At 70.0% G+C, this 57,671-nt stretch carries 46 protein-coding genes (1 of these 46 running past the window's edge); 34 read left to right on the top strand and 12 right to left on the bottom strand.

The features are described 5' to 3' along the window. Positions 1-5, bottom strand: partial view of a polyphosphate--glucose phosphotransferase gene (gene ppgK, locus D473_RS0107565; protein WP_026126703.1) — the 5' end (the start) only. It extends 745 nt beyond the left edge of the window; the window shows 5 of its 750 coding nt (coding positions 1-5); its start codon is at positions 3-5; its stop codon lies beyond the left edge, outside the window. A gap of 206 nt (positions 6-211) precedes the next feature. On the opposite strand from ppgK, the gene D473_RS0107560 reads away from it, so the two are divergent. From D473_RS0107560 to dop, 3 genes are all read left to right on the top strand, one after another. Further along, positions 212-1,171 (top strand): tRNA (adenine-N1)-methyltransferase, encoded by a 960-nt coding sequence (locus D473_RS0107560; RefSeq protein WP_017608475.1) that lies wholly within the window; start codon positions 212-214, stop codon positions 1,169-1,171. Between the two features lie 397 nt (positions 1,172-1,568). Next, complete coding sequence (arc, locus tag D473_RS0107555) at positions 1,569-3,338, top strand: proteasome ATPase (RefSeq protein WP_017608474.1); 1,770 nt, start codon at positions 1,569-1,571, stop codon at positions 3,336-3,338. Positions 3,339-3,501: 163 nt separating this feature from the next. Beyond that, positions 3,502-5,019: a depupylase/deamidase Dop gene (gene dop, locus D473_RS0107550; RefSeq protein WP_017608473.1), complete on the top strand. Its 1,518-nt coding sequence runs from the start codon at positions 3,502-3,504 to the stop codon at positions 5,017-5,019. A 91-nt stretch (positions 5,020-5,110) separates the two neighbouring features. On the opposite strand, the gene D473_RS0107545 is transcribed toward dop, so the two are convergent. Beyond that, entirely contained in the window at positions 5,111-6,262 is a 1,152-nt protein-coding gene (locus tag D473_RS0107545) for a S1 family peptidase (protein ID WP_017608472.1), read from the bottom strand. 442 nt (positions 6,263-6,704) lie between these two features. Beyond that, complete coding sequence (locus D473_RS0107540; protein WP_017608471.1) at positions 6,705-7,853, bottom strand: S1 family peptidase; 1,149 nt, start codon at positions 7,851-7,853, stop codon at positions 6,705-6,707. A 648-nt stretch (positions 7,854-8,501) separates the two neighbouring features. Here D473_RS0107540 and D473_RS0107535 point away from each other — a divergent pair. From D473_RS0107535 to D473_RS28530, 17 genes are all read left to right on the top strand, one after another. Continuing rightward, on the top strand, positions 8,502-8,705 hold the full coding sequence (locus D473_RS0107535) for a ubiquitin-like protein Pup (RefSeq protein ID WP_017608470.1): 204 nt from the start codon (positions 8,502-8,504) through the stop codon (positions 8,703-8,705). Between the two features lie 169 nt (positions 8,706-8,874). Continuing rightward, a complete protein-coding gene (prcB, locus tag D473_RS0107530; protein WP_017608469.1) occupies positions 8,875-9,717 on the top strand; it encodes a proteasome subunit beta in 843 nt (280 codons plus the stop codon). 53 nt (positions 9,718-9,770) lie between these two features. Further along, positions 9,771-10,526: a proteasome subunit alpha gene (prcA, locus tag D473_RS0107525; protein ID WP_033352921.1), complete on the top strand. Its 756-nt coding sequence runs from the start codon at positions 9,771-9,773 to the stop codon at positions 10,524-10,526. A gap of 111 nt (positions 10,527-10,637) precedes the next feature. After that, positions 10,638-11,996 (top strand): Pup--protein ligase, encoded by a 1,359-nt coding sequence (gene pafA, locus D473_RS0107520; RefSeq protein WP_017608467.1) that lies wholly within the window; start codon positions 10,638-10,640, stop codon positions 11,994-11,996. Positions 11,997-12,139: 143 nt separating this feature from the next. After that, a complete protein-coding gene (locus D473_RS0107515) occupies positions 12,140-13,270 on the top strand; it encodes an FKBP-type peptidyl-prolyl cis-trans isomerase (RefSeq protein ID WP_026126700.1) in 1,131 nt (376 codons plus the stop codon). A gap of 100 nt (positions 13,271-13,370) precedes the next feature. Beyond that, positions 13,371-14,375: a methionyl-tRNA formyltransferase gene (locus D473_RS0107510; RefSeq protein ID WP_017608465.1), complete on the top strand. Its 1,005-nt coding sequence runs from the start codon at positions 13,371-13,373 to the stop codon at positions 14,373-14,375. Between the two features lie 280 nt (positions 14,376-14,655). Beyond that, entirely contained in the window at positions 14,656-16,707 is a 2,052-nt protein-coding gene (locus tag D473_RS0107505; protein ID WP_017608464.1) for a helix-turn-helix transcriptional regulator, read from the top strand. Positions 16,708-16,769: 62 nt separating this feature from the next. After that, on the top strand, positions 16,770-16,958 hold the full coding sequence (locus D473_RS0107500) for a hypothetical protein (RefSeq protein WP_033352945.1): 189 nt from the start codon (positions 16,770-16,772) through the stop codon (positions 16,956-16,958). Between the two features lie 66 nt (positions 16,959-17,024). Then, on the top strand, positions 17,025-17,363 hold the full coding sequence (gene tatA / locus D473_RS0107495; RefSeq protein ID WP_017608462.1) for a Sec-independent protein translocase subunit TatA: 339 nt from the start codon (positions 17,025-17,027) through the stop codon (positions 17,361-17,363). Positions 17,364-17,565: 202 nt separating this feature from the next. Then, complete coding sequence (tatC, locus tag D473_RS0107490; protein WP_017608461.1) at positions 17,566-18,420, top strand: twin-arginine translocase subunit TatC; 855 nt, start codon at positions 17,566-17,568, stop codon at positions 18,418-18,420. A 118-nt stretch (positions 18,421-18,538) separates the two neighbouring features. Further along, complete coding sequence (locus D473_RS0107485; RefSeq protein WP_017608460.1) at positions 18,539-18,952, top strand: DUF397 domain-containing protein; 414 nt, start codon at positions 18,539-18,541, stop codon at positions 18,950-18,952. Between the two features lie 89 nt (positions 18,953-19,041). Next, the gene (locus tag D473_RS0107480; protein ID WP_017608459.1) at positions 19,042-19,944 is read left to right on the top strand and encodes a diacylglycerol/lipid kinase family protein; all 903 of its coding nucleotides are present in this window, start codon (positions 19,042-19,044) and stop codon (positions 19,942-19,944) included. Between the two features lie 10 nt (positions 19,945-19,954). Beyond that, positions 19,955-22,801, top strand: a complete 2,847-nt coding sequence (locus D473_RS0107475; protein WP_017608458.1) for a DEAD/DEAH box helicase — start codon at positions 19,955-19,957, stop codon at positions 22,799-22,801. A gap of 251 nt (positions 22,802-23,052) precedes the next feature. Beyond that, positions 23,053-23,460 (top strand): aspartate 1-decarboxylase, encoded by a 408-nt coding sequence (gene panD / locus D473_RS0107470; RefSeq protein ID WP_017608457.1) that lies wholly within the window; start codon positions 23,053-23,055, stop codon positions 23,458-23,460. Positions 23,461-23,538: 78 nt separating this feature from the next. Further along, positions 23,539-23,808 (top strand): hypothetical protein, encoded by a 270-nt coding sequence (locus D473_RS0107465; protein ID WP_017608456.1) that lies wholly within the window; start codon positions 23,539-23,541, stop codon positions 23,806-23,808. 144 nt (positions 23,809-23,952) lie between these two features. Continuing rightward, positions 23,953-25,233 carry an MFS transporter gene (locus tag D473_RS0107460; RefSeq protein WP_017608455.1) on the top strand — a complete coding sequence of 427 codons (1,281 nt, stop codon included), beginning with the start codon at positions 23,953-23,955 and terminating at the stop codon, positions 25,231-25,233. A 121-nt stretch (positions 25,234-25,354) separates the two neighbouring features. Continuing rightward, on the top strand, positions 25,355-26,728 hold the full coding sequence (locus D473_RS28530; protein ID WP_338044136.1) for a DUF4352 domain-containing protein: 1,374 nt from the start codon (positions 25,355-25,357) through the stop codon (positions 26,726-26,728). 25 nt (positions 26,729-26,753) lie between these two features. Here D473_RS28530 and D473_RS0107450 read toward each other — a convergent pair whose 3' ends face one another. The 3 genes from D473_RS0107450 to D473_RS0107440 all read right to left on the bottom strand — a co-directional run bounded on the left by D473_RS0107450 (position 26,754) and on the right by D473_RS0107440 (position 29,726). After that, on the bottom strand, positions 26,754-27,614 hold the full coding sequence (locus D473_RS0107450; protein ID WP_017608454.1) for a (2Fe-2S)-binding protein: 861 nt from the start codon (positions 27,612-27,614) through the stop codon (positions 26,754-26,756). 292 nt (positions 27,615-27,906) lie between these two features. Further along, positions 27,907-28,752 (bottom strand): ABC transporter permease, encoded by an 846-nt coding sequence (locus D473_RS0107445; protein ID WP_017608453.1) that lies wholly within the window; start codon positions 28,750-28,752, stop codon positions 27,907-27,909. Beyond that, entirely contained in the window at positions 28,749-29,726 is a 978-nt protein-coding gene (locus tag D473_RS0107440) for a daunorubicin resistance protein DrrA family ABC transporter ATP-binding protein (RefSeq protein ID WP_017608452.1), read from the bottom strand. Before D473_RS0107440 ends, D473_RS0107445 begins: the two co-directional genes overlap by 4 nt. Positions 29,727-29,829: 103 nt before the next feature. On the opposite strand from D473_RS0107440, the gene D473_RS0107435 reads away from it, so the two are divergent. Next, on the top strand, positions 29,830-30,633 hold the full coding sequence (locus tag D473_RS0107435) for a TetR/AcrR family transcriptional regulator (RefSeq protein WP_017608451.1): 804 nt from the start codon (positions 29,830-29,832) through the stop codon (positions 30,631-30,633). 89 nt (positions 30,634-30,722) lie between these two features. Here D473_RS0107435 and D473_RS0107430 read toward each other — a convergent pair whose 3' ends face one another. From D473_RS0107430 to D473_RS0107415, 3 genes are all read right to left on the bottom strand, one after another. Beyond that, positions 30,723-31,931, bottom strand: coding sequence for a JmjC domain-containing protein (locus D473_RS0107430; RefSeq protein ID WP_017608450.1), 1,209 nt, complete (start codon positions 31,929-31,931; stop codon positions 30,723-30,725). Positions 31,932-32,204: 273 nt separating this feature from the next. After that, positions 32,205-34,289, bottom strand: coding sequence for a prolyl oligopeptidase family serine peptidase (locus tag D473_RS0107420; RefSeq protein WP_033352941.1), 2,085 nt, complete (start codon positions 34,287-34,289; stop codon positions 32,205-32,207). Between the two features lie 315 nt (positions 34,290-34,604). Next, positions 34,605-35,819: an ABC transporter ATP-binding protein gene (locus D473_RS0107415; protein WP_017608447.1), complete on the bottom strand. Its 1,215-nt coding sequence runs from the start codon at positions 35,817-35,819 to the stop codon at positions 34,605-34,607. A gap of 598 nt (positions 35,820-36,417) precedes the next feature. Between D473_RS0107415 and lnt the strand changes: the two genes are divergently transcribed. Both lnt and D473_RS0107405 read left to right on the top strand, forming a co-directional pair. Beyond that, positions 36,418-38,070, top strand: coding sequence for an apolipoprotein N-acyltransferase (gene lnt, locus D473_RS0107410; protein WP_017608446.1), 1,653 nt, complete (start codon positions 36,418-36,420; stop codon positions 38,068-38,070). Between the two features lie 122 nt (positions 38,071-38,192). Beyond that, positions 38,193-38,771, top strand: a complete 579-nt coding sequence (locus D473_RS0107405) for an FxsA family protein (protein ID WP_017608445.1) — start codon at positions 38,193-38,195, stop codon at positions 38,769-38,771. Positions 38,772-38,877: 106 nt separating this feature from the next. Here the strand turns inward: D473_RS0107405 and D473_RS0107400 are convergent, their stop codons facing one another. Next, complete coding sequence (locus tag D473_RS0107400) at positions 38,878-41,352, bottom strand: HAD-IC family P-type ATPase (RefSeq protein ID WP_051042997.1); 2,475 nt, start codon at positions 41,350-41,352, stop codon at positions 38,878-38,880. A 327-nt stretch (positions 41,353-41,679) separates the two neighbouring features. On the opposite strand from D473_RS0107400, the gene D473_RS0107395 reads away from it, so the two are divergent. The 5 genes from D473_RS0107395 (at position 41,680) to D473_RS0107375 (ending at position 45,292) form a co-directional block, all read left to right on the top strand. Beyond that, positions 41,680-42,486 (top strand): NRDE family protein, encoded by an 807-nt coding sequence (locus D473_RS0107395; RefSeq protein WP_017608443.1) that lies wholly within the window; start codon positions 41,680-41,682, stop codon positions 42,484-42,486. A 124-nt stretch (positions 42,487-42,610) separates the two neighbouring features. Continuing rightward, positions 42,611-42,976: a hypothetical protein gene (locus D473_RS0107390; protein ID WP_017608442.1), complete on the top strand. Its 366-nt coding sequence runs from the start codon at positions 42,611-42,613 to the stop codon at positions 42,974-42,976. Positions 42,977-43,192: 216 nt separating this feature from the next. Continuing rightward, positions 43,193-43,381: a hypothetical protein gene (locus D473_RS0107385; RefSeq protein ID WP_017608441.1), complete on the top strand. Its 189-nt coding sequence runs from the start codon at positions 43,193-43,195 to the stop codon at positions 43,379-43,381. 143 nt (positions 43,382-43,524) lie between these two features. Next, a complete protein-coding gene (gene mshC, locus D473_RS0107380) occupies positions 43,525-44,751 on the top strand; it encodes a cysteine--1-D-myo-inosityl 2-amino-2-deoxy-alpha-D-glucopyranoside ligase (RefSeq protein WP_083917925.1) in 1,227 nt (408 codons plus the stop codon). A gap of 136 nt (positions 44,752-44,887) precedes the next feature. Further along, positions 44,888-45,292 (top strand): ABATE domain-containing protein, encoded by a 405-nt coding sequence (locus D473_RS0107375; RefSeq protein WP_017608439.1) that lies wholly within the window; start codon positions 44,888-44,890, stop codon positions 45,290-45,292. A gap of 15 nt (positions 45,293-45,307) precedes the next feature. Here D473_RS0107375 and D473_RS0107370 read toward each other — a convergent pair whose 3' ends face one another. Together D473_RS0107370 and D473_RS0107365 are read right to left on the bottom strand one after the other, a co-directional pair. Further along, complete coding sequence (locus D473_RS0107370; protein WP_017608438.1) at positions 45,308-46,468, bottom strand: glycosyltransferase family 4 protein; 1,161 nt, start codon at positions 46,466-46,468, stop codon at positions 45,308-45,310. A 239-nt stretch (positions 46,469-46,707) separates the two neighbouring features. Beyond that, positions 46,708-47,547, bottom strand: a complete 840-nt coding sequence (locus D473_RS0107365; protein WP_017608437.1) for a PAC2 family protein — start codon at positions 47,545-47,547, stop codon at positions 46,708-46,710. Positions 47,548-47,839: 292 nt separating this feature from the next. Here D473_RS0107365 and metH point away from each other — a divergent pair, with 292 nt between their 5' ends. The 6 genes from metH (at position 47,840) to D473_RS0107335 (ending at position 57,474) form a co-directional block, all read left to right on the top strand. Beyond that, entirely contained in the window at positions 47,840-51,313 is a 3,474-nt protein-coding gene (metH, locus tag D473_RS0107360; protein WP_017608436.1) for a methionine synthase, read from the top strand. A gap of 198 nt (positions 51,314-51,511) precedes the next feature. Further along, complete coding sequence (locus D473_RS0107355) at positions 51,512-52,219, top strand: HAD family hydrolase (RefSeq protein WP_017608435.1); 708 nt, start codon at positions 51,512-51,514, stop codon at positions 52,217-52,219. A 192-nt stretch (positions 52,220-52,411) separates the two neighbouring features. After that, entirely contained in the window at positions 52,412-52,903 is a 492-nt protein-coding gene (locus D473_RS0107350; RefSeq protein ID WP_017608434.1) for a hypothetical protein, read from the top strand. Positions 52,904-53,502: 599 nt separating this feature from the next. Next, the gene (locus tag D473_RS0107345) at positions 53,503-54,549 is read left to right on the top strand and encodes an ABC transporter permease (RefSeq protein ID WP_017608433.1); all 1,047 of its coding nucleotides are present in this window, start codon (positions 53,503-53,505) and stop codon (positions 54,547-54,549) included. A 72-nt stretch (positions 54,550-54,621) separates the two neighbouring features. Continuing rightward, complete coding sequence (locus tag D473_RS0107340; protein ID WP_017608432.1) at positions 54,622-56,367, top strand: ABC transporter substrate-binding protein; 1,746 nt, start codon at positions 54,622-54,624, stop codon at positions 56,365-56,367. Positions 56,368-56,460: 93 nt separating this feature from the next. Next, entirely contained in the window at positions 56,461-57,474 is a 1,014-nt protein-coding gene (locus tag D473_RS0107335) for an ABC transporter permease (RefSeq protein WP_017608431.1), read from the top strand. The last annotated feature ends 197 nt before the right edge of the window (positions 57,475-57,671 follow it).

The raw sequence follows: 57,671 nt of genomic DNA, 5'->3' as shown, positions 1-57,671 counted from the left end.
GACATGGGTCCGTCGTCTCCTGTGGTCCTCGTGTACTGTGCGGTGTCCACCGCCCGCTGGTCACCGATCCTGCCTCGCGGCGGCACCCTTCGCACCCCCGGTGCGTATCGCTCGTCGCGGCTGTCACCGGTGTGGTCGGTGCGGTACCGGCGTGCCGATACTCTGGGCGACTGCCCTTGACCACACCCGACGCGGGAAGACGAGAGCGACGTTGACCGGTATCCATGGCCGCCGCGGCCCCTTCACCGACGGCGACACCGTGCAGTTGACCGACCCGAAGGGCCGGATGCACACCATCACCCTGCGCGAGGGTGGCGCCTTCCACTCGCACAAGGGCCGCATCGCCCATGACGATCTCATCGGCGAACCCGAGGGCAGCGTCGTGCAGTCCAACACCGGAACCGCCTATGTGGCGCTGCGGCCGCTGCTCATCGACTACACCCTGTCCATGAAGCGCGGCGCGACCATCGTCTACCCCAAGGACGCGGCGCAGGTCCTGGTCGAGGCAGACATTTTCCCCGGCGCGCACGTGGTGGAGGCAGGCGCCGGTTCGGGGGCGATGTCCAACTGGCTGCTGCGTGCGGTCGGCGAGCACGGCACGGTCTCCTCCTACGAGCGCCGGGCCGACTTCGCCGAGATCGCCCGCAAGAACGTGGAACGTTTCCACGGGGGCCCGCACCCGGCCTGGAAACTGACCGTGGGCGAGCTGGGCGAGGCCTTGGAGGACACCGACGTCGACCGGTTCTTCCTGGACATGCTCGCCCCTTGGGAGAACCTCGACGCCGTCGCCCGGGCCCTGCGCCCCGGCGGCCTGGTCTGCTGCTACGTCGCCACCACGACCCAGCTCTCCCGTGTCGTGGAGGACCTGCGCGAGGACGAGCGTTTCTACGAGCCGCGGTCGTGGGAGACGATGCTGCGCACCTGGCACGTGGAGGGTCTCGCGGTGCGCCCGGACCACCGCATGATCGGCCACACCGGTTTTCTCGTGGTGGCCCGCCGCCTGGCCGACGGTGCGCAGGCACCCGACCGCCGCAGGCGCCCGGCCAAGGGTGCCTACGGCAAGGACTACGAGAAGGCCAGGGCCGCCGAGCGCGGCTCAGAGGAAAGTGCCGCACCCGGGACCGCGGCGCCCGCGGGTGAGGACTCCGAGGGCGGCGTCGACCGCGCCTGAGGCCCGTGGCCGTTAACGGTCAGCGGCGGGGAGTGTCCGCATGCTGATACCACACCCGTGACGCTGTTCCGCTCTTCGGCCACCGCCATCCCGCAGGAACCCTCTGCCACCTCGGCAACGGCCCCGACGTGCCCGCGGCGCGCCCGGGGCCGTTGGCGTGCCCGCCTCCCGGTACGGGCGCTCTGACGTGCGGGGAAAGCGCATCCGAGCTTGACGCGGTGGTGCCCTTGAACAGGCGTCGAGGTTACGTTCTCATTACGTCGGGTGATCGGCTACCAGTCTGACCTGGGCCGACGCAAGATCTGAAAATGAGTGCTACGACACTCGCCGAGCCTGGGAGGTTAGGAAAGGGGCAGGGGTAGGTAGGCTCCCGAGTAGTCGTCCTTCTCATAGGGAGGTGGCGGACGTGGCCGAGCGCGACGACGAGCGCCAGAGCGACCAGGACCGTGAAGTCGCCGAACTCACGGCCCAGGTCTCCTACATGGAAAAAGAACTCAGCGTGCTTCGGCGTAAGCTCGCCGATTCCCCCCGACATGTACGCCTGCTGGAGGAACGGCTGAGGGAGGCGCAGACCGACCTCGCCGCGGCCAACAGCCAGAACGAGCGACTCGTCTCCACGCTCAAGGAGGCGCGCGAACAGATCGTCGCTCTCAAGGAGGAGGTCGACCGCCTCGCCCAGCCCCCGTCGGGCTTCGGTGTCTACCTCGGTTCGCGCGAGGACGAGACCGTCGAGATCTTCACCAACGGCCGCAAGATGCGGGTCAGCGTCAGCCCCTCGGTCGACGTGGAATCCCTGCGCCCCGGCCAGGAGGTCATGCTGAACGAGGCCTTCAACATCGTTGAGGCCGAGGACTTCGAGACCGTCGGCGACGTCGTCATGCTCAAGGAACTCCTCGAGGACGGCGAGCGCGCGCTGGTCATCTCCAACCACGACGACGAGCGCATCATCCGCCTCGCCGAGCCCCTGCGCGAGGAACCCCTGCGCGCCGGCGACTCCCTGCTGCTGGAGACGCGTTCCGGTTACGCCTACGAGCGCATCCCCAAGTCCGAGGTCGAGGAGCTCATCCTCGAAGAGGTCCCCGACATCGCCTACACCGACATCGGCGGCCTCGGCGGGCAGATCGAGATGATCCGCGACGCGGTCGAACTGCCCTACCTGCACAAGGACCTCTTCTACGAGCACCAGCTGCGCCCGCCCAAGGGTGTGCTGCTCTACGGTCCTCCCGGCTGCGGGAAGACACTCATCGCCAAGGCGGTGGCCAACTCCCTGGCCAAGCAGGTCTCCGAGCGCACCGGCCGCGACGTCGGCAAGAGCTTCTTCCTCAACATCAAGGGGCCGGAGCTGCTCAACAAGTACGTCGGTGAGACCGAGCGCCACATCCGCCTGGTCTTCCAGCGTGCCAGGGAGAAAGCAGGCGAGGGCACCCCCGTCATCGTCTTCTTCGACGAGATGGACTCCATCTTCCGCACCCGCGGTTCCGGTGTCTCCTCCGACGTGGAGAACACCATCGTCCCGCAGCTCCTCAGCGAGATCGACGGTGTGGAGGGTCTGGAGAACGTCATCGTCATCGGCGCCTCCAACCGTGAGGACATGATCGACCCCGCGATCCTGCGGCCGGGCCGGCTCGACGTCAAGATCAAGATCGAGCGCCCCGACGCCGAGGCCGCGGGTGACATCTTCGCCAAGTACATCACCGACAACCTGCCGTTGCACGACGAGGACCTGGCCGAGCACGGCGAATCGCGCCGGGCCACCGTCGACGCGATGATCCAGCGGGTCGTCGAGCGCATGTACACCGAGGAGGAGGAGAACCGCTTCCTGGAGGTCACCTACGCCGACGGTGACAAGGAGGTCCTCTACTTCAAGGACTTCAACTCCGGCGCGATGATCGAGAACATCGTCGACCGGGCCAAGAAGATGGCGATCAAGGACTTCATCGACAACCAGTCCAAGGGGCTGCGGGTCTCCCACCTGCTCCAGGCCTGCGTCGACGAGTTCAGTGAGAACGAGGACCTGCCCAACACCACCAATCCGGACGACTGGGCGCGCATCTCCGGCAAGAAGGGCGAGCGGATCGTCTACATCCGCACCCTGGTCTCGGGGAAGAAGGGCGCCGACTCCGGCCGTTCCATCGACACCGTCGCCAACACCGGCCAGTACCTGTAAGCACGGTTGTACGAGGCCCGGGAGGGCCGGCCGCACCGCGGCCGGTCCTCCTGTGTGCGCGGCCCTGGAGGAGCCCGGTGACAAAACGCCCGAGAAGGCGGCACTTAGGCCACAATTACCGCTGAAGCGTTCAAGATCGGCCCCGGGCGGATAGCCTCTCAGCATGAGTGTGCGGCGGATCATGGGTATCGAGACCGAGTACGGCGTTTCCGTGCCAGGCAATCCCGGGGCCAACGCGATGGTCACCTCGACGCAGGTGGTCAACGCCTACCTGGCTGCTTCGGCCGCCCGGGCGCGGCGAGCCCGCTGGGACTTCGAGGAGGAGAACCCGCTGCGCGACGCACGCGGTTTCGATCTGGCGCGCGAGGCGGCCGATCCCACCCAGCTCACCGACGAGGACCTGGGACTGGCCAACGTCATCCTCACCAACGGGGCCCGGCTCTACGTCGACCATGCCCACCCCGAGTACTCGGCGCCCGAGGTGACCAACCCGCGTGACGCTGTGCTCTGGGACAAGGCGGGTGAGCGGGTCATGGCCGATGCGGCCGCCAGGGCGGCGGCGACCCCGGGCATCGACCCCATCCATTTGTACAAGAACAACACCGACAACAAGGGTGCCTCCTACGGCTGCCACGAGAACTACCTCATGGACCGGGCCACCCCCTTCGGCGACATCGTGCGCCATCTGATCCCGTTCTTCGTCTCCCGGCAGGTGGTCTGCGGGGCCGGCAAGGTCGGCCTCGGCGCGGACGGGCAGGGGTCCGGGTTCCAGCTGTCCCAGCGCGCGGACTTCTTCGAGGTCGAGGTCGGGCTGGAGACCACCCTGAAGCGTCCCATCATCAACACCAGGGACGAACCCCATGCCGACCCCGACCGCTACCGGCGCCTGCACGTGATCATCGGCGACGCCAACATGAGCGAGACCTCCACCTACCTCAAGCTCGGTACCACGGCGCTGGTGCTGTCGATGATCGAGGACGGGTTCCTCTCCCAGGACCTGACCCTGGACTCCTCCGTCCAGGAGCTGCGCCAGATCTCGCACGACCCCGGGCTCACCCACCGGGTGCGCCTGCGTGACGGCCGGCGCATGAGCGCGCTGGAACTGCAGGGCGAGTACCTCGACCAGGCCCGCAAGTACGTCGAGGAGCGCTACGGCAGCGACGTCGACGCCGACACCGCGGACGTGCTCGACCGGTGGGAGCGGGTACTCACCGTCCTGGGCAACGACCCCATGGAGCTGGCGGAGGAGCTGGACTGGGTCGCCAAGCTCAAGGTCCTGGAGGGCTACCGCAGCCGGGACGGGATGGAGTGGTCCCACCCCCGGTTGCAACTGGTCGACCTGCAGTACTCCGATGTGCGGGCGGACAAGGGCATCTACAACCGCCTCGCCCACCGGGGGCGGGTGCAGCGCCTGCTCGAGGAGAACGAGGTGACCCGGGCCATCACCGAACCGCCGGAGGACACCCGCGCCTACTTCCGTGGCCGCTGCTTGGACAAGTACGCCGACTCGGTGGCGGCCGCCTCCTGGGACTCGGTCATATTCGACCTGCCCGGGCACGACTCCCTGCAGCGGGTGCCGACTCTGGAACCCCTGCGCGGCACACGGGAGTACGTGGGCGATCTGCTGGACGCCTGCGACACCGCCGAGGAACTGGTTTCGGTGCTCACCGGCCGCGGCTGAGACACACCAGGAGCGCCCCCGTCCGTGCCATGAGGGCATCGGGCGGGGGCGCTCTGTGTGACCGGCGGGGGACCCCGGTCACCTCAGGGGATCAGGTGCTCAGGTTCAGGTTCCAGGAGTTCAGCATGGGGTTGACCTCCTGGTAGTAGGTTGTGCCGCCCCAGGTGCAGTCGCCGGAACCGCCGGAGGTCACGCCCTGGGCCTGGCTGCCGGAGATGAAGGAACCACCGGAGTCACCGGGCTCGGCGCACACGTTCGTGCGGGTCAGGTCGTAGACGGTGCCCTGCGCGTAGTTCACGCTCTGGCCACGGGCCTCGATGGTGCCGCAGTGCCAACCGGTGGTGGAACCGGAACGGCACACCTGCGAACCGATGGGGGCCTGGCTGGAACCGGAGACGGTCGCGTTGCCGCCGGAGTTGTAGCGGCTCACCAGGTTGGTCAGGTTGAAGTTGGACGTTCCCCGCACGAAGCCGGCGTCGTTGCCGGGGAAGACCGACTGCTCGAAGACACCGCTGCCGTTGCCGATACTGACCGAGGAACCGGTGCTGCCGCAGTGGCCGGCGGTGACGAAACCGGGCTGGCCGGAGGAGTTCGTGGCGGCGAAGCCGACCGAGCAGCGGCTGGCCCCGTTGATGTTGTAGGCCAGGCCGCCGATGATGTCGGCGAAGACCTCGGGGGCCTGGTCGGTGGACTCCACCCGCACGTCCTCGGGCGAGACCCCCGCAGAGGAGAGCAGGGCGTCGACGTCGGCGTCCGCGCCCTCCAGGGTCTCGATCACCACGGTGTCGTTCTCGACGTCCGGGTACCAGCTCACGACACCGTCCTGGGCGCCGGCGCCGTCGAGGTCGGAGACGAGATCGGCCAGTCCGTCGAGACCGTGCTCGACCACGGAGGCCTCCGCACCGGCGGCCTCGACGCCGGACACGGCGGCATCGTCGGTGACCAGCACGGTCAGGGCGTGGGTGTCGGTGTCGAAGAGCGAGCCGCCGTAGTGTTCGCCCGCGGCCTCGGTGGCCTCGGCGTCCACGTCCAGGGCGCTCTCCTGGGCATCGATGAGGTCGGTGGCCTCGGCGGGGTCCAGACCGAGGTCGCGCTCGAGGGCCTCGGCCATGGTGGTGGCCTCGGCCGGTTCGGTGGGGGTCTGTGGTGCGGGTGCGGCGCCGGCGGTCGGTGCCATAGCCACGGACATGCCGAGGGCGAGGGCGCCGGTGCCGATCGCGGAGATGATGGGGGAGGCTCGCATGTGCCCTGTCTCCAAAGGGGGATGAGCGGGGGATTCGCAGACCGTGCCCGGAGGGGACACTGTCTCCGTCCGGGGGCGGACGGTGCCCGCCCCCGAAGTTCACCGATACATTCGGTAAACGATTCCCGACTATAGGTCGACACTCTGAGTAGGGAAAGACCTGTTTTCCCATTGATCATTCAGGGGTGAAGCCCGCGCTTCGGAACGTGAGTATTTTCCCGTAGCACTCGGTGATCGGAAGTCTCCCTACCTCACCGTTCTGATGCCGAACGCTCACCCAACGTGCAGCCGGTCGCCGTGCAAGGGGCGCAACGTGTCCGGATTCGGACACCGGGAACCGGGAACCGGGCCCGGACACGCAGAACCCCCGCCCGCGCAGTGCGCGGACGGGGGCGAGGTGAACGAACCCCGGACCGTGGAACGGAAGCGAGGTCGGAACCGACTAGCTGGTGACCAGGTCCAGGCCCCAGGTGTCCAGGGCCGGGTTGATCTCCTGGTAGTAGGTCGTGCCACCGCTGGAGCAGTTGCCCGAGCCGCCGGAGGTCATGCCTTGGGCCTGGTCGCCGGAGATGAAGGAGCCGCCGGAGTCACCGGGCTCGGCGCAGGCGTCGGTGCGGGTCATGTCCTCGACCGTGCCCTCGGGGTAGCTCACGGACTCGCCGCGGGCCTCGATGCTGCCGCACTCCCAACCGGTGGTGGAGCCGGAACGGCACACGGCCGAACCGATCGGGGCCTCCTCGGAGCCGCCGACGGTCTGGTTGCTGCCGTCGTAGGTGTTGACCAGGTTGGTCACGCCCCAGTTGGAGGTGGAGGAGACGAAGGCCGCGTCGTTGCCCGGGAAGATGGACTCCTCGAACACGCCGGACCCGCTGCCGTCCTCGCTCGTGGCGGAGGTGCCGACCGTGCCGCAGTGGCCGGCCGTCACGAAGCCGTCGTTGCCGGAGCTGTCGGTGGCCGCGAAGCCGATGGAGCAGCGGCCGCCGCCCATGGTGAAGGCGTCGCCGCCGACGATGTCGGCGTAGAGCTCGGGGCTCTCCTCGGTCTGCTCGACCTCGACGGCAGAGGTGTCGACGTCCGCGCTCTCGACGAGGCTCCGCGCGGCGTCGGCGTCGTTGGCCTGGATCACGACGGTGTCGTTCGCGACGTCGGGATACCAGCTCACGACGCCGTTCTCGCCGCCGGTGTCGTCGAGGGCGTCGATGACGCCGGTGAGGGCCTCGTGGCCGTTCTCGACGACCTCGGCCTGGGCGCCGACGGCCTCGACCTGCTCGGCCGCCTGCGCGTCGGTGACGTTGACGGTCAGCTCGAGACTCTCGGTGTCGAAGAAGGAGCCGCCGTAGTGGTCACCGGCTGCCTCGGCTGCCTCGGCGTCGATCTCGAAAGCCTCGGCCTGGGCGTCCAGGAGTTCCTCGGCCCCGAACGGGGTGAGGCCGAAGTCGCGCTCGAGGGCTTCCTGCATGGTGGCGGCCACGTCGTCGGTGGACGGCTCGGCGGGGAGTGTGGTCGCACCCGCGCTGGGGGCGACGGCGATCGACATGCCCAGCGCCAGGGCGCCGGTGCCGATCGCGGAGATGATGGGGGAGGGTCGCATGATCCCTACTCTCCTCGGGGGTATGGACGGGTTCTCGGGGCGGCCGACCGGGGGAGGGCCGCTTCCGAAGGAGCCCCGGGGGTGGGGCCCCGAAGAAGCCCCGGGGGTGGGGCTTCTGGGGACGTTCACCGAGACGATCGGTAAACGAGCCCACACCATAAGTGCGCACCATGCACAGCGAAAGCCCGTGATCACGGAACAACGTTCATGATCGAGGCAAAGGTCGTTTCATCCGATGGCTGACATTTTGCGGGGGAAAGTCCGGACTTTCCTGACCTCGCGCTTTCCGGGGGCGTGTGGAAGTGATCCACTGATACGGATGGGGGTCAAGGGAAAAGTGTGGCCGGATTCGGCCATGTGCTTCAAGTGCGTGTCGTGACAGGTTCGACACGTATACGCAACCCGCGAGGTCAGTCAGGGTGACTCGCCAGTAACCCCGTGAGGGCCGCGGGTCGGTCCGTCGCCACGGGACCTGGTCCGCACGCGGACACGCCCAGGCGCGCGGGAGCAAAGCGGGAAACAGCATGTAGGCGCTGCGAGGCCGCGCTCCGGTGTAACTAGCGAGTATCGGGCCACGGGAACGGGGTTGAGCGGCCGTGCGTTGGGCCAAGATAAGGGCGAGAGCCCCGAACGGGAGGTAACAACGCCATGGCGACCAAGGACACCGGCGGTCAGAAGCACGGATCACGTCGCGAGGAAGAGGTCGAGGAGACCGAGGCGACCACCGAAACCACCGAACGCGACGCGAACCTCGACGAGGGTGTCGACGACATCCTCGACGAGATCGACGACGTCCTGGAGAACAACGCCGAGGACTTCGTGCGCCAGTTCGTTCAGAAGGGCGGACAGTAGTCCGGGGCGTGCACGGCGGAGGCGCGGCGCAGCAGGGATCCGCCCGGGCATGCCCTAATGTCGTTCCGACCGGCCCCGATGCCGGTCCGGCCAGCACACACAAGGACCAGAGGCGCCCCGCCCGCACCCCCTGCTTCTCGGAGGGCGGGGCGCGAGTGGAGGGAGACGCGTGTTCGAAGGGTTCGAGGGCGGACGGATGCCCGCCGCGTACATGAGTGCGGGGACCTCGTCCTTTGCCGAGTTCCTCGGTGCGGTCAGCCCTGAGCTGCTGCCCGGCCACAACCCGCCCGCCCAGGGCGGGGGCGAACACCTGACGCCGGACGCGACGACCATCGTCGCCCTGACCTTCCCCGGGGGAGTGGCTCTGGCCGGTGACCGGCGGGCCACTCAGGGCAACGTGATCGCCAACCGGGACATGGACAAACTGTTCCGCACCGACGAGTTCTCCGCCGTGGCCATCGCCGGCTCGGCAGGGATCGGGATCGAGCTTGCCCGCCTGTACCAGGTTGAACTGGAACACTACGAGAAGATGGAGGGCCGGTCCCTCTCCTTGGAGGGCAAGGCCAACAAGCTGGCCCAGATGGTGCGCGGAAACCTGGGTATGGCACTGCAGGGTTTTGTCGTCGTCCCCCTCCTGATCGGGTTCGACGAACGTGCCGAGGAGGGCCGCGTCTTCAGCTACGACGCCGTGGGCGGGCGCTACGAGGAGCAGCGCTACCACTCCATCGGCTCCGGTTCGGTCTACGCCAAGGGCTCGCTCAAGAAGCTCTACCGCGACGACCTGTCGGAGAACGAGGCGATCAAGGCCGCCCTGGAGTCGCTCTACGACGCCGCTGACGACGACTCGGCCACAGGGGGCCCCGACCTGCACCGCAAGATCTTCCCCCTCGTGGACGTCATCACCGAGGACGGCCACCGCCGGGTGGCCGTCGACGAGGTCGAACGCCTGGCCACCGAGGTGGTCGAGGGGCGCGCCGCTCACCCCGACGGTCCCACCGCCCCGCTGAGCTGACCGCCCGGCTCCCACGTCAGACTTCTCCCGACCCAGGTTAGGAACGATCCGCGGTGTCGATGCCGTTCTACGTCGCCCCCGAACAACAGATGAAGGACAAGGCGGACTACGCGCGAAAAGGCATCGCGCGAGGCCGCAGCGCCGTCGTCCTGCAGTACGACGGCGGGATCCTCATGGTGGCCGACAACATGTCGCGCACCCTCCACAAGATCAGCGAGCTCTACGACCGCATCGGTTTCGCCGCCGTGGGCCGCTACCCCGAGTTCGAGAATTTGCGCCTGATGGGCGTGCGCTTCGCCGACGTGCGCGGTTACCAGTACGACCGCCGCGACGTGAGCGGGCGCCAGCTCGCCAACATCTACGCCCAGACCCTGGGCACGGTCTTCAGCGAGAGCCCTAAACCCTGGGAGGTGGAGATCGTCGTCGCCGAGGTCGGTGAGAGCGCCACCGACGACGAGATCTACCGCATCACCTTCGACGGCTCCATCGTCGATGAGCAGGGCTTCGTGGCCGTGGGCGGTTCCTCCGAGCACGTGTCCGGCCGGCTCAAGGACCGTTTCGCCGCCGACGCCACCCTGGCCTCCGCGCTCAACACCGCCACCCGCGCCCTGGCGGACGAGAACGCGGAGGAGCGCGAGCTGGAAGCGAGCAACCTGGAGGTCGCGGTCCTGGAGCGGGCCCGCGAACACCGCAAGTTCCGCCGCATCCACGGCCGCCGGCTGCGCACCCTCCTGGAGGAGGGCCGTTCCGGCACCGGCAAACCCGCCTCCAGCCGGAACCAGGGCAGTGATGACGGGGACGAGGGGTGATCTGAGGACGGCGAGTACGGTGCGGTGCCACCCGGCATCGCACCGACCGGGTGGGTGCAGGCGGCGTGGCCCCGCCGCCTGCACCTTCGGACGGGAAGTTGGTGAGGCCGCGTGGAACGACGCATCTTCGGTCTGGAGAACGAGTACGGGGTCACGTGCACCTTCAGGGGACAGCGTCGGCTGTCGCCCGACGAGGTCGCCCGCTACCTCTTCCGCAGGGTGGTCTCGTGGGGACGCAGCAGCAACGTGTTCCTGCGCAACGGAGCACGCCTGTACCTGGACGTGGGCAGCCACCCCGAGTACGCCACCCCCGAGTGCGACAACCTCGCGGACCTGGTGGCCCACGACAAGGCCGGTGAGCGCATCCTCGAAGGCCTGCAGGTCGACGCCGAGCAGCGCCTGCACGAGGAGGGCATCGCCGGCGACATCTACCTGTTCAAGAACAACACCGACTCGGCGGGCAACTCCTACGGCTGCCACGAGAACTACCTCGTGGGACGGCACGGGGAGTTCGGGCGCCTGGCCGACGTCCTCATCCCGTTCCTGGTCACCCGCCAGATCATCTGCGGGGCCGGCAAGGTCCTTCAGACCCCCAGGGGCGCGCTGTACTGCGTCAGCCAGCGCGCCGAACACATCTGGGAAGGCGTCTCCTCGGCCACCACCAGGTCCCGCCCCATCATCAACACCCGCGACGAACCCCACGCCGACGCCGAACGGTTCCGCCGCCTGCACGTGATAGTCGGCGACTCCAACATGAGCGAGACCACCGCGCTGCTCAAGCTGGGCTCGACCGACCTCGTGCTGCGCATGATCGAGGCCGGCGTGGTCATGCGCGACTACACGCTGGAGAACCCCATCCGGGCCATCCGGGAGATCAGCCACGACATGACCGGGCGCCGCAAGGTACGCCTGGCCAACGGGCGTGAGGCCAGCGCTCTGGAGATCCAGCGCGAGTACCTGGAGAAGGTCCAGACCTACGTGGACCGCCACGGCACCGACGCCACCGGCAAACGGGTGCTCGACCTGTGGCAGCGCACCCTGGAGGCGGTCGAGACCCAGCACTTCGAACCCGTCGCCCGTGAGATCGACTGGATCGCCAAGTACCTGCTCCTGGAGCGTTACCGCGTCAAGCACGACCTGTCGCTGTCCTCACCGCGTGTGGCCCAGCTCGACCTGACCTACCACGACATCCACCGTGACCGCGGCCTGTTCTACATGCTCCAGGACCGTGGCCAGATGGACCGTGTGGTGGACGACCTGAAGATCTTCGAGGCCAAGGCGGTGCCACCGCAGACCACCCGGGCCAGACTCCGGGGCGAGTTCATCCGCCGGGCGCAGGAGCAGCGGCGCGACTTCACCGTGGATTGGGTCCATCTCAAACTCAACGATCAGGCTCAGCGCACCGTGCTGTGCAAGGACCCGTTCAAGGCCGTCGACGAACGGGTCGACAAGCTCATCGCCGGTATGTGATCCCAGCTCACACAGCTCGGCCCCGGGTCCGCGCCCTCCGCGTCCCGGGGCCGGGCCGTGCCTGGGGCACGGTCGGGGCGGGCCCACTCCCGCGGTTCGGTAGTGTGACTCTGTCCCAGGCCCGAAAACAGAGGTTGTGACTCATGCACCGACGTGCTGTGGCCCTCGCGGTGCCGGCGACCGCCATCGCCCTGACGGTCTCCAGCTGCGGATCCATCCCTGAGGATTGGCGCACCCCCGCCTTCCTCCGCATGGGGGAGGACGAGGTCGACGAGCGGCTACCCGCTGTCTCCGGAGAGGTCGGGGAGAAACCCGAGGTCACCTTCCCCGACATGGAACCACCGGACGAGGAGGTCACCGGTGTCGTCCACGAGGGCCCCGGGGAGGAAGGGTTGGTACGAGACGACGACCTGGTCGTGGCCAACTTCGCACAGTACGAGTGGTCCGGCCCCGGAGAGGGCGAGGAACTCGACCCCGACCAGGCCAGCTACGAGACCGGCGCCCCCGACCTCATCCGCATGGAGGAGATGCCGGACGAGCTGGCCGCACCGATGATCAGCCAGTCCGTGGGCAGCCGCGTCGTCTACGTCATGCCCCCGCTGAGCGAGGAAGAGCGCACCCAGGCCGAGTCCACGGGCCAGGAGGTACCCGAGGGCGCCACCGTCCTGGTACTGGACCTGATGGACGTCTACAGCTCCGGAGCGGTCGTGCCCGGTGAAGCGACCGAGGACGTCGGGGAGGACCTTCCCAGCGTCGTCCAGGACGGCCACTCCGAGCCCGAGATCGACGTGCCCGACACCGACCCGCCCGAGGACCTGACCGTCGAACCCCTCATCGAGGGCCGGGGCGAGGAGGTCGAGGAGGGCCAGCAGGTCATCGTCCAGTACACCGGCGTTCCCTGGGAACCCGACGAGGAGGGCCGTAACGAGGTCTTCGACTCCACCTGGAGCCAGGGCGGCACCCCCTTCGACATCACCATCGGGTCCGGTGCGGTCATCGAGGGCTGGGACGAGGGCATGGTCGGCCGGCCCGTCGGCAGCCGCCTGCTCATGACGATCCCGCCCGACCTGGCCTACGGCGACGAGGACACCGGCATGGGCACCCCCACCGGCACGCTCGTGTTCGTCGTCGACATCCTCGGTGCCGTCGAGAACCCGCCCCAGCCCGACCCCGAGGACATGCCTGAAGGCATGCCCGAAGGTATGCCGGAGGGCGGCGGTGAGATCTCCCCCGAGGATCTCGAGGACCTGGAAGGCATGTCCGAAGGGGAGTAGGTCCCCGAACAGGGTGNGGGGGCGCGCGTGTCCGTGGAGACCGCGGGAGCCGCCAGTACGTACAGTCGGACCACGCTTTCAGGCACGTCGAGGGGGAACCATGCGGCGACGGTACTGCTACGTGTCCGGACTCCGGCTGGGCGTTCCGGCCCTGGAGGAACTCTGCGCGCAGGGGAAGCCGCCCTCCCTGGTGGTGTCCTACCCGGCCGAACTCGCCCACCGGTGCGGCTACACCGACCACGAGGACCTCGCCCGCGCCCACGGACTGCCGCACGTGCGCGCCGCCGACGTGGGCGCCGAAGAGGTCCAGGAGGCCCTGGCCGAGCACGGCATCGACCTCATGGTCGTGGCCGGCTGGTCCCAACAGGTGCCCGAACACGCCCTGGAGGCATTGCCCCTGGGCGCGGTCGGCCTGCACCCCACACCTCTGCCCGTGGGCCGCGGCTGCGCCCCCATCCCCTGGACGATCCTGCGCGGCATGCGCTCCAGCGCCGTCACCCTCTTCCACTTGGACGGCGAACCGGGCAGCGGCGACATCGTCGACCAGCGCTGGTTCGACCTCGTCCCCGGCATCACCGCCACCGGCCTCTACGAACGTGTGGGCCACATCCAGACCGAGCTCCTCGTGCAGTACATCGACGACCTGCTGGAGGGGTCCGCGCCCCGCCGTCCCCAGAGCGGGCACCCCTCGGTCTGGCCGCGCCGCCGTCCCAGTGACGGGCGCCTGGACCTCAGCGCCGCCGGCCGTGACGTCGACCGTATGGTGCGGGCCCTGGCCGACCCCTACCCGGGCGCGTTCGCGATGTTCGGCGGTGTCCGGGTGACCCTGTGCGACGGCGTTCTCAGCGACGTCCCCGGTGGTGCCCCCGGCGAGATCGTCTCCGCCGGCCCGGGGCGCACCTGGGGCATCACCTGCGGGGACGCGACCGTCTTCGTACCCGGTTCGGTGTGTGTGGACGAGGGTGTGCGCGCCGAACCGACCTCGCTGGCCATGTTCCGGCCCGGCGCGTTCTTCGACCAGCCCTCACCGCACACGGTCGAGGGCGGTCACAGAGCTTTTGTTCCCGGGCAGGCGCCCGTCTCCGACACCCTGCTGCAGGCCTGAGCGCCGGGGCCCGCCAGGTCGGTGCAGGCCGGCGCCCGGCCGCCGGGCAGGGCCCGCCGCCGTTGCCGTCTCGCGCACCGATCAGGAGCACACAGGGCCGCCTCCGGTCAGAGGGGCCGAACCCGGACAGAGGGGCAGGAACCGACGAACTTCGCCGCGGCGCCACCGGATCGTGCCCGGCACGGTACCGTCATTGCTGAACCGGACCCGGGCATGCACGCCGACATCCCCGGCGGTTCGTTCCACAGGTCGGTACACGGGCGGAAAGCGGGTGCGTCGCATGTCGCGCAAGAAGACCGAACGGCAGTTGAATCTCGTCATCTGCCTCTTGTCGACCCGGCGGCACCTGACCGCGCAGGAGATCCGCGAGACCGTGCACGGCTACACCGAGGTCGAGACCGAGTCCGCCTTCAAGCGCATGTTCGAACGCGACAAACGCGAACTGCGCGACAGCGGGATCCCCATCGAGATCGGTACCGGTGACGCGATCAGCGGAGAGGACGGCTACCGCGTGCGGCGCGGCGAGTACGAGCTCGCCGAGCTCACGTTGATGCCGGACGAGGCCCTGGTCCTGGGACTGGCCGCCCGCGCCTGGCGCCACGCCTCCCTCGGCAGCGCGGCCTCCGACGCCCTGTTCAAGCTCCGCGCCGCCGGGGTCCCGGTCGACCCCGGCGCCGCGCCGGGGCTGACCCCCGCCATGCGCACCGACGAGCCCGCATTCGGCCCCGTCTGGCAGGCCGTGCGCGACCGGCGGCCCATCGCCTTCGACTACCGCAAACCCGGCCGCGCCGGCACCGAGGCCCGGGAACTGGAACCCTGGGGCATCGTCAACCTGCGCGGCCACTGGTACGTGGTCGGCCACGACCGGCTGCGCGGGGCCCGCCGGGTCTTCCGGCTCAGTCGGGTCCGCGGCCGGGTACGGGTCCTCGACCACGGGCCGGACGTGGTCGTTCCCGAAGGGGTGGACCTGCGCTCGGTGGCCGCCGAGCACCGCAACGAACCCGAACGCACGGCCCGCCTGCGGGTACGCACCGACACCGCACACCGGCTGCGCCGCAACGCCCAGCGTGTGGTCGCCGGCGAACGCGGCGACGGCTCGGGCTGGGACGTCCTCACCCTGACCTACACCGACCTCAACACCTTCGTGGGCCGGGTGGCCTCCCACGGCGCCGACGCGGCCGTGCTCGAACCCGCCGAGGCCCGCACCGCGGTGGCCCAGCACCTGGCTGCCGTCGCCGGACGCACCCAGGACTCCGACCCGGGCCCCGCACGGAGCGGGGCCGGGGAGGACGGCAACACCACCGGGCGCGGGGCGCGCTCCTCCGATCAGCTGCGCCGTCTGCTCATGCTCGTGCCCTACGCCTTGGGCCGGGACGTGCGCGTGGCCGAGGTCGCCGAGCACTTCGACCTCACCGAGAAGCAGGTCGTCGACGACCTCAGGCTGCTGTGGATGTGCGGCCTGCCCGGGTACACCCCCGGCGACCTCATCGACGTCGACCTCGACGCCGCCCGGGAATCCGGCGAGATCATCATCGGCAACGCCGACACCCTCGCCCAACCCTTGCGCCTGACCGCCGACGAGGCCGCCAGCCTGGTGGTGGGCCTGTCCCTGCTGGAGGCGCTCGAGGGCAGCGGCGTGCCCGAGAGCGAGGCCCTGCGCCGGGTCGCGCGCAAACTCCGCGACGCCGCAGGCAGCGCCGTGGTCGACCTGGCCGACTCCGTCCAGGTACGCGTGGAGGACGACGCCCGCGCCGAACAGGTTCGCGCGACCTGCTCCGAAGCACTCGGGAACGGCCAACGCCTGCACCTGCGCTACCTGCACGGATACTTCGATCGTGTCGACGACCGCGAGGTCGACCCCATGGGCCTGGTGGTCGAGGGAGGCCACACCTTCCTGGAGGGGTACTGCCGCCTGCGCCGCGACGTACGTTTCTTCCGTCTGGACCGGGTCCTGGACCTGCACGTGCTGCCCTTCGCCGCCGAGATCCCCGAAGGTGTGGGCCGGCGCGACCTGTCCAAGGGTGTGCTGCAGCGCTCCGGGGCCGACGCCGTCATCACTCTCGAACTGGCCCCCGATGCCCGCTGGGTCACCGAGGACTACGTGTGCGAGTCGGTCACCGACCTGCCCGACGGGGGCGTGCGTGCGACCCTGCATACCCCCGCACCCGCCTGGGTCGCGCGGTTGGCGTTGCTCCTGGGGCCACAGGGGCACGTGGTGACACCGGGGGCCCTGGCCGAAGAGGTTCGCAGTGAAGCCGCACGGGCGCTCGAGCACTACGAAACGGTTCAAACCTCCACCGGGCCGGTCGAAATCACTTCGTCGCCCACGTGAGCCCCAGCCGTTCTCCCCGGGGGAGGAGCGTAGCCGAGCGTGAACCGGATATGGTTGAGGGCATGATTGTCCTCGCTGTCCTGTTCGGTGCGGTTCTCCTCGGGACCGTGACCGTCGCCGCCCTGTCGGTGAGAGCTGGGCGCGCGGTGCGCGAACTGTCCACAGAGACGGCTCGTGTGTCGGGGGAGGGCCGGGCGATCGGTGCCGAGTCACGTGCGGCCGGGACACGACCGGACGGCGCGCGTACGTGAGGGCCCCGAGACCGAACGCGCGTACCATTGACGGCGCTTGGCGGCGCCCCACAGAGAGGTAGAACCATGGGACCGTTCAACGGACCTACCATCGCCATTCTGGTGATCGTGGCCCTTCTGCTCTTCGGAGCCAAGAAGCTCCCGGACCTCGCCCGTTCCCTGGGGCGCAGCGCCCGCATCCTCAAGGCCGAGAGCAAGGGTCTGGTCGAGGAGGAGAACGAGGGCAAGGCCGAGGAGACCGAGGGGCAGGAGCAGGCCGAGACGCAGCAGAAGCCGCAGCCTCAGCAGGCCCAGACCCAGGACCAGGACGATGAGCCCGTCCAGCGCGACCCCCGCCAGCTTCCTCCCGGCCAGCGCATCGTGAACGAGTCCGGCGAGTCCGCCCACCACAGCTACGGCAACTAAAAGCACCAGCCGCCGAGAAGGGGCGGGTCCGTGTCGGGCGTACCCCCGTGTCCGCAGCCAGACGCGGTGACGACGGGCGCGGCGCCGACGGCGCCGCGCCGGACCGTTGTCAGCAGGGGCATCCGCTCTTCCGCCCGGGCCCCGAGGAGAAGAGAGTGACCGCACGATGAGGTCCCCCCGCCGGGACAATCCGGAAGCCCGGATGCCCCTCATGGAGCACCTGCGCGAACTGCGCCACCGCTTGACCAAGGCATCGATCGCCCTGGTGCTGGGCGCAGTGGTCGGCTTCGTGGTCTACGACCAGATCTGGGACTTCCTGACCGAGCCCTACTGTTCTCTGCCCGACTCCCAGGTCGTGGAGGGCGGGGGCTGCTCCCTCATCGTCACCGGTCCCTTCGACGCCTTCTTCGTCGCCTTCAAGATCTGGCTGTTCTCCGGTGCCCTGATCACCGCACCCCTGTGGCTCTACCAGCTGTGGGCCTTCGCCGCCCCCGCCCTGCACGGCCGCGAGAAGAAGTACGCCTACATCTTCTCGCCCCTGGCCGGGATCCTGTTCGTGTCCGGCGCCGCCCTGGCCTACACGATCACCTCCCTGGCACTGCAGATGCTCTTCGGCTTCCTGCCCGAGGACGCCGACCCCTATCTCACCATCGGCGAGTACCTCAACTACATGCTCATCATGATGGGCATGTTCGGGCTCGGCTTCGTCATGCCGTTGCTGGTCATCCTGCTCAACATCGCCGGGATCGTCACCCACGAGGCCATCGCCAAGTGGCGCCGCGTCATCATCTTCAGCGCGTTCCTGGCCGCCGCCGTCATCACCCCGGCCGAGCCGATCTCCATGCTCGCGCTCGCCGTCCCGTTGATCCTCCTCTTCGAGCTGGCCGAGCTGTTCTGCTTCTTCAACGACCGCCGCCGCAGGCGCAACGACCCCGCCTCCGGCCTCGACGACGACGAGCTCTCCGAGCTCGACGAGACACCCTCGGAGCTGGACGAGACCCTCTCCCCGTTGGAGGAGTTCGAGGACGCCGACGGAAGAGAGGACAAACGCCCCTGAGCGGGCCTGTACCGCGCTAAGGTCCCGTGGTGGGGCCCGCGGGTCCCGACCAGACCATCCCCGACGGGACCCGCCGGTGCGCGCAGGGCCCGGGGCGAGAATGCGGAGGAGACCGACTGTGACCGAGTCGACCGACCGGGAGCGGCAGCTGCCGCCGGAGGCCGAGGGCAACTCCAAGTGGCACGACACCACCGATGCGGTGTGGATGCGCTCGTCCTTGTCCGAGGAGAGCTCGGAGGCCATCGTCGAGGTCGCCGAGTTCGACGACGGGTTCCGGGCCGTGCGTGATGGCAAGTCCCCGGAGAAGGGCACCCTGTTCTTCACCCCCGCCGAGTGGGAGGCCTTCGTCCTGGGCGCCCGCGACGGTGAGTTCGACATCCCCGAGGAGTACCTCAGCGAGGAGGAGGCCGCGGTCCAGCGCGGCGACTCCGGAGGGGAGGCCACCTGGGTGCCCTCCCCGCTCAACACCCCCGAGGCCATGGCCGAGTACCATCGCCGCGAACGCGAGAGGCCGGCGGCGACGTCGGACTGACCGGCCGCGCACCCGGGCGCGAGGGTGTGCGCGCCACAGCCCCTCTCGGAGCCATTCCCTCCCCGCCCGGGTAGTGAAGGACCCCCGCCATGACCCCCCAGATCGCTCTCCTGGTCAACCCCTCCTCCGGTCGCCGTCGCGCCGCCATCGCGGCCGTCCGTCTCAAGGAGGCCCTCCGCGGGGCCGGTGCCCGCGTGCACGTCCACACCGGCGGTTCGTCCGCCGACAGCCGCCGTATGGCCCGCCTGGCCGCCTCTGAGGCCCCCGACGCACTCGTCGCCGTCGGCGGTGACGGCCTCCTCCACCAGGCCCTGCAAGGTGTGGCCGGGACCGGGGTGCCCCTGGGCGTGATCCCCGCCGGAACCGGAAACGACATCGCCCGCGCCTTCGGACACCCGCCGCGCACCGCCCGCGCCACCGCCGAGGCGATCCTGGCCGGACGCACCCGTCCCAGCGATGCCGTGCGCCTGCGCCTGGCCGACGGCACCCACCGTTATTTCCTCAGTGTCCTGGCCTGCGGTTTCGACGCGCGCGTCAACGAACGGGTCAACGGTTTCCGGTTCCGGCTCGGCCGCGCCGGCTACGTCGCCGGCCTGCTCGCGGAACTGCGCTCCTTCGTTCCCATCGACTACGAGATCGAGATCGACGGCCGCACACGCATCGCCGAACCCGGCATGCTCGTGGCCGTCGGCAACACCTCCAGTTACGGCGGCGGCATGCAGATCTGCCCCGACGCCGATCCCGAGGACGGGCTGCTGGACGTGACGTTCATGCGCCAGGGCCCCCTCCACCGGTTCCTGCGCCTGTTCCCCCTCGCCTACACCGGCGGACACACCGGTCTGCCCGAGGTCGTCGTCGAACGCGGGCGCAGGGTGACCGTGCGCGGGCACGGCCCGGGACCCGCCTACGCCGACGGCGAGCCCATGAGTGCCCTGCCCCTGGTGTGTGAGACCGCTCCCAAAGCGGTCGAGATGTTGGACCTGACCTCATAGTCTGAACATGATGAGTAGTCCAGCAGAGCGGTACGCCGCCTTCCGTCGGCGCCAGGCCGCCACCAGCGCCGCCATCGAGGCCTTCCAGGGCCTGTACGGCTTCGATTTCGACCCCTTCCAGATTCGGGCCTGCAAGGCGCTGGAGAGCGGTCACGGTGTGCTGGTGGCCGCACCCACCGGGTCGGGCAAGACCGTCGTCGGCGAGTTCGCGGTGCACCAAGCCCTGCAGGAGGGCACCAAGTGCTTCTACACCACGCCCATCAAGGCGCTGTCCAACCAGAAGTTCAACGATCTCGTCAAGCGCTACGGCGCCGACCAGGTCGGGCTCCTGACCGGGGACAACAGCGTCAACGGTGAGGCGCCGGTGGTCGTGATGACCACCGAGGTGCTGCGCAACATGCTCTACGAGGGCTCCTCCACGCTCTCCGGGCTGGCCTACGTGGTCATGGACGAGGTGCACTACCTCGCCGACCGTTTCCGCGGCGCCGTCTGGGAAGAGGTCATCATCCACCTCCCGGAATCGGTGCGGATGGTCGCCCTCTCGGCCACCGTCAGCAACGCCGAGGAGTTCGGCGAATGGCTGCAGCAGGTGCGCGGAGACACCACCGTCATCGTCGACGAGAAGCGTCCCGTCCCGCTGTGGCAGCACGTCATGGTCGGCAACCGCATGCACGACCTGTTCGTGGACCCCGAACCCGAGCCCGCCGCCACCGACACCGACGGGAACGAGTCGGGGCGTGGCCGCAAGCGCCGCCGCGAACGCCGGCGACAGCAGGACAAGCCCCGCGAGATCGAGGTCGGTGGTCAGGTCCTGCACATCAACCCCCGGCTCGTCAGCATGGCCGAGGAGGACGCGCGCACCACCCAGCTCGAGCACAAGCGCCGCCACCCGCAGAACCGGGCGCGCGGACGCATGCGCCCGCGCACACGTTTCGCGCCGCCCTCGCGCCCCACAGTCGTCGAGGAGCTCGACGACGACGGTCTGCTGCCGGCCATCACCTTCGTCTTCAGCCGTGCCGGGTGCGAGGACGCGGTGCGCCAGTGCGTGGCCTCGGGACTGGTGCTGACCACCCCGGAGGAAGCCGCGCAGATCCGCGAGTACGCCGAGACCCGCTGCGCCGACATCCCTGCGGCCGACCTGGCCGTGCTCGGCTTCGACCAGTGGCTGCGCGCCCTGGAGTCCGGTGTCTCCTCTCACCACGCGGGCATGCTGCCGACCTTCAAGGAGATCGTCGAACACCTGTTCACCCGCGGTCTGATCCGTATGGTCTTCGCGACCGAGACCCTCGCCCTGGGTATCAACATGCCCGCCCGCACCGTCGTCATCGAACGGCTCGACAAGTGGAACGGCGAGACCCACGCGCCCCTGACCCCCGGCGAGTACACCCAGCTGACCGGGCGCGCCGGGCGGCGCGGCATCGACGTGGAGGGCCACGCCGTCGTCGTGTGGCAGGCCGGAACCGACCCGGAGGCCGTCGCCAGCCTGGCCGGGACCCGCACCTACCCGCTCAACTCCAGCTTCCAGCCCTCCTACAACATGGCGGTCAACCTCGTCGGCCAGGTCGGTCGCAGGCGCAGCCGCACCATGCTGGAGGAATCCTTCGCCCAGTTCCAGGCCGACCGGGACGTGGTCGGGATCACCCGGAAACTGCGCAAGCACGAAGAGGCCCTGGAGGGTTACGCAAAGGCCGCCGAGTGCCACCTGGGCGACTTCATGGAGTACGCGGAACTGCGCCGGGCCCTCAAGGAACGCGAGAACGAGCTCTCCCGCAGCCGTTCGGCCCGCCGCCGTGAGGACGCCGTACGCAGCCTCGAGGTGCTGCGGCGCGGCGACGTCATCCGTGTGCCCGCAGGCCGTTTCGCCGGCCACGCGGTGGTCCTGGACCCCGGCCTGCGCAACGACACACCCGCGCCGTTGGTGCTGACGCTGGACAAGCAGATCAAGCGCCTCAACGCCGGGGACTTCACCCGCCCGGTCGAGGCGATCCAGCACCTGCGCATCCCCAAGACCTTCTCGCCCAAATCGCCTCGCTCGCGCCAGGACCTGGCCTCCACGCTGCGCAACAAACTCCGCGACGGCGGGGACGAACCGGTCCGTGAACGCCGCGGAGGCAAGGGTCCGGACGGCGAGGACCCCGAGATCAAGCAGCTGCGTTCGCAGATGAAGGCCCACCCTTCCCACGGGTGCAACGACCGCGAGGACCACGCCCGCTGGGCGGAGCGCTACTTCCGGCTCAAGAAGGAGACCGATGGGCTGCAGCGCCGTGTGGAGGGGCGCTCGCACATCATCTCGCGCACCTTCGACCGGGTCTGCGGGGTCCTGGAGGACCTGGAGTACCTGGACGGGGACACCGTCTCCGACGACGGAGGGCGCTTGGCCAAGGTCTACTCCGACCTGGACCTGCTCGTGGCCGAGTGCCTGCGCCGCGGGATCTGGGCGCACCTGGCCCCCGAGGAGCTCGCCGCCTGCGCCGCCGCCCTGGTCTACGAGGCGCGGCGCGACGACGACCCCTATCCGCGCATCCCCGAGGGCGACGTCGCCGAGGCCCTGGAGGAGATGGTGCGCCTGTGGGGCGACCTGCACGAGGTCGAACGGCGCCACAAGGTCGCCTTCCTGCGCCGACCCGACCTCGGGTTCGTGTGGACCGCCTACCGGTGGGCACGCGGGGACCGGCTCGACTCGGTACTGCGCCAGTCCGCCATGACTGCGGGCGATTTCGTCCGGACCACGAAGATGCTGGTGGACATGCTCGGCCAGATCGGCGGCGCCGCGGGCGACGCCGACGTGCGCCGCAACGCCCGCAAGGCGGCCGACCTGATGCTGCGCGGTGTGGTGGCCTACTCCTCCTTCAACTGAGCTCCGGGCCGGGGCCTGCCGGCTCGGGTCCCGGCCACGGCACGGAGACGGCGCACACGAGGGGGAGGGGAACACCGCGGATGCGGCCGTCGTTGTACCGGTGAGCCGGACCCCGATGGACGAACCGCTCACCGGTAACGGCCATCATGGGTGTGGGCGTGCGCGGCCCGCTGCCGCGCCGGGCGCGTCCCAGGGCACGGGACCCCCGAGGGGGCCTGTAATCGCAAGACACCTGAAACGAGGCTTGAGCTGTGCTGCGCACCCTCATGAACGGCAAGATTCACCGAGCCACCGTCACACAGGCCGACCTGCACTACGTCGGTTCGGTGACCATCGATGCCGACCTGATGGAGGCCGCCGACATCGTCGACGGCGAGCAGGTCCATATCGTCGACATCGACAACGGCGCCCGCCTGGTCACCTACGCCCTCGTGGGGGAGCGGGGCAGCGGCGTCATCGGTATCAACGGTGCCGCTGCGCACCTGGTCGACCCCGGCGACCTGGTCATCATCATCGGTTACGCGCAGGTCGAGGAGGCCGAGCGGGCCGAGCACCACCAGCACGTCGTGCACGTGGACCGCGACAACCGCATCGTCAAGATCGGCAACGACCCGGGTGAGCCGGTCCCCGGCGACGAGACGCTCCTCGCGACCCGCTGACGTCCGGCGCAACCCCCGCAAGCTGGCCGATTCCGGCCGGATCGGGCCGAACCCACCGAGGGTAGGTCCCCGGTCGGTATGCACACACTGGACGAGGGACGGCGGGTCGCCGCATACGTCGAATGGCAGAAGCAGGGGGCGTGGGTGATCCTGTGGGGTCCCTACACCCGCTGCTTCTGGGCCTTCGCCTGCTGGCCCGTCGTCCCCCGTGAGGGCGTGGTGATCCGCGCCGAGGACCCCGACGCCCTCTACTCCGAGATGCGCTACGTCGAACGCATGCACGGGTACCTGTGGTGGCGCTACGGGCGGGGACGGACCCGGGTTCCCAGCCCGCGGCCTCCCGCGTGAACGCACGGAGCTCGACCGCCTCGGCCTCCCCGGGCGGCGGGTGTCCGTGTCCTCGTTCCGTCCGGGGCTCCGTGAAGCAGGGCACAGCCCGGTGTGGAACACTACGGTCCGTCCGTTCCCCGCGTGCGCGAGAGGTGTTGGGAAGTGCCGACCGAGACGACGAAGGCGGTACGGGACCTGGCCGCGGTCCAGCGCCGGGCGGTTCTGGTGCTCGCGCTCACCCAGATCGCCGGCGGCATCGGTATGGGGGCCATGCTCGCGGTGGGCGCCCTCATCGCCCTGGAACTGTCCGGCTCCGACGCCTGGTCGGGCATGGCCACCACGATGATCACCCTGGGCGCGGCGGTCTTCGCCCTGCCCCTGGCCTCCCTGTCCGCGCGCAGCGGACGCCGCCCGGGTCTGGCCACCGGTTGGGCCCTGGGCGCCCTCGGCGGCACCGTCGTCCTGGCGGCGAGTGTGCTCGACACCTTCGTGCTCTTCTTGGCCGGAATGGTGCTCGTGGGCGCCGGCACCGCGACCAACCTGCAGGCCCGCCATGCAGCTGCCGACCTGGCCACGGACCGCACCCGGGCCCGGGACCTGTCGCTCGTGGTGTGGGCGACCACCGTCGGAGCCGTCCTGGGCCCCAACCTCATCGCTCCCCTCGCCCCGCTCTCCCGTGTGCTGGGGCTGCCCGAACTCCTGGGACCGGTCGTGGCGACCACGGCCGGGTTCGCGGTGGGCGCCGCGTCGACCTTCTTCCTCCTGCGCCCGGACCCGCTGCGCCTGGCCACACGACGCCGTGGCGCCGACACCCCGAGCACCGGAAGACTCACGGTTGCGGCCGCGCTGCGTGTGATCGCGCTCAGCCCCGCGGCTCTGCTCGCGGTGGCGGGTATCGTCGCCGGCCACACCGTCATGGTCGCGGTCATGACGATGACCCCGGTGCACATGACCCAGCACGGGGCCGAACTGACGGTCATCGGCCTGACCATCTCCCTGCACATCGCCGGTATGTACGCACTGTCACCGGTCGTGGGCCGGCTCGCCGACCGTCTGGGCCGGGTGCCGATGCTGCTCACCGGACACGGCATCCTCGTGGTGGCCGCCGTGGTCTCGGGCACCGCCGGACACGACGAGACGTGGGTGACCCTCGGCCTGATCCTGCTCGGTGTGGGCTGGTCCTTCGCTCTGGTCTCGGGCACCGCCCTGCTGGCCGAGTCCCTCTCCGCGGAGGTGAGGCCCCGTGTGCAGGGCATCAGCGACCTGGTCATGAACCTGGGCGGCGCGGCGGCAGGCGGGCTCTCCGGGTTCGTGCTGGCCCAGACGGGTTTCGCCGGCCTGAACCTGTTCGCTGCCCTGTTCACGCTCCCGGTCTTCGCCCTGGCCGTGCGGGCCCTGATCATCCGTCGCCGCTGGGACGGGGACGCCCCGAACACGGCCTGACCTTTACCGGAAACGCCCCTTTTCCTCACCTGTGTCGGCCTCGCCCGCAGTTACCGTGCGGGTGAGGGGCGCGCGCCGCCCGCCGGGCTGACCGGCCCGGACGCGATCTGGGGGAGGAACGGTGACCGAGCGGGGACCCGAGGACGGGCAGGAAAGAGAACCGGACCGGGGACAGAACCCGGTCGACCGGCATCCGCCCGAGGAATGGCGTCCCGGTGACGCCGGCGATCCCGTGTCGGGGGGAGCTCAGCCGCCGGGCGAACCTCCCCACCGGTTCCCGCACCACGACCCGCCCGTGGACCGCCACCCTCCCGAGGAATGGCGCCCCGGCGACCCCGGAGACCCGATGGCGGGCGGCCCCCAGCCGCCGGGGGAGCCCCCGCACGAGTTCCCGCCCGCACACCACGGCGCGTCCGCGCAGGAGCCGGAGGAGGAACACGGAAGGGCCCCGGACGATCGCTCACAGCCGACCTTCGCGCCCCCGCCCGGGCACCGGCCGGAGGGGCCCTACAAAGCACAGGGCGACCCCTACCAGGAGCTGATCGGGGGCCACGGCAACCGCCCTGCGGGCGGATCCGGCGAGCCGCAGGAGCACGGACCCGCCAAACTCCAGGGCGACCCGCACCGGCGCAGACCGGACCAGGGCCCCACCACCCCGCGGTCCGGGGGACACGGGCCCGGGGAGCACCCCACAGGCGCCCCGCCCGAACCGGTCGACAACACCGGTGAGCTCTCCGAGGGGCCCAACGGTCTCGACCAGGCCGGCTTCGAACACGCAGGTTACGCGCCCGGGTACGGGGAGACGGACGCCCCCGGTGCGGGCGCGGGCAGCTATCCCCCGGTCGAGGCGCCTGCGGAGCACGGAAGGGGACCCTACGGTCGTTCCCAGGGTGAGAACCCGCCCGAACCTTATCCGCCCGCAGACTATCCGCCGGGAACCTACGCGGCCGGCAGCCAGGCTCACCCGCCCGGCGGCGGCTACGCCCCGCCCCCGCCCGCCCCGTGGGGCAAGATCCTCGGGATCGGGTGCGGGGTCGCACTGCTGCTGATGCTCGTGGCGGGCGGGTGCATGGCGGCGGCGATGTTCACCGTCACCGACGATTCCCCCAACGCCGAGGGGCCCGGTGTCGAGGAACCCGGAACCTCCGAGATGCCCCCGTTGGAGGACACCGATGTCACCGCCGAGAGCACCGAGTTCGAGCCCAGCCCGCTCTACACGGGCGGCGAGTACACGAGCGTGGAGGTGAGCGTGGTCAACAACGGCCAGGAGCAGCTCGACGTCAACCCGCTCTACTTCACCATGATCGACCAGGAAGGCCAGAACCACTCCAGCCGCACGGGGGTCGGTATGGACGACAACGAGATCGGTACCGAGAAGCTCTCGCCGGGGCAGGCGACCAGCGGCGCCGTCACGGTGGAGGGCGGTGATCTGGCACTGGAGCGGCTGATCTTCGCCCCGATCGGTCACCAGCCCTTGGAGGTCCCGATCGACTGACCGGGGTCTTCGCGGGGTGCCCGGGTCAGGGCGCCAGGGCCGGGTTCTGCAACCACTCCGACAGGTCCTGCCGGCGCTCGCTGTCGCACTTGAGAGGGCAGGTGGTGCAGTACCCGTGCTCGGGGTCGCCCTTGTAGTCGAAGCAGCAGGTACCGCGTACGGCCCACGTGCCTCGAGGGTGATCGGGGGCGAAGGGGAACAGGCGCGGGCGCTTGCGTGTGACGGCGCCGGCCTCGATGACGGCGTCGCCCAGACGGGTGGCGCTCTCCCACGCGGACTCGGCGTCGCGGCCCAGGAAACGCGCCGGGTTGAGCATGTAGAAGTGCAGGGTGTCCAGAGCCCACCCCCACAGGGTGCGCTTGCCCGCGCGTGAGTGCTGGTACAGCGCCTCCATCAGCGGTTCGAAGGTCGTGAAGACCGCCTCACCCGCCATCCGGAACTGTTCGTCCTCGTCGCGGGCGACCACGGTGTCGGGGTGGTCGGCGGCCGGGTCGTCGGGCAGGACCGCCCAACGCAGGTCCACCACCGTGGGTGTGCCGAACTCGGAGCGGGCGGTGTGCCAGGGCAGCTGGAGTGTGAGCGGGCCCAACAGGGGTGCGCGCCCGGTGAGGTAGAGGGAGGCCGCGGCGAGGAAGATCGGCTCTCGCAGGGTCACCCGCAGGAAGTTGGTGGCGGCGGGCAGCCGGTGCCCGGGGCCGTGCTCGGTGCGCAGCTTGTCGAAGAGCACCGGGACCCAGCCCTCCGCGACCATGCTCGTGACGCTGTGCCACTGCAGGTCGGCAGGGGCCCGGGTGTGTGCTCCGGCCGAGGCGACCAGGTCCGGGAGCGGGGCGAACTTCAGCGGGGCGCACGCCTCACGCAGTGTGGCGTGTGGTCCTGGAGTCACCGTGAACCTGCCCTTCCTCGCACGATGCCGTCATGTCCGGGGCGATGTGGCTGCAGTTCCCTCCGGAGCGGCGGGTACGTCCGCGCCTCTTAAGTGAGGCTACCCTAACGAAGCGCGCTGGGGCAATGATGCGACCCGCCACGATCGGCGGGTCGATGTGCAGGTCTGCGGGTTTTCGGCTCAGCGGGCCGTGCGGGGCCGGGTGCGTCGCAACCACGGTGTGCGGCGGGTGCCGGTGGTCGGGTGTTGCGGGGGAGCGGTGGCCATGGTGCCTCCGGGGCCATCGGCCGGATCATCGGTTGAGTCGGGCGAAACGGCGTAGTGCCGGGGGCACCACGAGCACGATCAGGACGAGTGAGAGTCCGGCGGTGAGGAGCACGGCGTGTTCGGCCGGCCAGGAGTCCGAGGGCAGTGACGGGTTGCCGAACAGCTCCCGCGTGGCGGTCACCACGGACGAGATCGGGTTCCATTCGGCCACCGGCGCCAACCAGTCCGGCATGGCCTGCGCCGGGACGAAACTGGTCGAGAGCATGGTCAGCGGGAACGCCATCGGGTAGACGAGCATGCTCGCCGTGTCCGGGTCGGGCATCACGAGTCCCAGCAGCACCCCAGCGCACACCAGGGACAACCGGAACAGCAAGAGCAACCCGACCGCAGCGGCCGCCCCTGCGGCGTCGGACTCGGGACGCCACCCCAGGAGCAGGCCCACGCCCAGCAGCAGTGCGACCTCCACGACGGCGCGCAGCATGTCGGTCAGGACCCGGGCCCACAGCAGGGCCGCGGGTGACATCGGCAGGGTCCGGAAGCGGCTCATCACCGACAGCGAGGTGTCGCGGGCCACCCCCGACGCGGTCCCGGCGATCCCGTAGAACATGACCATCGCGATCATCGCGGGCACGAGCATCGCCCGGTAGTCGGCCTCGTCGCCGGTCGGGGACATCACCCCGCCGAACACGTAACCGAACAGCAGCACCATCAGTACCGGCATGGTCAGGGCAATGGCGGGTTCGAAGGGCTCACGCGCCATGTGGCGCAGGTTGCGGCGGGCCAGGGTCAGCGTGTCCGACCAGGTCTTGGCCGGGCTCGACCGGGGAGCGCGGTGGTCGGCGTGCACGGGTGCGGCGGTGACGGTGTTCATCGGATGGTCTCCACGCTCTCGGTCGGTGCGGTGGTGCGTCCGGTCAGGGACAGGAAGACCTCGTCCAGGCTCGGGCGGCGTACGTCGAGGTCGGCGATGCGCGAGCCCATCCCCTCCAGGGCACGGGAGGCGCACATCAGGGCCCGGACCCGGTCGGTGACGGGCACTTCCACACGCAGGCCGGACGGGTCGACGGAGGGTGTGGCCCCGAGCGCGCCGCCCAGCAGCTCGGCGGTCCGGTCCAGGTCGGCGGGGGCGTGGACGAGCACGTCCAGGCGCAGGCCGCCCACGCGTGCCCGGAGGTCGTCGGGTGTGCCGGTGGCGACGGCACGGCCGTGGTCGACGACGGTGACCCGGTCGGCGAGGCGGTCGGCCTCCTCCAGGTGCTGCGTGGTCAGCAGCACGGTGGTGCCCTCCCGCACCAGCGCGGTGACGGTCTCCCACACCTGCATGCGGCTGCGCGGGTCCAGGCCGGTGGTGGGTTCGTCCAGGAACAGCACGTCCGGTTCGCGCAGCAGGCTCACGGCCAGGTCGAGGCGCCGGCGCATCCCCCCGGAGTAGGTGCGCGAGCCCCGGTCCGCGGCCTCGGTCAGGTCGAAGTCGCTCAGTAGCGCTTCGGCGCGCTCCCGTGCCGCCGAGGCGGTCAGACCGTGCAGCCGGGCGAACATCTCCAGGTTCTCCCGGCCGGTGAGGAGTTCGTCCACGCTCGCGTACTGGCCGGTCAGGCCGATACGGGCGCGCACCTGGTCGCCGTGCCCGACGGTGTCGAAACCCTGGATGCGGGCCCGGCCGCTGTCGGGATCGGTCAACGTGGCCAGGGTCCGTACAGCGGTGGTCTTGCCGGCGCCGTTGGGGCCCAGGAGCCCGAGGACGGTGCCGGGTTCGGCGTGCAGGTCGAGCCCGTCCAGGGCCCGGACCCGTCCGTAGCGCTTGGTGAGGGCCTCGGCGTGGAGGGCCGGGGTCGGCGAGTTCATTCTGTGTACTCCATAAACTGTGTATGTCGCATAGTTAATAGTGTAAGTAATACACAGAACTAGGATGGTGTCAACGCCCAACCGATCCGGATCCTGGTGGAACATGACGAGCGAGCAGCCGGACCCGGCCGCCACGACCGACGAGATCCGACTCCTGTGGAGCGGACACGAGCCCGGCCCCGCCCGGAGAGGGCCCCGGCCGAAGCTCACCCGGAGCGAGGTCGTCACGGCCGCCGTCCGGCTCGCCGACGCCGAGGGGATCGAAGCCGTCTCCATGCAGCGCGTGGCCGCCGCCCTGGGGTACACGACCATGTCCCTGTACCGGTACGTGGACAGCAAGGACGACCTGCTCCTGCTCATGGCCGACGCCGCCATGGACGCCACACCCCCCGGCCCCCGGGAGGACGGCGACTGGAGGGCCGGGGCGGAGGAGTGGTGCCTGGCGGTCGTCGCCCTCTACCGCGCCCACCCCTGGATGGTGCGCCTTCCCGTCACCGGCCCGCCCAGCGGCCCCAACGGGATCCGGTGGATGGAGGCGGGTCTGCGCGAGATCTGCGCTCCCGGTCTGCGCCCCAGCGAGGCCGTGCAGATGCTGCTGATCCTCACGACGGTCCTGCGCGAGACCCTGCGCATGGAGTTCGACATGCGGCAGGCCGCCCACCGGCACGGACAGCAGATCAGTGACAACGAGAGCGCCTGGGTCCAGGGGCTGCTCGGGGTCCTGGAGACCGACGCCTTCCCCACGGTCACCCGTGTGCTCGGGCAGTTGGGGGCCGAGGAGGACAAGTTCGGCGGGCTCGATTCCGACTCCGAACGTGGGGGCGGACCCGTCGAAGGTCTCGGGTTCGGTCTCGACCGCATCCTCGACGGCATCGAGGCCTACACCGGAGGGAGAACGGCGGACTGAGCGGTGGGGGAACGGCGAACCGAGCGGCGGACCGACCACGACGGGGCCGACCGCACCCTCGGACGGCCCCGTCCAGGTCGGCGGCCGGCTCAGCCCTGGATCAGTACCAGATGGTGGCGGGCCAGCGCGGACACCGCCTGACCGGCGATCTCCGCGCCCACACCGGCGCGTTCGCCCAGCTCACCCACGGTCAGTGACCGCTCCTCCGCCAGGATCTCCAACACAGGCTCCACCACCCCGGGGAACCGGTACCGGCGTCCGGCCACCGTCAGCGCCACCTTGCCGTCCGGCTCCCGCGACACCGGCGGCGGCAGGATCGGTACGAACTCGACCCGCGCCCCTTCCGGCGGCAGGGCCTCTTCCACCGGCCAGGGCAGGCTGTAGGAGGCCCGGCGCGGGAACCGGGCGTCCCGTTCGGCCAGGAAGGCATCCAGGTCGCCTTCCTCCGCCAGCTCCGACAACCGCGACAACAACTCGTGCCGGTGCTTGCGGCGCTGCTCCGGAGCGGCGAACCGGGGCAGGTCGCGGCGGAAGACCTCCTCCTCGTGCAGGCGCCGCACCAGCGACTCCGCCCAGTCCACACCGGTGGCCCGCGTGAAACCGAAGGTCAGGTGCATGCTCATCTCGCCGGTCCCGGTCACCGTGTGCCACCACCCGCGCGGTACATGGATCGCCTGACCGGGACGGAGGACGCCCTCCCACACCATGGAGAGTTCACCGCCGGTGCCACGGGGCGGGCCGTGGCCGTGGTCGGTGTCCACCCGCATCGGGAACGGACGCGAGCCGGGACCGTGCACCTGCCAGTGCTTGGTGCCCGCCACCTGCACGATGACGGTGTCGTGGTCGTCCCAGTGGGTGTCGAACCCGCGCGAGTCACCCCAGATCAGATACAGGTTGGCCTGCGCGCGCTCGCGCACCAGCCGCATCAGGTCGTCGGCGGCCGCACCGATCGGCGCATGCATCCGGTCGATGCTGTCCAGCACCAGGCTCGCGCCCTCGCGCAACTGTCCGTACAACGACTCCGGGCGGATCACCCGGCGAGAGGAACGCGACTCCGTGGCCGCGTCGGTGTAGGCCTCCAGCGGAACCGGTGCCCCGTCACGGTGCAGTCGCAGCCGCGGCGGCTCGGGGGAGCGGGTGGCCAGAAGATGGTTGAGGTCCTCGAAGGTCAGTAGCGAGTCCACCGCCTCCGCACCCAGGTCGGCCAGGAAGAACTCCTCCGACAGGCGCGTGGTCAGGGCCTCGCGGCCCACGGTCTCGCTCAGGGTCCGGGTGAAGATCTGCCCCGGCTCGGTCACGTTCCCTCCCGAGAAGGGTGAGTCGGTCGCTGTTGCCGTCCCACGGACGCCAGGGCCCGGGGCCGGGAGTCGGGGGCCCGCCCGACCACGTGGGCCGGGCGGGCACACATCAGATGAAGTCGGAGCTGGAGTCGGTGCCGTCGTTGTCACCACCGGCGGTGACGTCGCGGGAGGTCACCTCCGCCAGGTCCTCGACCTCCACCTCGAAGGGATCCATACGCACCTCTCTTTCTGTTCGCGGTTTCCTCTTGCAACAAGGCCCCCGGTACGCCGTCAGCGTGGTGGGAGCCCCGTCTCGTGGGCCGCGAACGCGTGTGCGTCCGCGGCGAGGGCGACCGCCCGGCTCACCGCACGCGGGCCGTGGCCCACGTCGCGCTCGTAGCGCAGCAGGGCCGTCGGGCGGCCGAGGCCGTCCCCGGTTCCCAGCAGCGCGGCGCACATCTTGCGCGGGTGGGCGGCGTCGGTGCGGGTGTCACCGTCGAACCCGGTCAGCAGCACCCGGGGCAGGACCTGGGCCGAGGAGCGCCGTTCCGGTGCCAGGGCCCGGTGGTAGGGCGAGTAGGACAGCAGCGCCGTGAAATCCTCCGGGTCGGACACGGTGCCGAACTCACGGGTCCACATCCGGCCCAGACCCAGGTGCTCGAACCGGACCATGTCGGCCAGCGGGGCGGAGGCGATCACCGACCCGCACACCCGAGGCCGCGACACCGCCGCCGCCAGGACCAGCAGCCCTCCGGCCGACCCGCCCGACAGGCACAGCTGGGGGCGGGTGCACAACCTCTGCTCCACCAGGGTCTCGGCCGCCGCCACCAGGTCCTCCACCGCGCGGGGTTTGTTGCGCCGGGCCCCGCGCAGATGCCAGGCCCGGCCCGCGTCACCGCCGCCGCGCACGTGCGCCACGGCGTAGCGTCCGCCCGAGAGCAACCACGCCAGGACCGTGGCGCTGAACCCGAACTGGCGCGGGCGGCCGAAACCGCCGTAGGCGTGCAGGATCGTGGGACCGGGGGCGGCGCTCGCCCGCGGCGGGTCGAAGACGGTGACGGGGACCTCGGTGCCGTCCGCGGACCGGCACCACACCACCGAGCGCCGCACTGCCGGTGCGGGCGCGCCGGTGTCGGTGTGCGGGGGCCAGGGGCGCGGTTCCCGGGCCCCCGGCGCCAGGGCCAGGACCCGCTGCTGCGTGGCCACGTCGGCATACCCCAGGAACACGGTGCCGTCCGGCGCGGTCTCGGGCGCGGTGACCATGCCCTCGCCCGGGAGCGAGACGGTGTGCAAGGGGCGGCCCGTGGCAGCCCCATGCACCCGCGCCTCGCTGATGCCCAGGCGGGTGCGCACCACGAGGAGCGCAGGGCCGGGGCAGGTGGCGAAGGCGTCCAGGGTCGCGCCCGGATCCTCGGGGACCACCTCACGCCAGTGCTCCACCCCGGGTTCGTCGGGATCGGCCACACACACCCGGCGCAGGGGCGCATCGAGGGTGGTGCGCAGGTACAGCAGTCCGTCCGGGCCCAGCCGGGCCTCGGTCTCGGCCTCCACCCCGACCTGGACCGGGCGCAGGCGGGGGCGCTCGGGCCGTGCTCTGTCCAGGTCGGCGATCCACAGGTCGGTGCGGTGCCCGGTGCCGTGGCTCTCGGTCACCAGCAGGCGGTGTCCGTCCAGGACCCGCACACCGGGGACGGTCCCGGGGGCGGTGCACGCGTGCACGAGGGCCTCGGTGCCGCACGCGACGCGGCGCAGCCACACACCGCGGGTGCCGTGCTTGTCGTCGCGGCGGACGTAGTAGAAGGCGGGGGAGCTCTCCCGGCCGGGGAGCCAGGCCACGTGGGAGTACCGCACGCCGCGCACCGCGGGGCCGACCCGGGCACCGGTCCGTACACACAGAACCCGCAGCTCCCCGCGCTCCACCCCGCCCGAGGAGGTCTGCACGGCGATGAGGCGGCCCGTGGGGTCGGGTTCCCAGGAATCCAGGGTGGTGCGGCCCGAGGGATCCTGCTGGACCGGGTCGAAGACCACCTGCTCCCCACCGGAACCGTCGGGGTCCAGAGCCACCACACGCGGGTGCTCGTCGCCCGCCCGTCGGACGGTGGTGAAGATCCGTCCGGGCCGGTGGCGCGGGGCCGACCACAGGTCGGTGTGCACCAGGTCCTGGATGTGTTCGCTCAACGGCCGGCGCAACGGCCAGCGCTCGGCCTCGCGGTCGAACTCGGCGTCCCGTTCGGCCAGCCAGCGCCGAGTGGCAGAACTGTCGGCCGACTCCAACCACCGGTAGGGATCGGCGACCTGACGACCGTGCAGGGTGTCGACGGCCGACCCCCGGCCGGGGAAGAGGGCTGCTCCGTGGACTCCTCTGGTAGGCACCATCACATATTTGAGGTGTCCGGAGCCGGGGGTCAATGCACAGGTTCCTCACTCCAGGGAACCCGATTGTCACGGGCAGGGAAGGTTTACCCGGCGGATCTGCTGGCAGGAGCTTTGCACCGAAAGATGCTCGACCGGAAAAGGCCAACGCCCCGGAGCACGGTGTACGGGGCCGTCTTACCTCCCCAGAGGGAACAGGGCCCTCAGCCATGTGAGGGACCCGACCCTTGTGGAAGGGGACGCCCTGTGCCCTCACCGGTGGCTCGGCGGGCACAGGGCCTTCCCGTGATTGTCGGGCGTCCCCGGCGCGGCCGGGGCTCAGGCCTTGCCGTGGCCGATGGCCAAGCCGCTGTCCTGATCGAAGAAGTGCAGTTGGCTCACGTCCACCGACAGGCGCATCGAAGCACCGGGGGTGACGTTGCTGCGCGGGCTCACACGCGCGGTGAACTGCGAACTGTCCGAGCCCAGCGGCAGGGCGCCCTCACCGTCGCCCTCGTCGCCGGCCGCGTCCTTGGCCAGTGCGGCGGCGTCCTCGTGGCGCACCGGGGGAGCGTCCACACCGAAGATGACGTTGATCTCGGTGCCCAATTCCTCGGTGATCTTCGCGGTGACGTCGATGCGGGGTTCGTCGCTGCTGCTGAACTCGGCGTCGTTGAAGTCCGAGGGGCGGATGCCCAGGATCACCGAACTGCCGATGTAGTCGCGCAGCCCGGGGCGGGCGTCGAGGAGCTCGGCGGAGACCGGCAGGGAGTGCTCGGCGAACTTCAGGGCCGCGCCCTTGCCATCGCTCTCCAGGCGCGCATCCACGAAGTTCATCGCCGGTGAGCCGATGAAGCCGGCCACGAACAGGTTGACCGGCGAGTCGAACAGGCGCTTGGGGGTGTCGACCTGCTGCAGGCGCCCGTCGCGCAGCACCGCGACCCGGTCGCCCAGGGTCATGGCCTCGACCTGGTCGTGGGTGACGTAGACGGTGGTCACGCCCAGGCGCTCGTGCAGCTGGTTGAGGGAAGCGCGCATCTGCACACGCAGCTTCGCGTCCAGGTTGGACAGCGGCTCGTCCATGAGGAACGCGCGCGGCTCGCGCACGATGGCCCGGCCCATCGCCACACGCTGGCGCTGACCACCGGAGAGCGCACCCGGCTTGCGCTTGAGGTAGGGGTCCAGGCCCAGCATCGAGGAGGCATCCTTGACCCGGCGCGCGATCTCGGACTTGGCGACCTTGCGCAGCTTCAGACCGAAGGCGAGGTTCTGCTCCACCGTCATGTGCGGGTAGAGCGCGTAGTTCTGGAAGACCATCGCGATGTCGCGGTCCTTGGGGGGACGGTCGTTGACGACCTCGTCGCCGATCGCCAGCGTGCCCGCGGTGATCTCCTCCAGACCCGCGATCATCCGCAGCGCGGTGGACTTGCCGCAACCCGAGGGGCCCACCAGGACCATGAACTCGCCGTCCTCGATGCGCAGGTCGAGGTCGTCGACGGCCTTGACCTCACCTCCGTAGACCTTGTCGACACCGTCCAGAACGATCTCGGCCATAGGGGTTCGCTCCTGTTCTCCGCGGTGGGGACGGTGGAGCGGGCCCTCGTTGTTGATCGGGCAGCTCCAGCCATCGCTTTTGAAGTTGATCGAAAAAGCGGTAATTACTGATCACATCAGACACGATCCTGATCGAAATGTCTATAGGAGATGCAGGATCGATCTGCTGAACCCCAGGTCACCCAACTGGCGTGCATACGGCAGGTGCGTTAGCCTGTCCGACGGTTCGCCCCGTTCTTCCCGCCCTCCACTCGGCCGCACGGCCGCGACACGGCTTTGCGAGTTGAGCCACCGGGTCGGGGAGTCTGGGTAACCTGACGACCAGTCCAGCACTGGACGGACCGGTTCTGCGGCCCCCGCTCGTCCGATCGGATGCTGCACCACGTGCCAGGTGCGGTTGGGATCGGGTGAGGGGCGGAGTACCGCGACCGGGCGGGGGGTTGGACCCGGAAAAGGCCCGAACATCCAGTAGACAACGGTTTTCCGAGCTCGCCGCCGACGGGACGGAGCCGGTCCGAAGGGTGGCTCGGGCCTTTTCCGCGTCCCCCCATATGCTGGTCGGCGAACCATCTCCGCCGGCCGAAAGCGAGCGCGACACGTGGTCGCCGAACACACCGGGTCCGACAGCGACCGCGAGACCGAACCCCCCACGGTCGAATGCGCTCCAGGGACCGCACGACCCGCCTCGGGCACCTTCTTCCTCCGCGGCCACCGTTGGGGCCGCCACGACCTCCTGTGGCGTGTGGCCGCCGCCCTCGGATCCGGCCTGGCCCAACTCCTGGCCCTGCCGCCGTACGGCCTGTGGTGGCTCGGTCCGCTCAGCGCCGCCCTGCTGTTCTTCGCCGTGGCCGGGGGCCGCCCGCGCCGCGCCGCCTGGCTGGGCGTCCTCGCCGGCGCCGCACTCATGGTTCCGCTGGTGAGATGGCAGGACATCTTCGGTGTCGACGTATGGCTGGCCATCGCCGGCGCCGAGACCGTCTACTTCATCCCCTTGGCCATCGCTCTGGCACTGGTCGGACGGGTGCCCGGTTGGCCCGTGTGGACCGCCGCCCTGTGGGTGGCCCAGGAGGCGGTCCGCGCGCGTTGGCCCCTGGGCGGCTTCCCCTGGGGCAAGCTCGCCTTCGCCCAGCCCGACACCGCCTTCTCCGGGTACGCCGCCCTGGGCTCCTCAGCGCTGGTCTCCTTCGCCGTCGCCCTCACCGGCGCACTCCTGCTGTGGACGCTCCTGCGCACCGTCGCCGCCCGCGGCCGCACCCGCCTGTTCACCGGCGGGACCGGTCTGGTCCTCACCGCAGCGATCGTGGCCGGGGGAGTGTCGGCCCCAGCGATCGGTCGACCCGCCGCCGACGAACAGGTCACCGTCGGCATGGTCCAGGGCGACGTCCCCAACGTCGGAGAGATGTCGGTGGTCGGCGAACGCATGCAGGTGCTGGAGAACCACGCCGCGGGGGTACACGAACTGGCCGAGGACGTCCGCGAGGGATCGGTGCCCGAACCCGACATGGTGCTGCTGCCCGAGAACGCCAGCGACATCGACCCCTTCCGCGACCCCGCCGCCCGCGAGATCATCGACGAGGCCGCCGCCGACATCGGCGTGCCCCTGCTGTGGGGCCTCAGCCGTTTCAACGACGACGGCACCCGCTACGTGCAGAGTGTGGTCTGGGACCCCGAGGACGGCCCCGGCGAGCACTACGACAAGCGCTACCTCGTGCCCTTCGGCGAGTACGTCCCCTACCGCGACTTCTTCACCCGGTTCGTCGAGCGCCTCGGACAGGTCAGCTCCGACGCGCTGCCCGGCAGCGAGCCCGGGGACCTCGACGTCGCCGGGACCACCCTGGCCGTGGGGATCTGCTTCGACGTGGCCTTCGACCGTCCTGTACGCGAGGCCGTGGACGCCGGCGGGCAGATCATCGTGGTCCCCACCAACAACGCGAACTACAACTTCACCGGCCAGTCCGACCAGCAGCTGGCCATCACCCAACTGCGCGCCGTCGAGCACGGCCGTCCTGCGGTGGTCGCCAGCACCAGCGGCATCAGTGCCGTCGTCGGACCCGACGGCACCGCCACCTACCGTTCGCCCGAAGCAGAACCCGACGTCCACGTCGCCGAGGTCACCGCCATGGACGGTCCCACCCTCGCCACCCGTCTGGGCGCCGGCCCCGAATGGGTCCTGACCGGCCTGGGCCTGGCCGCTGTGGCCGGGGCCCTCGTGCTCACCCGCCGCCGCGACCGTGCCGGTACCGGGGGCTGAGCCGACCCCCGTACCCGTGCCCCGAACGGGTAAGGCCCCCGATGAGGGAACCTTGAGCGGTTCGGGAGCGTTCTTCCCGCAGGAGGTCCTCCCGGCCCCACCGATGATTGGATGGATTCGCGATGCCGCTGTTGACAGTGCTGGCACTCATGGCACTGCCCTTCCTCGAAGTGTGGCTGATGATCGTGGTCGGCGGATCGATCGGTGTGCCGTGGACCCTGGCCGCACTCGTGTCCCTGATGGTCCTGGGGGTGGCCGTGCTGCGCCGGGCCGGCACCAAGGCCTTCCGTGACGCCGACGAGGCCATGCGCACCGGACAACAGCCCCGTGGCGGAGTGCTCGACCCCCTCATGCTCATGGCCGGGGGCATCCTGCTGGCGATCCCCGGATTCCTCACTGCCGCTCTCGGACTCCTGCTGGCCCTGCCCTTCACCCGCCCGCTCCTGCGCTGGGTGTTCGTGGGCTGGGCCGAACGCCGCATGCGCAAGATGCAGGACCGTATGGAGGAGCGCATGGCCGACCACGGCATGCGGGTGCCCAACCAGGCCCCCGGAAGCCCCTTCGGCGCCACGGCCGGCTCCGACCCCTCCGGTGCCCGCACCGGCGGCCGTGCCGAGGACCCGGGCGGGGAAGCGCCCCACTCCCGGGGACGCACCATCCAGGGCCACTTCGAACCGGTCGAGGACGAGGACAAGAACTGACCACCGCATCTCCCGGGGAGGCGCGCCCCCGGGCCACGACGGGCCCGCCGCGGACATCGATCCGCGGCGGGCCCGTTCGCGCGGGGCCGCACGGCCCCGGTGCGCCTCACACCCGCTCGGCGGTGGCCCCGGCCTCCTGGCCGTCGGCCTCGCGCTGCGTCTCCGCCCGTGCGGTCATCCGGTCGTCGACCACCCGCACCACCGTGATCGCAGCGATCGCCACACCCGCCACCGACAGTGCGGTCAGGATCTCGGCCGGTCGGCTCACGTCCAGGGCGAAGAACCACTGGCCCAGCGGGGTCACCATGGCCAGGGTCAACAGACCCGCCATCGAAGCCACCAGCAGCACCTTCCACCACACGTAAGGCTTGGCCACCAGCAGAAGCACCCACAGCGTCGTCGCGCACAGCGTGATGACCACGGCCGTGCGGTCGGAGTCGGTGGGCACGGTCTGCTGGCCCAGCACCAGCAGGTAGGTCGTCACCGCAGCCAGACCCGCGATCGCCCCCGAGGGGATCGCCAGCCGGAGCGTGCGCGTGACGAACCCGGGCCGGGCCGGATCGGTGTTGGGCGCCAGCGCCAGGAAGAACGACGGGATCCCGAACGTGACCGCGTTGATGAGCGTGGCGTGCCGCGGGAAGAGCGGGTACGACACCGCCAACAACCCCACCACGGACGCCAGGACCATCGTGTAGACCGTCTTGGTCAGGAACAGGCTCGCCACCCGCTCGATGTTGCCGATGACCCGGCGCCCCTCGGCCACCACCCGGGGCAGCGCCGCGAAACGGTTGTCCAGCAACACCAACTGCGCCACCGACCGCGAGGCCGGGCTGCCCGAACCCATCGCCACGCCGATGTCGGACTCCTTGAGCGCCAGCACGTCGTTGACACCGTCACCGGTCATCGCCACCGTGTGCCCCCGGTCGCGCAGCCCGCCCACCATCTCGCGCTTGCGCTCAGGGGTGACCCGGCCGAAGGCGGAACCCTCCTGCACCCGCCGGGCGAGCTGGTCCGGGTCCTCGGGCAGATCACGGGCGTCCACCGGATCCTCGGCCCCGGGCAGCTCCACCTCGCGCCCGACCGCGCCGACCGATGCGGCATGGTCGCCCGAGACGATCTTGACGTCCACACCCTGCCCGGAGAAGTAGTCCAGGGTCGAGGCCGCGTCCCGGCGCACCTTCTGGTCCAGCACGACCAACGCCACCGGGTGCACAGGACCGGGTGCCGCATCGGCGTCCACCCGTACCGCCGACCGCGCCAGCAGCAGCACACGCAGCCCCTGCTCACTCAGGCGGGCCGCTTCCCGGGCCGCCGGGTCGCCCGGGTCGGCGAGCACATCGGTGGCGCCCAGCACCCAGTGCCGCTCGCCCTCGGGGGTGTGTATGCTCGCCCCGCTCCACTTGCGCGCGGAGGAGAACGGCGCGACCGCCGTGACCGTCCAGTCCGGGACCTGTCGGACCGAGGCCGCAGAGCCCTGCGCGATGGCGGCCATGCTCGCGTTGTGGGCCGGATCGGAGGCCGCCAGCGCAGCCAGCACCGCTGAGGGGTCGTCGGCCGGGCCACCCTCGTGTCCGCCCAGATCACGGATCTCGGCCAGCTTCATGCCGACCTCGGTCAGGGTGCCGGTCTTGTCGGTGCACACCACGTCGACCCGGGCCAGACCCTCGATCGCCGGCAGCTCCTGCACCAGGCACTTGTGTTTGCCCAGCCGCACCACACCGACCGCGAAGGCGATACTCGTCAGCAGGATCAGCCCCTCGGGGATCATCGACACCAGCGCCGCCACCATGCCGCGCAGTGCGTCCGCCAACGGTCCGCTCATCTGCCCGTCCGCCGAGGAGGCCTCCATGGACACGTGCCCGCCCATGAACAGCTGGCTGTAGATCAGCAGCGCCCCGATCGGGAACATGGCGTAGGTGATCCACGTCAGCATGCGGTCGATACCCGAACGCAGCTCCGACCGGACCAGGGAGAACCGGCTCGCCTCCTCGGCCAGGCGCGCCGCGTAGGCGTGCCGCCCCACCTTCGTCGCACGGAACCGTCCGGTGCCCGCCACGACGAAACTGCCCGACATCACGGTGTCGCCGGCTTCCTTGACCACCGGGTCGGCCTCACCGGTCAGCAGCGACTCGTCGACCTCCAGGCCGCCCGACCAGGTCAGGAGGCCGTCGACGACGATCTGGTCGCCGATCCCCACCTCCAGGACCTCGTCGAGCACGATGTCCTGGGTGGCCACCTCCACCGTGGTGCCCTCGCGTACCACCCGCGGCCGGGCGGCGTTGACGATGGCGAGCTCGTCCAGGGTCCGTTTGGCCCGCAGCTCCTGCACGATGCCGATCAGCGTGTTGATGAGGATGACCATCGCGAACAGGCCGTCCTGTACGGGCCCGATCACCGCGATGATGGTGAACAGCACCGCGATCATCGCGTTGATGCGGGTGAAGACGTTGCCGCGCACGATCTGGCCCACCGACCGGCTGGCCCGCACGGGCACGTCGTTGGTCCGGCCGGCGGCGACACGGTCGGCCACCTCGGTCTCGCTCAACCCCGGTTCGGGCGGTGGGCCGGTCGGATACGACATCTGCGGCACCGAGGGCGGATCGGCCACGGTACGCAACGATCCGGAGGTCCCCGCTCGCCCCGTGCTCGGGGCACTCTCGTCGCGGTCGTGATGTTCGGGCACGCGCACTCCCGGGTGGCTACGAGCTGAAGGAGGTCCGGGGGCGGTGGTCTCCGCCGGTGGGGGAACCGGTCGGCTTCCGCCCCATGACGCATGGGTCACAAGGGTAGGGGACCGTTCCCGAAGCCTGAGCCAGAACGGCCCCTGTCACCGGAGCCCGTGTACCGCTGCACGCACAGGGGGGGACCGGGAGGGCCGAGGGCGGCGCCGTGGTCGTAGAGTAGGGCCATGTGCACCGTCGTCGTCGGTTTCGATCCCCAGGCGCACACACCCCTGGTGGTGGTCGCCCTCCGGGACGAGATCCGCTCGCGCCCCTGGGACCGCCCGGCCCGCCACTGGCCCGACCGGCCCGGTCTCGTCGGCGGACGCGACCGGCTCGCCGACGGCACCTGGCTGGCGGTGGACGCCGCGCGTTCGCGCACGGCCGCCCTGCTCAACGGATGGCCCTGGGACGGCAGCATGCCCTGGGAGAGGCCCTACCCGGCCAGCCGCGGCGACCTGCCCCTGCAAGCCCTCTCCCATCAGGGGCGCAACCCCCTCCAGGGCCAGGACCTGACCCGCTACGCGCCCTTCCACCTGATCGACGCCGATCCCTACCGCGCCATCCTGCACAGCTGGGACGGGCGCTGTCTGGACACACGCCCCTTGCCCGTGGGTGTCAGCACCGTCGTCAACACCGGCCTCGACCCGGCCGACCCGCGCTCGGCGCGCCACACCCCCGAGTTCGCCGCCGTCCGCCCCGACCCCGAAGACCTGGCCGGCCTCCACGGCCCGGAGAGCATCTGGGGCGCCTGGCCCGGCCTCGTCACCCGGGCCGCCCACGAGCGCACCCGCTCGGCCGGCACCGACGACAGCGGCGATCCCTCCGGCCTCATCGCCCACGCCGATCTGGGGGAGGGCCAGGTCTGGGCCACGGGCTCGGTCACCCTCGTGGCGGCCGACCGCGAGACCGTCCGCTATGCCTTCACCTCCGAGCCGGCCGACCCCGCGGCCTGGGAGATGATCGACGTGCAACGCCGCGCCGGTCACCGCTGAAAGCGGGCCGAAGGTCTTGTGTAGGCGCCATGGGAGACGGTGAGGTGAACGCGGAGGCGAGGACGTGCGTCAGAACGCATGACCCCGCTTCGGCGGACCGAACCCGACCTGTGAGGAGAAGCCCGTGAGCGCCGAACCCGTCCGCGACCAGCAGACCGTAGTCGTCGCTTCTTCCGACCCCGCCGACCTGACCGGACGATGGGTCTACCTGCGTGACACCGGCGCCGGGATACTCACCGGCGCCACCCGTACCCCCGCGGGCCGCTGGCACTGGAGCCTGCACACCCCCGAGGGCGAGGTCGAAGGCACCGGGTTCCCGCACGCGGCCCCGCTGAGCCGCCACGCTCTGCCGCGCACCCGACGCGCCCGCCACCACCTGCGGGCCCTGCGCGCGGACCTGGCCGAGTACGCCCCCGAGGCCGTCGCCGAACGCGCACGTGTGGAGCACGACCTCGACCTGCTCGACCTCGAACTGGCCGCTCAGTCCTGAACATCCTGCCACCGGGGCGGTCCGGCGCGCCGCGCCCGGTGGTGGCGGCCCACCTCCAGGGCCACCCGGGACCACACCCCGCACACCTGTGAGAGGCCACGCATAAGGACCGCGTAAACCCTGTGAGTGAGCGCCGCGTCTCCACGTGCGACGGAACCGCCGTCGACATGCGCGGGACACGCGCACCATCACGTGTCACACCTGCAGGGGAAGACCATGGACGGCAGACACGGCGCACTCCTGGAGAACGGGGCCTACTGGCTCCTCTACGTGGTCTCCGTCAGCGGTGCGCTCCTGCACTGGCGCTCGGACAATGCGGTCCTGGCGGTCCTGTGCGGCTGCGTCGCCGTGGTCGGTGCCCTGCTCGTCGCACGCGCCCACACCCGGTTGCTCGCCCACGGCTGAGCCCCGCGAAAGACAGCACCGAAAAGCGGCCCAACCCCACTGTCCGAGCGCTTATTCCCAAGGCCCTCTGGGGTGAACATCACCGGTTCGGTGCGCTCGACCCAGGGGGTGTGCCCGGTGCGCGGGCGGATAGGATTTCGGACATGCGTTCATGGTCTGCGCCTGACATCGTCCCCCTGCCTGGTAACGGCGGTCCCCTCCGACTCCACGACACCGCGAGCGACCGTGTCGTGACCACGGAGCCCGGTCCCCGGGCGGGGATGTACGCCTGCGGCATCACCCCCTACGACGCCGCGCATCTGGGTCACGCCTTCACCTACCTGGCCTTCGACCTGGTCAACAGGGTCTGGCGCGACGCCGGGCACGACGTCGATTACGTGCAGAACACCACCGACATCGACGATCCCCTCCTGGAGCGCGCGAACGCCACGGGGGAGGACTGGCGCGACCTGGCCCACCGGGAGATCGACGTCTTCCGCGCCGACATGGCCGCCCTGCGTGTACTGCCGCCCTCCTCCTACGTGGGTGTGGTCGAGTCGGTCGGCCTCATCGGCGAGCTGGCCGCCCGCCTGCGCGACACCGGCTCCACCTACGATCTCGACGGCGACCTGTACTTCTCGGCCGCCGATGCCCCGCGGCTCGGCGAGATCGGCCACATGGACCGCGCCGAGATGCTCGAGCTCTTCGGTGAGCGCGGCGGCGACCCGGAGCGTCCTGGGAAGAAGGACCCGCTCGACTGGCTGCTCTGGCGCGCCGAGCGCCCTGGCGAGCCCGCCTGGGACAGCCCGCTGGGCCGCGGCCGCCCCGGCTGGCACATCGAGTGCAGTGCCATCGCCCTGGACCGCCTCGGTCCCGCCTTCGACCTCAACGGCGGCGGCAGCGATCTCATCTTCCCCCACCACGAGATGGGCGCCGCCGAGACCCGGTGTGCCACGGGAGGCCCCAACGCCCACGCCCACCTGCATGTGGGCATGGTCGGCCTCCACGGCGAGAAGATGTCCAAGTCCCAGGGCAACCTCGTCTTCGTCTCCAAGCTGCGCCAGGAAGGCGTGGACCCGGCGGTCATCCGCCTGGCCATGCTCGAGCACCACTACCGCACCTCCTGGGACTGGACGGAGGATGAGGTCCCCCGAGCCGCTGCCCGCGCCGATCGCTGGCGCTCGGCCCTGGCCCTGGGCACCGGCCCCGAGGCCGAGCCCGTCCTGGCCGCCGTGCGTGCGGCCCTGGCCCAGGACCTGGATTCCCCGGCAGCGCTCCGCGCCGTCGACGCCTGGGCGGAGGCGGCTCTCACCCAGGGCGGGACCGACGGTGGAGCGCCCGGTCTGGTGCGTGCCACCGTCGATACCCTCCTGGGCGTGGACCTGAGCTGAGCAGGACCCGCGCGAACACGTCATTGCGGCCCGTTCGGGAGGAAACATCCCGAACGGGCCGATTCATGTGGCCGACTGCGGTCACGAGTTGCTCCGTTGTCCTGATCTCCGTGTCCGTCCATGGTGGGATGAGGGCATGAACACCCCCACACAGCACAGCACCGCCGCCGCTCTCGTCTCGGACTTCCTCACGGGCGAGGCATTCGGGGACCGGGCCGACCTCGCGCGCTTCCTGAGGGAGCACCGGCTGGTCACCGAGGGCGCCATCCCGATCACCCTTGCCGACCTCGACGAGGCCGTCGTGCTCCGGGAAGGGCTGCGCGAGGCCCTGCGCGGGCCCGACGGCGACGACGAGGCCGTGGCCCGGGGCCAGAAGGTCCTGGACGGCCTGCGAGTGACCGTCCGAATGATGCCCGAACCCGAGGCGGCCGGCCACCTGGCACCCGCCGTGGTCGACGAGGTCCGGCGCGGCCTGGCCCGCGTTGCCGGGGCCTGGGCCACCGTCCTGGCCACGGGGGAGTGGCGGCACTTGCGGGGTTAGGCGCCGCGCCCGGGGTCAGGGTCGGAGACTGCCCAGGAAGTTCTCCCAGCGCCGCGTGATGTCGTCGAGGCCGTAGCGTGCCGATGAGGCCAACGCGTTCTCACCCATCCGCTCGCGCTCCTGGGCGTCCTCCACCAGGGACAACAGGGTCCCGCCCAGGGCATCGACGTCCTGGGCGGGAACCAGCAGGCCGTCGTGGCCGTGTTCGATGATCTCACGGGGCCCGTGCGGACAGTCGAAACTGACCACCGGCACCCCCACGGAGAAGGCCTCCACGATGGTCATGCCGAAGCCCTCCACACGAGAGCTGATGGCCAGGAGCGAGGCCTTCGACAAGGCACCGAGCACGTCCTTGGTCTGGCCCATCAGCTCGACGCTGTCCTCCAGCCCCAGCTCGGTCACGGTGCTGCGGATCTTCTTCTCGTGGTCGCCGGAACCGTAGATGCGCAGCCGCCACTGCGGGTGCTTCTCCGCCACCTGGGTGAAGGCCCGCAGGAGCTTCGGATACTGCTTGACGGGGGACAGGCGCCCGGCCGCGGCGATGACCGGCTCGCTCAGCGTCGAACGCGGCCGCTGCCCGGCGTCCAACGGGTTGGGCATGACCACCAGCCGGTCCTCCGGCACCCGGGTGCGCTCGGCGTAGGCCTGCCGGTCGGGCTCGGTGAGCACGCTCACCCCGTCCAGGCGCGGGTACAGGCGGGCGATCGCCTCGGCCACCTCCGGCTTGTGCTCGTTCAGGTTCAGGTGTTCCTGCCCGACGGTGCGCAGGCGCTTGGGTGCCCAGGAGGCGATGAGCAGGTTGATGCCCGGTCGGGTGCCCATGACCACGTCGGCGTCGGTGGTGCGCAGGTACCGGTGCAGCGCCGCCATGGCCCCGGGGGAGTAGTTCCGGTTGCGCGCGCGTTCGGCCTCGGGAACGATCTGCTCGGCCTTGCGCGACCACCAGAACCGCGCCAACCCGCCCGGCCCGTCCACGACCTCGGCCCCCGTACGGCTGTCGCTCAGAGGCAGGAGCCGAACCCCCGCGGGGAGCCGGAAGAAGGGGTTCTCACGTTTACGTGAGAGGCTGACGATCTCCACCTCATGGGAGCGCGCCAACCCTTCCGCGAGATTGTAAACAGTACGAACGGTCCCACCCATGGTGTACCCGTTCGCGATGACGAAGGCGATCTTCACGCCGGCCCCCGGCCACGCCCCTCGCGGTGGGGCGGGTCATCAGTCCTGGCTCCCGAGGCCGGTCCATGCGGAGCGGGATGCGCGGCCGACATGATCCCCGTCCACACGTCGGCGTCGCGCTGATGGCCCGTTTCCTCGGTCCGCGAGCTCCGGCCGAGACTATCTAGGACAGATAAAGTGCGCATAATACTCCGGTCCGGGCATGCCTCACGCAGGCCGGCCCGAGCCCCGTTCCGGCCTCAGCTCTCGTCGCGGCGGCGCAGGTAACGCTCGAACTCCTGTGCGATCGCGTCCCCGGACGCCTCCGGGAGATCGGCGGTGTCCTTGGCTTCCTCCAAGCCGCGCACGTAGGCCGAGATCTCCTCGTCCTCGGCGGTGAGTTCGTCGACGTTGGACTCCCAGGAGACCGCCTCCTCCGGCAGATCTCCCAGGGGCACCTGCACACCGGAGAAGTCCTCCACCCACGCCAGCAACGCCAGGGCCGCCTTCGGGCACGGCGGCTGCGCCACGTAGTGGGGAACGGCCGCCCACAGCGAGACCGTCTCCAGCCCTGCCCGGGCGAAGGCCTGGTGCACCACGCCCAGGATCCCCGTGGGGCCCGAATAGGTGGCCGCGTCCAGGCCGTGCTCCGTGCCCAGCTCCACCGGCGCGGCCATCCCGGTGACCGGCACGGGCCTGGTGTGCGGGGCGTCCGCCAGGAGCGAACCCAGCATCACCACGCGTGCCACGCCCAGCTCACGGGCGATCGCCAACAGGTCGGCGGCGTAGGAACGCCACCGCACGTTCGGTTCGGGGCCGTCGACCAGTACGACGTCCCGCCCCGCGCCGGGCGGGGAGGCCAGCCGCACACGGGTGGTGGGCCATTCGATCTCCTCGATGGTCCCGTCCACGACCGACAGCTGTGGCCGTGCCACCTGGAAGTCGTAGTAGTCGTCAGGGGTCAGCGCACACAGACGGTGCGCTTCCCACTGGCTCGACAAGTGCTCCACGGCCAGGCTCGCGGCCTCGCCGGCGTCGTTCCAACCCTCGAACGCCACCACCATGACAGGCTCGACAAGCTCTCGGACGAGCTTGATCATCGTGGCCCCTTTCCTGCGCGCGGACCAGTCCACTCTATGGGTTGGCGCGCGTCCCGGGAAACCGTTCCACGCACACGGTGCGAAGGCCGCATCCGGTGCGGTGCGGGCGACCCGTCCCGGGTGCCGTGACACCCGATGGAGTACGCTCACCGCGGCGGTGAAACGGACATAACTTGACCTTTCGTCGCAGACCATCATCGACCCGCACCATGCGCCACAGGCCCGGCTCAGCGCCGCGCATCAGGGGGCCGCCCTGGGGCACTGTGGTGCCAGGGAGCTAGAGTTGCCGAATATGAGAGATCGCCTGACTTTCCGTGAAGTCCTGAACGAACGTGTCATCGTCGCGGACGGAGCGATGGGCACGATGCTCCAGGAGTACGATCTCGACCTCGACCAGTTCGAAGGTCACGAGGGCTGCAACGACATCCTCAACATCACCCGTCCCGACATCGTCCGCGAGACCCATGCCGCCTTTCTTGCCGTGGGTACGGACTGCATCGGTACGAACACGTTCTCCGCGAACTACGGAGGACTTGTCGAATACGGCATCGAGGACCGCAGCCACGAGATCGCCGAGGCCGGAGCCCGGATCGCCCGAGAGGTGGCAGACGCCTACTCCACCCCCGACCATCCGCGCTACGTCCTGGGCTCCATGGGCCCGGGGACCCGTCTGCCGACCCTGGGGCACGTCTCCTACGCCCACCTGCGCCACTACTACGAGCAGTCCGCGTTGGGCCTGATCAGCGGCGGCTCCGACGCCATCCTGATCGAGACCAGCCAGGACCTGCTCCAGATCAAGGCCGCCGTGGTCGGCACCCAGCGCGCCAAGAAGAGCCTGGGCAAGAACATCCCGATCATCGCCCAGGTCGCCATCGAGCAGAACGGCGCCATGCTCATGGGCTCGGAGATCGGCGCCGCGCTGACCTCCCTGGAACCGCTGGGCATCGACATCATCGGGATCAACTGCTCCACCGGCCCGGCCGAGATGAGCGAGCACCTGCGCTACCTGTCGCAGCACGCACGCGTGCCCATCTCCTGCATGCCCAACGCCGGCCTGCCCCAGATCGGGCCCAAGGGTGCGGAGTACACCCTCACCGCGGACGAACTGGCCGATGCCCACGACACCTTCACCGGCGAGTTCGGGCTGAGCCTGGTCGGCGGCTGCTGCGGCACCACCCCCGAGCACCTGCGCAAGGTGGTCGAGCGGGTGCAGGGCCGCCAGGTCAAGGAACGCAACCCCCTGGCCGAGCCCGCGCTCTCGTCCCTGTACCAGAGCGTGCCCTTCCGCCAGGACGCCAGTTACCTGGCCGTGGGTGAGCGCACCAACTCCAACGGGTCCAAGAAGTTCCGCGAGGCGATGCTCGCCGAGGACTGGGACGCCTGCGTGGAGATCGCCCGCGACCAGATCAGCGACGGCGCCCATCTGCTCGACCTCAACGTCGACTACGTGGGACGCGACGGTGCCGCCGACATGCACGAGCTGGCCTCGCGCTTCTCCACCTCCTCCACGCTGCCGATCATGCTCGACTCCACCGAGCCGGCAGTCCTGGAGGCCGGCCTGGAAGCGCTCGGCGGCCGCGCGATCATCAACTCCGTCAACTACGAGGACGGCGTCGGTCCCGACTCGCGTTTCTCCCGCATCATGAGCCTGGCCTCCGAGCACGGTGCCGCTCTGGTCGGCCTGTGCATCGACGAGGAGGGCCAGGCCCGCAACGCCGACTGGAAGCTGAGGGTGGCCACCCGGCTGATCGAACAGCTCACCGGCGAGTGGGGGATGCGCACCGGTGACATCGTCATCGACTGCTTGACCTTCCCCATCACCACCGGGCAGGAGGAGACCCGCCGCGACGCCATCGAGACCCTCGAGGCCATCCGCCGGCTCAAGGAGCGCTTCCCCGAGGTGCAGACCACCCTGGGTCTGTCCAACCTGTCCTTCGGTATCAACCCGGCCGCCCGTATCGTCCTCAACTCGGTGTTCCTGCACGAGGCGACCAAGGTCGGACTGGACTCGGCGATCGTGCACGCGTCCAAGATCCTGCCGATCAACCAGATCCCCGAGGACCAGGTCAAGATGGCCCTCGACATGATCTACGACCGCCGCACCGAGGACTACGATCCTCTCGGTGAGTTCATCGACATGTTCCAGGGCGTGGACGCCGCCGCCATGAAGGCCTCCCGCGCCGACCAGCTCGCCGAGCTGCCCCTGTGGGAGCGCCTCGAGCAGCGCATCATCGACGGCGAGGCCGGCGGGATGGAGGAGGACCTGCAGGAGGCCCTGGTCGAGAAGACCGCCCTGCAGATCGTCAACGACCACTTGCTGGCCGGGATGAAGACCGTGGGTGAGCTGTTCGGTTCCGGACAGATGCAGCTGCCCTTCGTCCTGAAGTCCGCCGAGGTCATGAAGAGCGCCGTCGCCCACCTCGAACCGCACATGGAGAAGAGCGACGACGACGGCAAGGGGCGCATCCTCCTGGCCACCGTCAAGGGCGACGTCCACGACATCGGCAAGAACCTCGTGGACATCATCCTGTCCAACAACGGCTACGACGTCGTCAACATCGGCACCAAGCAGCCGGTCAACACCATCCTGGAGAGCGCCGAGACCGAGCGCGCCGACGTCATCGGCATGTCCGGCCTGCTGGTCAAGTCCACGGTGATCATGAGGGAGAACCTCGAGGAGATGAACGCCCGGGGCATCTCCGAGAAGTACCCCGTCCTGCTGGGCGGGGCCGCTCTGACGCGCTCCTTCGTCGAGCAGGACCTGGCCGACCTCTTCGACGGAGAGGTCCGCTACGCCAAGGACGCGTTCGAGGGCCTGAGCCTCATGGACGCCATGATGGCCGTCAAGCGCGGGGAGGAAGGCGCCAAGCTTCCCGAACTGCGCGGACGCAAGGTCAAACGCGGCGCCACCTTGGATGTCACCGCGCCCGAGGACATGCCCGCGCGCAGTGACGTGGCCACCGACAACCCCGTGCCCGAGCCGCCGTTCTGGGGTTCGCGCATCAGCAAGGGCATCCCGCTGGCCGACTACACCTCGTTCCTCGACGAGCGTGCCGTCTTCATGGGCCAGTGGGGCCTCAAGGGCGCCCGCGGCGGCAACGGTCCCACCTACCAGGAGCTGGTGGAGTCCGAGGGCCGTCCCCGCATGCGGAGCTGGCTGGACCGCATCCGCACCGACGGTCTCCTAGAGGCCGCGGTCGTGCACGGTTACTTCCCCTGCTACAGCGAGGGCGACGACCTCGTGATCCTGGACGAGGACGGGCGCACCGAGCGTGAGCGCTTCAGCTTCCCGCGCCAGCGCCGCGACCGCCACCTCTGCCTCGCCGACTTCTACCGGCCCAAGGAGTCCGGTGAGCTCGACGTGGCCACCTTCCAGGTCGTGACCGTGGGCTCGGGCATCAGCCAGGCCACCGCCGAGCTGTTCGAGAAGAACGCCTACCGCGACTACCTGGAGCTGCACGGGCTCTCGGTCCAGCTCACCGAGGCACTCGCCGAGTACTGGCACACCCGGGTGCGCGCCGAGCTGGGCTTCGCGGGCGACGACCCCGCCGAGCTCGACGCGTTCTTCAAGCTCGGTTACCGGGGCGCGCGCTTCTCCCTGGGCTACGGGGCCTGCCCCGAGCTGGAGGACCGCGCCAAGATCATGCGGCTGCTGGAGCCCGAACGGGTCGGGGTGAAGCTCTCGGAGGAGTTCCAGCTCGTCCCCGAGCAGGCCACTGACGCGATCGTGATCCACCACCCGGAGGCGACCTACTTCAACGTCTGACCGGACCACGCGTCCGCGACGGGGTCCCCGGCATGCCCGGGGACCCCGTCGTACGTGCGGCACACCCGCACGGGCCGCCCGGGTGTGGGGCAGGTCGCCGAGCCCGTGTCCGTACCGTGGAAAGAACGTTCCCGACACACGAGGGGAGACCGCGGTGCCTCCGTCCCGGATCGGGAGGGCGGGGCCGCCGTAGCACCTATGAGCGAACAGAGCACCCTGAGCCCGCACCCCGCGGGGTCCACACCCGAGCGCCGTCTGCAGGCCGTCCTGCTGGACATGGACGGCACCCTCATCGAGAGCGAAGGGTTGTGGAACGAGGCCGAAGCAGACCTGGTCGCCGAACTGGGCGGCCGCTGGACCGACGAGGACCACGAGCGCAACGTCGGCAGCGCGGCCGTACCGGTGGGCCGCTACATCATCGAGCTGACCGGGGCCCACCACCTCACCCCGCGCGAGGTGGCCACCATGCTCTACACACGTTTTCGCAGCAAACTCGTCGGCGGGGCCGAGGTGCGCCCCGGCGCGGCAGAGCTGGTGCGTGTGCTCGCAGGTTCGGAGGTCCCGGTGGTGCTGGTGACCTCCACCGAACGCGAGCTCATCGACACGGCGCTGGCCCGCATCGGCCTGGAGCTGTTCGACGACTCCGTGGCCGGCGACGAGGTCGGCGCGAACAAACCCCATCCGGACCCGTACCTGACCGCTGCCCGGCGCCTGGGCGTGGACCCGTCCCGGTGCGTGGCCGTGGAGGACTCCGCGGTGGGTGTGGCCTCGGCGGCCGACGCCGGGTGCGTGACCGTGGCCGTGCCCCACCACGTGCAGATCCCGCCGCGTGAGGGTGTGATCGTGCGCGAGAGCCTGGTCGGCGTGGACCTGGACTGGTTGGAATCGCTGGTCGCCCTGGACTGATCCGGTGACGCCGCGCCCGGACGGTGCCGGAGACGGGGGCCGCGGCAGGGCCGGGCCCCGGGGCGGCGGTGGGTAACGTGGAGAGCGCTCCGGACCCGGCGCCGGTTCGGGGCAGGACTCGGGGAACCCTCCGGGATCGACCGGATGTGAGCGCGGGCGCCGGATGGGAGACTGGTTGTCATGAACTCGAATATGGCGACACTCGGTCTGGCCCTGGGAGCCGCACTCGCACTGGTGGGCTTCGTCATCGCGTTCTTCCTCTGGCGCAGGAAGGGCGCGGCCCACGGCCTGAGGGCGCTGGCCTGGGCGCTGGTCCCGCTCGCCGCGGGGCTGTTGGGGCTGATGCACTCGGTGGTCGTGTTCGTCTCCAGCCTGTTCACCATCGTGGCGACGATGGTCTTCAACCCGATCGTGTGGGCCGGTACCGCCCTGGCCGGTCTGGCGGTACTGCTCTACTTCGTCTCCGGTTTCATGAAGGCCAGAGGCGTGGGTGTCAAGGCGGGCGCGGCCAAGGGAACCTCCGGCGAGGGTGCCCGGGAGACCGAGGGCTCCCCGGCCCCGTCACAGGTCGGCGGTGGACAGAGCGCCCAGCAGGGCTCGGGCGGGTCCGAGGCGGCCGGCGGGGGAGACGACACGGACTTCGGCGACATCGAGGATCTGTTGAAGAAGCGCGGCATCGAGTAGAGGCTTTCCTCCCGGCCCTGAAGGACCGGGTCTTTGCGCCGACCATTCGATGGCCCGGGGCCAACCAGGGCGGCGGTCCCCGCGTGAGCGGGGGCCGTCGCTTTTCGTGTGCCGGTGGTGGCTCTGCGTCGCACAGCACTTGCCATGGCCCAGGGCCGGGGTGCTGATGCCAGCCCTGCTGGGGGAGCGTAGGTTTCACCTGAGGCCGCCTTCTCGCGGCCTGACGAAGGTCATCCGATGAATGCGCAGTCTGGCCGTGTTTGGCGAGTTTTATAACTTTTTGGATTATTTGTCACGATTTCGCTACATGGTCAGAATTTGGGCGATTCGCGTGCTGAGGGCCAGTAAATTTGTCGCTGTGTAGCAGCCAGGGCGGACGCGAGCGCGGCCGTGTTCAGTTCCCTCCGTGATCCGGAACCCGGCCCGTCCGCGAACGGCGCGCGATGGTTACCCCCTCCTGCGCCCGAGCAACGCCCACCCCAGCCAGTGTCGAGACCCGGCCGGCAGCCGTAAGGCCCCTCACGGACCTCCTCGAGGTGCCCTTACAGGTGTGTGTCACCGGCTCGTCCGGAAGCGTAAGAGTGGAGAGTGGTGGCCTGATGAGCGCGCGCTCACGTGCCCCTGAGTCGGCGGAGCAGCCCGAGAGCCCCGCCGCCGCCGACCCCGGCGCGAAGGCTCCCGGTCAGCGCAGCGGCCCGGACAACCGGTCCCTGAAGCAGATCGCCTGGCAGCGTCTGCGCCGCGACAAGGTCGCCATGGTCTCCGGCATCGTGGTCGTCCTGCTCATTCTCGCCGCGGCCCTGGCACCGCTGCTGACCAAGTGGTTCGGATACCCGCCCACCCAGTTCCACCAGGAACTCATCGACCCGGTCCGCCGTGTGCCCTACGTCGACCCCGACAACCCCGGCCTCGGTACCGACCCCTGGGGTGCGATGAACTCGGACCACCTGTTGGGCGTGGAACCCACCACCGGGCGCGACCTGTTCAGCCGCATCGTCCACGGCGCGCAGATCTCCCTGCTCGTGGCCTTCCTGTCCACCCTGGTGTGCGTGGCCCTGGGAACCGTCATGGGCATCATCGCCGGCTACGTCGGTGGTTGGGTCGACACCATCATCAGCCGCGCCATGGACATCTTCCTGGCCTTCCCCCTGATGCTCTTCGCCATCGCCCTGGTCGGCGTCATCCCCGACGGCGCCTTCGGCCTGCAGGGCAACGGGCTGCGCATCGGGGTCATCGTCTTCATTATCGGTTTCTTCAACTGGCCCTACATCGCCCGCATCGTGCGCGGCCAGACCCTGGCCCTGCGCGAACGCGAGTTCGTCGAGGCCTCCCGCAGCCTCGGCGCGAGCACCGGGCACATCCTCGTGCGCGAGATCCTGCCCAACCTGGTGACGCCGATCATCGTCTACGCGACGCTTCTGATCCCCACCAACATCCTCTTCGAAGCAGCACTGAGCTTCCTCGGGGTCGGGATCAATCCGCCCACCCCCAGCTGGGGCAAGATGCTCTCCGAAGCGGTGCCGCTCTACCAGCAGGCCCCGTACTTCATCATCGTCCCCGGCCTGGCGATCTTCATCACCGTGCTGGCGTTCAACCTGTTCGGCGACGGACTCCGCGACGCCTTCGACCCCAAGACCTCGGACTGACGTCCCGGCCCCCGCCCGGGGCAGGGCCTGGTCCGGGCTCACCCAATCCCCTTGTTTCAGAGAGGTAGTCCCTTGAGGAAACGCACCCTCGGATTCGTCGCGGTCGGCGCGACGGCATCCTTGCTCCTGAGCGCCTGTGGCGGTGCCGCGACCGAAGGCGGAGACAGCGGAGCCGAGTTCGACCTGGGCTCGACGGAGGTCGTCAACCCCTCCGAGGAGCAGGGAGGCACCCTGCGCTACGCGATGGAGGCCGACTTCGACTCCACCGACCCGGGCGACACCTACTACGCCTTCAGCTGGAACTTCTCCCGCTACTTCGCCCGGACCCTGCTCAACTTCGATACCGAGCCCGGTGAAGCCGGCAACGAGCTGACGACCGACCTCGCGGTCGACTTCCCCGAGCCCAACGACGACTTCACCGAGTGGACGATCCAGATCCAGGACGGCCTCAAGTACGAGGACGGCACCGAGATCGTCGCCGAGCACATCAAGTACGCCATCGCCCGGTCCAACTTCGGTGGCGGCACGCTCTCGCACGGCCCGGACTTCTTCAACCAGTTCCTCGACCAGGACGACATCAACGTCTACGAGAACGGTGACGACCCCCTCGCGGGCTTCGACTCCATCGAGACCCCGGACGAGCACACCCTGGTCTTCCACCTCAAGGACTCCTTCTCGGAGTTCCCCTACATCCTGACCCAGCTGCAGACCGCCCCCGTGCCGCCCGAGGCCGACCGCGGCGAGCTCTACAGTGAGAACGTGCTCTCCTCGGGCCCCTACAAGTTCGACGGCTCCTACGAGCCCGGCGTGGGTCTGGACCTGGAGCGCAACGAGGAGTGGGACCCCGACTCCGACCCGATCCGTCCGGCCCTTCCGGACCGTGTCGAGGTCGAGCTCGGCGTCAGCAAGGACGAGGTCGACGAGCGCCTCACCAACGGTGAGCTCGACGTCGACCTGGAGTCCAACGGTGTGGGCACCTCCATGTACGGCCGCCTCGTCGACGACGAATCGGCCCAGGCGAATCTGGACAACCCGTACGCCGGGTCCCTGCGCTACGTCAACCTCCACACCCCGGTCATCGACGACCTGGCCTGCCGCCAGGCCATCATGTACGCGGCCGACCGCGACAGCCTGCACCGCGCCTGGGGCGGGGAGATGGGCGGCGACCTCGCCACCAGCCTGCTCCTGCCCGACCTTGCCGGGGCCGACCCCGACCTGGACCTGTACCCCTCCGAGGACAACACCGGTGACCTCGACGCCGCCGAGGGCAAGCTCGAGGAGTGCGGCGAGGAGGACGGCTTCAGCACCACCATCGCCGTCCGCGACACCAGCGAGCGCGACATCGACACGGCCGAGTCCCTCCAGGAGTCCCTGGGCCGCGTGGGCATCGAGATCGAGATCGAGCAGTACCCGGCCGCCCAGTTCTTCGGCCAGTACGCCGGTTCCCAGGACTTCGTCCGTGAGAACGAGATCGGCATGAGCGTCTCCGGCTGGGGTGCCGACTGGCCCACCGGTTACGGCTTCGCCAACGCCATCACCCACGGCGAGAACATCCAGGAGACCGGTAACTACAACACCGCCGAACTGGACGACCCCGAGGTCAACGAGCTCTGGGACCGGACGCTGACCACCGAGGACCCGGACGAGCGCGCCGATATCTACGGCCAGATCGAGCAGCTGGTCATGGAGAACGCGGTGATCCTGCCGGCCGTCTTCGACCGGTCGCTGTACTACCGTCCCGACGACCTCACCAACGCCTACTTCCACCCCGCGTTCATGGGCTACGACTTCATGGCCCTGGGCGTGGATCGGGACTAGGCGTCCAAGACCAGCCTGAACTAGTACGAGAAGGCAGGTGAAGGCGGCGGGGACCGCGGGTTCGTCCCCGCGGGTACCCCGCCGCCGTCCGCGATGCTGACCTACATCCTCCGGCGCCTCGGAGCGGGGCTGCTGCTGCTCACCGTCGTCACGATGGTGACCTTCTGGATCTTCTACGTCCTGCCCCGCTGGGCAGGAGTCACCCCGCAGGGCATGGCGGCCATGTACGTGGGGCGTGCGCCGACCCCGGAGGCGCTCGAGGCCACTGTCGACCGCCTGGGACTGGACCAGCCCGTCGCCGTGCAGTTCATCGAGTTCATGCGCAACCTCCTTCTCGGCCAGGAGTACACCTTCGGTCACGAGACGGTGGAGTGTGCCGCTCCCTGCCTGGGCTACTCCTTCATCACCAACACCCCGGTCCTGCCGCAGATCATGGACCGGCTTCCCGTCACCATGTCCCTGGCCGTGGGCGCGGCCATCCTCTGGGTCATCGGCGGTGTCACCGTCGGTGTGCTGTCCGCGGTCAAGAAGGGCAGCATCTTCGACCGCATCGCCATGTCCACCGCTCTGGTGGGCGTGTCCATGCCCATCTACTTCACGGGTCTGCTGGCGCTGGCCTTCCTGGTCCACCAGTGGGGCCTGTTCCCGGTCTCGCGCTACGTGCCCTTCACCGAGGACCCGGTCGCCTGGTTCCAGGTGATGCTGCTGCCCTGGATCACCCTGGCGTTCCTGCACGCGGCGCAGTACGCACGCCAGACCCGGGCCGGCATGCTCGAGACCCTCAACGAGGACTACATCCGCACCGCGCGCGCCAAGGGCCTCAGCGAACGCAAGGTCATCTTCAAGCACGCCCTGCGCCCCACCCTCACCCCCATCGTGACCATCCTGGGCCTGGACATCGGACTGGTCATGGGTGGTGCGATCCTCACCGAGAAGGTCTTCTCCCTCAACGGTGTCGGTGCCTTCGCCATCGACGCGATCGTCAGCAACGACCTGCCCGTCGTCATCGGCGTGACCTTGCTCGGCGCGATCTTCGTCGTCGTCTGCAACCTGGTCGTGGACCTGCTCTACCCGGTCCTCGACCCGCGTGTGCGCATCACCGCCTGACCGCCGGGCGCGAACCGCCCTGCTCCTCCCGGCCGGGGTGCACGACCCCGGCCCCCGACTCCCGTCTCGAACGAAGGAAACGTGACATGGCCTCGACCGGACCGGAAACGACCGCCACAGGCGCCGTCGTGCGCGTGGACGACTTGCGGGTGACCTTTCCGATCATGGATGCCGAGGACGTCCATGCGGTTCGGGGG

The sequence above is a fragment of the Nocardiopsis xinjiangensis YIM 90004 genome (assembly GCF_000341145.1).
GTDB lineage: Bacteria > Actinomycetota > Actinomycetes > Streptosporangiales > Streptosporangiaceae > Nocardiopsis > Nocardiopsis xinjiangensis.
The sequence above is the reverse complement of the archived record's forward strand: the minus strand, read 5'-3'. Positions and strand labels throughout refer to the sequence as shown.

Coding starts and splice junctions, on each gene's coding strand:
- dop (WP_017608473.1), top strand. CDS start 3,502: ATGAGTGTGCGGCGGATCATGGGTATCGAGACCGAGTACGGCGTTTCC.
- D473_RS0107545 (WP_017608472.1), bottom strand. CDS start 6,262: ATGCGAGCCTCCCCCATCATCTCCGCGATCGGCACCGGCGCCCTCGCC.
- D473_RS0107540 (WP_017608471.1), bottom strand. CDS start 7,853: ATGCGACCCTCCCCCATCATCTCCGCGATCGGCACCGGCGCCCTGGCG.
- D473_RS0107535 (WP_017608470.1), top strand. CDS start 8,502: ATGGCGACCAAGGACACCGGCGGTCAGAAGCACGGATCACGTCGCGAG.
- D473_RS0107515 (WP_026126700.1), top strand. CDS start 12,140: ATGCACCGACGTGCTGTGGCCCTCGCGGTGCCGGCGACCGCCATCGCC.
- D473_RS0107510 (WP_017608465.1), top strand. CDS start 13,371: ATGCGGCGACGGTACTGCTACGTGTCCGGACTCCGGCTGGGCGTTCCG.
- D473_RS0107505 (WP_017608464.1), top strand. CDS start 14,656: ATGTCGCGCAAGAAGACCGAACGGCAGTTGAATCTCGTCATCTGCCTC.
- D473_RS0107500 (WP_033352945.1), top strand. CDS start 16,770: ATGATTGTCCTCGCTGTCCTGTTCGGTGCGGTTCTCCTCGGGACCGTG.
- tatA (WP_017608462.1), top strand. CDS start 17,025: ATGGGACCGTTCAACGGACCTACCATCGCCATTCTGGTGATCGTGGCC.
- tatC (WP_017608461.1), top strand. CDS start 17,566: ATGCCCCTCATGGAGCACCTGCGCGAACTGCGCCACCGCTTGACCAAG.
- D473_RS0107480 (WP_017608459.1), top strand. CDS start 19,042: ATGACCCCCCAGATCGCTCTCCTGGTCAACCCCTCCTCCGGTCGCCGT.
- D473_RS0107475 (WP_017608458.1), top strand. CDS start 19,955: ATGAGTAGTCCAGCAGAGCGGTACGCCGCCTTCCGTCGGCGCCAGGCC.
- D473_RS0107465 (WP_017608456.1), top strand. CDS start 23,539: ATGCACACACTGGACGAGGGACGGCGGGTCGCCGCATACGTCGAATGG.
- D473_RS0107445 (WP_017608453.1), bottom strand. CDS start 28,752: ATGAACACCGTCACCGCCGCACCCGTGCACGCCGACCACCGCGCTCCC.
- D473_RS0107440 (WP_017608452.1), bottom strand. CDS start 29,726: ATGAACTCGCCGACCCCGGCCCTCCACGCCGAGGCCCTCACCAAGCGC.
- D473_RS0107435 (WP_017608451.1), top strand. CDS start 29,830: ATGACGAGCGAGCAGCCGGACCCGGCCGCCACGACCGACGAGATCCGA.
- D473_RS0107420 (WP_033352941.1), bottom strand. CDS start 34,289: ATGGTGCCTACCAGAGGAGTCCACGGAGCAGCCCTCTTCCCCGGCCGG.
- D473_RS0107415 (WP_017608447.1), bottom strand. CDS start 35,819: ATGGCCGAGATCGTTCTGGACGGTGTCGACAAGGTCTACGGAGGTGAG.
- D473_RS0107405 (WP_017608445.1), top strand. CDS start 38,193: ATGCCGCTGTTGACAGTGCTGGCACTCATGGCACTGCCCTTCCTCGAA.
- D473_RS0107400 (WP_051042997.1), bottom strand. CDS start 41,352: ATGTCGTATCCGACCGGCCCACCGCCCGAACCGGGGTTGAGCGAGACC.
- D473_RS0107395 (WP_017608443.1), top strand. CDS start 41,680: ATGTGCACCGTCGTCGTCGGTTTCGATCCCCAGGCGCACACACCCCTG.
- D473_RS0107385 (WP_017608441.1), top strand. CDS start 43,193: ATGGACGGCAGACACGGCGCACTCCTGGAGAACGGGGCCTACTGGCTC.
- mshC (WP_083917925.1), top strand. CDS start 43,525: ATGCGTTCATGGTCTGCGCCTGACATCGTCCCCCTGCCTGGTAACGGC.
- D473_RS0107375 (WP_017608439.1), top strand. CDS start 44,888: ATGAACACCCCCACACAGCACAGCACCGCCGCCGCTCTCGTCTCGGAC.
- D473_RS0107365 (WP_017608437.1), bottom strand. CDS start 47,547: ATGATCAAGCTCGTCCGAGAGCTTGTCGAGCCTGTCATGGTGGTGGCG.
- metH (WP_017608436.1), top strand. CDS start 47,840: ATGAGAGATCGCCTGACTTTCCGTGAAGTCCTGAACGAACGTGTCATC.
- D473_RS0107355 (WP_017608435.1), top strand. CDS start 51,512: ATGAGCGAACAGAGCACCCTGAGCCCGCACCCCGCGGGGTCCACACCC.
- D473_RS0107350 (WP_017608434.1), top strand. CDS start 52,412: ATGGCGACACTCGGTCTGGCCCTGGGAGCCGCACTCGCACTGGTGGGC.
- D473_RS0107345 (WP_017608433.1), top strand. CDS start 53,503: ATGAGCGCGCGCTCACGTGCCCCTGAGTCGGCGGAGCAGCCCGAGAGC.
- D473_RS0107335 (WP_017608431.1), top strand. CDS start 56,461: ATGCTGACCTACATCCTCCGGCGCCTCGGAGCGGGGCTGCTGCTGCTC.